53 protein-coding genes, 1 tRNA gene and 1 pseudogene (1 of these 55 running past the window's edge) are annotated in these 51950 nt (G+C 45.8%); 24 read left to right on the plus strand and 31 right to left on the minus strand.

The genetic code is table 11. The annotated features are described in order from the left end of the window. Positions 1-2135, plus strand: partial view of an SdrD B-like domain-containing protein gene (locus QUA00_RS00755; protein ID WP_333144178.1) — the final stretch only. The gene continues 3220 nt to the left of window position 1, outside the view; 2135 of the gene's 5355 nt are visible here — the last part of the coding sequence; its start codon lies beyond the left edge, outside the window; its stop codon occupies positions 2133-2135. A gap of 145 nt (positions 2136-2280) precedes the next feature. Here QUA00_RS00755 and QUA00_RS00760 read toward each other — a convergent pair whose 3' ends face one another. After that, the gene (locus QUA00_RS00760) at positions 2281-2661 is read right to left on the minus strand and encodes a c-type cytochrome (RefSeq protein WP_333144177.1); all 381 of its coding nucleotides are present in this window, start codon (positions 2659-2661) and stop codon (positions 2281-2283) included. Between the two features lie 180 nt (positions 2662-2841). On the opposite strand from QUA00_RS00760, the gene petG reads away from it, so the two are divergent. Further along, on the plus strand, positions 2842-2961 hold the full coding sequence (petG, locus tag QUA00_RS00765) for a cytochrome b6-f complex subunit V (protein WP_006632329.1): 120 nt from the start codon (positions 2842-2844) through the stop codon (positions 2959-2961). Between the two features lie 108 nt (positions 2962-3069). Here the strand turns inward: petG and QUA00_RS00770 are convergent, their stop codons facing one another. The 9 genes from QUA00_RS00770 to QUA00_RS00810 all read right to left on the minus strand — a co-directional run bounded on the left by QUA00_RS00770 (position 3070) and on the right by QUA00_RS00810 (position 12433). Then, positions 3070-3327, minus strand: coding sequence for a hypothetical protein (locus tag QUA00_RS00770; protein WP_333408402.1), 258 nt, complete (start codon positions 3325-3327; stop codon positions 3070-3072). Beyond that, a complete protein-coding gene (locus QUA00_RS00775; RefSeq protein WP_333408379.1) occupies positions 3218-4300 on the minus strand; it encodes a glycosyltransferase family 1 protein in 1083 nt (360 codons plus the stop codon). The genes QUA00_RS00770 and QUA00_RS00775 overlap by 110 nt, the downstream gene beginning before the upstream one ends. A 210-nt stretch (positions 4301-4510) precedes the next feature. Next, complete coding sequence (locus tag QUA00_RS00780; protein WP_333408380.1) at positions 4511-5581, minus strand: glycosyltransferase family 1 protein; 1071 nt, start codon at positions 5579-5581, stop codon at positions 4511-4513. A gap of 170 nt (positions 5582-5751) precedes the next feature. Continuing rightward, on the minus strand, positions 5752-7881 hold the full coding sequence (locus QUA00_RS00785; RefSeq protein ID WP_333408381.1) for a glycosyltransferase: 2130 nt from the start codon (positions 7879-7881) through the stop codon (positions 5752-5754). Between the two features lie 260 nt (positions 7882-8141). Continuing rightward, positions 8142-8672, minus strand: coding sequence for a hypothetical protein (locus tag QUA00_RS00790; protein ID WP_333408382.1), 531 nt, complete (start codon positions 8670-8672; stop codon positions 8142-8144). A 296-nt stretch (positions 8673-8968) separates the two neighbouring features. Then, the gene (locus QUA00_RS00795; protein WP_333161695.1) at positions 8969-10042 is read right to left on the minus strand and encodes a glucose-1-phosphate thymidylyltransferase; all 1074 of its coding nucleotides are present in this window, start codon (positions 10040-10042) and stop codon (positions 8969-8971) included. 631 nt (positions 10043-10673) lie between these two features. Next, positions 10674-11384 (minus strand): M15 family metallopeptidase, encoded by a 711-nt coding sequence (locus QUA00_RS00800; protein ID WP_333408383.1) that lies wholly within the window; start codon positions 11382-11384, stop codon positions 10674-10676. 123 nt (positions 11385-11507) lie between these two features. After that, the gene (locus QUA00_RS00805; protein WP_333408384.1) at positions 11508-11654 is read right to left on the minus strand and encodes a DUF433 domain-containing protein; all 147 of its coding nucleotides are present in this window, start codon (positions 11652-11654) and stop codon (positions 11508-11510) included. A gap of 116 nt (positions 11655-11770) precedes the next feature. Then, the gene (locus QUA00_RS00810) at positions 11771-12433 is read right to left on the minus strand and encodes a class I SAM-dependent methyltransferase (protein ID WP_333408385.1); all 663 of its coding nucleotides are present in this window, start codon (positions 12431-12433) and stop codon (positions 11771-11773) included. On the opposite strand from QUA00_RS00810, the gene QUA00_RS00815 reads away from it, so the two are divergent. Continuing rightward, the gene (locus QUA00_RS00815) at positions 12413-12955 is read left to right on the plus strand and encodes a MarR family transcriptional regulator (protein WP_333408386.1); all 543 of its coding nucleotides are present in this window, start codon (positions 12413-12415) and stop codon (positions 12953-12955) included. The two genes, QUA00_RS00810 and QUA00_RS00815, sit on opposite strands and share 21 nt — an antisense overlap. Here the strand turns inward: QUA00_RS00815 and QUA00_RS00820 are convergent. Next, on the minus strand, positions 12944-13366 hold the full coding sequence (locus QUA00_RS00820; protein ID WP_333408387.1) for a type II toxin-antitoxin system VapC family toxin: 423 nt from the start codon (positions 13364-13366) through the stop codon (positions 12944-12946). The two genes, QUA00_RS00815 and QUA00_RS00820, sit on opposite strands and share 12 nt — an antisense overlap. Beyond that, the gene (locus QUA00_RS00825) at positions 13363-13770 is read right to left on the minus strand and encodes a type II toxin-antitoxin system HicB family antitoxin (RefSeq protein WP_333144711.1); all 408 of its coding nucleotides are present in this window, start codon (positions 13768-13770) and stop codon (positions 13363-13365) included. The genes QUA00_RS00820 and QUA00_RS00825 overlap by 4 nt, the downstream gene beginning before the upstream one ends. Before the next feature lie 292 nt (positions 13771-14062). Between QUA00_RS00825 and rpmH the strand changes: the two genes are divergently transcribed. The 10 genes from rpmH to QUA00_RS00875 all read left to right on the plus strand — a co-directional run bounded on the left by rpmH (position 14063) and on the right by QUA00_RS00875 (position 22609). Further along, positions 14063-14200, plus strand: coding sequence for a 50S ribosomal protein L34 (gene rpmH, locus QUA00_RS00830; protein ID WP_015174196.1), 138 nt, complete (start codon positions 14063-14065; stop codon positions 14198-14200). 42 nt (positions 14201-14242) lie between these two features. Further along, positions 14243-14647 carry a ribonuclease P protein component gene (gene rnpA, locus QUA00_RS00835; RefSeq protein ID WP_333144710.1) on the plus strand — a complete coding sequence of 135 codons (405 nt, stop codon included), beginning with the start codon at positions 14243-14245 and terminating at the stop codon, positions 14645-14647. Beyond that, positions 14619-15011 carry a PH domain-containing protein gene (locus QUA00_RS00840; protein ID WP_333057957.1) on the plus strand — a complete coding sequence of 131 codons (393 nt, stop codon included), beginning with the start codon at positions 14619-14621 and terminating at the stop codon, positions 15009-15011. Before rnpA ends, QUA00_RS00840 begins: the two co-directional genes overlap by 29 nt. Before the next feature lie 204 nt (positions 15012-15215). Beyond that, positions 15216-16364, plus strand: coding sequence for a membrane protein insertase YidC (gene yidC / locus QUA00_RS00845; protein ID WP_333144709.1), 1149 nt, complete (start codon positions 15216-15218; stop codon positions 16362-16364). A gap of 11 nt (positions 16365-16375) precedes the next feature. Then, positions 16376-16849, plus strand: coding sequence for a R3H domain-containing nucleic acid-binding protein (locus tag QUA00_RS00850; protein ID WP_333039170.1), 474 nt, complete (start codon positions 16376-16378; stop codon positions 16847-16849). 98 nt (positions 16850-16947) lie between these two features. After that, entirely contained in the window at positions 16948-17460 is a 513-nt protein-coding gene (locus QUA00_RS00855; protein ID WP_333408388.1) for a YceD family protein, read from the plus strand. Between the two features lie 115 nt (positions 17461-17575). Continuing rightward, on the plus strand, positions 17576-19084 hold the full coding sequence (locus QUA00_RS00860; protein ID WP_333144706.1) for an AAA family ATPase: 1509 nt from the start codon (positions 17576-17578) through the stop codon (positions 19082-19084). 199 nt (positions 19085-19283) lie between these two features. Beyond that, on the plus strand, positions 19284-19745 hold the full coding sequence (locus QUA00_RS00865) for an SH3 domain-containing protein (RefSeq protein WP_333144705.1): 462 nt from the start codon (positions 19284-19286) through the stop codon (positions 19743-19745). 450 nt (positions 19746-20195) lie between these two features. Further along, on the plus strand, positions 20196-20372 hold the full coding sequence (locus tag QUA00_RS00870; RefSeq protein ID WP_242724391.1) for a hypothetical protein: 177 nt from the start codon (positions 20196-20198) through the stop codon (positions 20370-20372). 656 nt (positions 20373-21028) lie between these two features. Continuing rightward, the gene (locus QUA00_RS00875) at positions 21029-22609 is read left to right on the plus strand and encodes a peptidoglycan-binding protein (protein WP_333408389.1); all 1581 of its coding nucleotides are present in this window, start codon (positions 21029-21031) and stop codon (positions 22607-22609) included. 177 nt (positions 22610-22786) lie between these two features. Here QUA00_RS00875 and QUA00_RS00880 read toward each other — a convergent pair whose 3' ends face one another. The 4 genes and pseudogenes from QUA00_RS00880 to lipA all read right to left on the minus strand — a co-directional run. Then, positions 22787-23314, minus strand: a complete 528-nt coding sequence (locus QUA00_RS00880) for a transcriptional repressor (protein WP_333144703.1) — start codon at positions 23312-23314, stop codon at positions 22787-22789. A 480-nt stretch (positions 23315-23794) separates the two neighbouring features. Continuing rightward, positions 23795-25060: an RNA polymerase sigma factor SigC gene (sigC, locus tag QUA00_RS00885; protein ID WP_333205429.1), complete on the minus strand. Its 1266-nt coding sequence runs from the start codon at positions 25058-25060 to the stop codon at positions 23795-23797. Positions 25061-25579: 519 nt separating this feature from the next. Next, entirely contained in the window at positions 25580-25753 is a 174-nt protein-coding gene (locus QUA00_RS00890) for a hypothetical protein (RefSeq protein WP_333408390.1), read from the minus strand. 330 nt (positions 25754-26083) lie between these two features. Beyond that, a pseudogene (gene lipA, locus QUA00_RS00895) lies at positions 26084-26959 on the minus strand (lipoyl synthase); the annotation flags it as partial. A gap of 91 nt (positions 26960-27050) precedes the next feature. On the opposite strand from lipA, the gene QUA00_RS00900 reads away from it, so the two are divergent. Both QUA00_RS00900 and QUA00_RS00905 read left to right on the plus strand, forming a co-directional pair. Further along, positions 27051-27124 (plus strand) — tRNA-Pro (locus QUA00_RS00900). Positions 27125-27742: 618 nt separating this feature from the next. Next, positions 27743-28864 carry an EAL domain-containing protein gene (locus QUA00_RS00905; protein ID WP_333144701.1) on the plus strand — a complete coding sequence of 374 codons (1122 nt, stop codon included), beginning with the start codon at positions 27743-27745 and terminating at the stop codon, positions 28862-28864. A 75-nt stretch (positions 28865-28939) separates the two neighbouring features. On the opposite strand, the gene QUA00_RS00910 is transcribed toward QUA00_RS00905, so the two are convergent. Then, on the minus strand, positions 28940-29815 hold the full coding sequence (locus QUA00_RS00910; RefSeq protein WP_333144700.1) for an SDR family oxidoreductase: 876 nt from the start codon (positions 29813-29815) through the stop codon (positions 28940-28942). Positions 29816-29871: 56 nt separating this feature from the next. On the opposite strand from QUA00_RS00910, the gene QUA00_RS00915 reads away from it, so the two are divergent. After that, positions 29872-30045 (plus strand): hypothetical protein, encoded by a 174-nt coding sequence (locus QUA00_RS00915; RefSeq protein WP_333144699.1) that lies wholly within the window; start codon positions 29872-29874, stop codon positions 30043-30045. Positions 30046-30061: 16 nt separating this feature from the next. Here the strand turns inward: QUA00_RS00915 and xth are convergent, their stop codons facing one another. From xth to QUA00_RS00930, 3 genes are all read right to left on the minus strand, one after another. Beyond that, positions 30062-30847 carry an exodeoxyribonuclease III gene (gene xth / locus QUA00_RS00920; RefSeq protein ID WP_333408391.1) on the minus strand — a complete coding sequence of 262 codons (786 nt, stop codon included), beginning with the start codon at positions 30845-30847 and terminating at the stop codon, positions 30062-30064. Between the two features lie 137 nt (positions 30848-30984). Continuing rightward, positions 30985-31374, minus strand: coding sequence for a hypothetical protein (locus QUA00_RS00925; RefSeq protein ID WP_333240877.1), 390 nt, complete (start codon positions 31372-31374; stop codon positions 30985-30987). A gap of 164 nt (positions 31375-31538) precedes the next feature. Further along, complete coding sequence (locus QUA00_RS00930; RefSeq protein WP_333408392.1) at positions 31539-32972, minus strand: NB-ARC domain-containing protein; 1434 nt, start codon at positions 32970-32972, stop codon at positions 31539-31541. 216 nt (positions 32973-33188) lie between these two features. Here QUA00_RS00930 and QUA00_RS00935 point away from each other — a divergent pair, with 216 nt between their 5' ends. The 4 genes from QUA00_RS00935 to QUA00_RS00950 all read left to right on the plus strand — a co-directional run bounded on the left by QUA00_RS00935 (position 33189) and on the right by QUA00_RS00950 (position 37479). Next, the gene (locus QUA00_RS00935; protein ID WP_333408393.1) at positions 33189-34388 is read left to right on the plus strand and encodes a hypothetical protein; all 1200 of its coding nucleotides are present in this window, start codon (positions 33189-33191) and stop codon (positions 34386-34388) included. Positions 34389-34414: 26 nt separating this feature from the next. After that, positions 34415-35377 carry a hypothetical protein gene (locus QUA00_RS00940; protein WP_333308174.1) on the plus strand — a complete coding sequence of 321 codons (963 nt, stop codon included), beginning with the start codon at positions 34415-34417 and terminating at the stop codon, positions 35375-35377. Between the two features lie 11 nt (positions 35378-35388). Then, the gene (locus QUA00_RS00945; RefSeq protein ID WP_333308172.1) at positions 35389-35775 is read left to right on the plus strand and encodes a hypothetical protein; all 387 of its coding nucleotides are present in this window, start codon (positions 35389-35391) and stop codon (positions 35773-35775) included. A gap of 69 nt (positions 35776-35844) precedes the next feature. Next, positions 35845-37479: a hypothetical protein gene (locus QUA00_RS00950; RefSeq protein ID WP_333308170.1), complete on the plus strand. Its 1635-nt coding sequence runs from the start codon at positions 35845-35847 to the stop codon at positions 37477-37479. Between the two features lie 148 nt (positions 37480-37627). Here the strand turns inward: QUA00_RS00950 and QUA00_RS00955 are convergent, their stop codons facing one another. The 5 genes from QUA00_RS00955 to QUA00_RS00975 all read right to left on the minus strand — a co-directional run bounded on the left by QUA00_RS00955 (position 37628) and on the right by QUA00_RS00975 (position 39831). Then, on the minus strand, positions 37628-37945 hold the full coding sequence (locus tag QUA00_RS00955) for a transcriptional regulator (protein WP_333308168.1): 318 nt from the start codon (positions 37943-37945) through the stop codon (positions 37628-37630). Further along, positions 37917-38261 carry a type II toxin-antitoxin system RelE/ParE family toxin gene (locus QUA00_RS00960; protein ID WP_333308166.1) on the minus strand — a complete coding sequence of 115 codons (345 nt, stop codon included), beginning with the start codon at positions 38259-38261 and terminating at the stop codon, positions 37917-37919. The genes QUA00_RS00955 and QUA00_RS00960 overlap by 29 nt, the downstream gene beginning before the upstream one ends. A gap of 240 nt (positions 38262-38501) precedes the next feature. Beyond that, the gene (locus tag QUA00_RS00965; protein ID WP_333408394.1) at positions 38502-39134 is read right to left on the minus strand and encodes a type II toxin-antitoxin system antitoxin SocA domain-containing protein; all 633 of its coding nucleotides are present in this window, start codon (positions 39132-39134) and stop codon (positions 38502-38504) included. Between the two features lie 141 nt (positions 39135-39275). After that, positions 39276-39545 (minus strand): hypothetical protein, encoded by a 270-nt coding sequence (locus QUA00_RS00970; protein ID WP_333308162.1) that lies wholly within the window; start codon positions 39543-39545, stop codon positions 39276-39278. Then, on the minus strand, positions 39493-39831 hold the full coding sequence (locus QUA00_RS00975) for a DUF6972 family protein (RefSeq protein WP_333408395.1): 339 nt from the start codon (positions 39829-39831) through the stop codon (positions 39493-39495). The genes QUA00_RS00970 and QUA00_RS00975 overlap by 53 nt, the downstream gene beginning before the upstream one ends. Before the next feature lie 199 nt (positions 39832-40030). Between QUA00_RS00975 and QUA00_RS00980 the strand changes: the two genes are divergently transcribed. After that, a complete protein-coding gene (locus tag QUA00_RS00980) occupies positions 40031-40954 on the plus strand; it encodes a fused MFS/spermidine synthase (RefSeq protein ID WP_333146993.1) in 924 nt (307 codons plus the stop codon). 592 nt (positions 40955-41546) lie between these two features. Here the strand turns inward: QUA00_RS00980 and QUA00_RS00985 are convergent. The 3 genes from QUA00_RS00985 to QUA00_RS00995 form a co-directional block, all read right to left on the minus strand. Next, complete coding sequence (locus tag QUA00_RS00985; RefSeq protein WP_333146995.1) at positions 41547-41975, minus strand: heavy metal-responsive transcriptional regulator; 429 nt, start codon at positions 41973-41975, stop codon at positions 41547-41549. A 103-nt stretch (positions 41976-42078) separates the two neighbouring features. Continuing rightward, positions 42079-42372, minus strand: a complete 294-nt coding sequence (locus QUA00_RS00990) for a hypothetical protein (protein ID WP_333146997.1) — start codon at positions 42370-42372, stop codon at positions 42079-42081. A 722-nt stretch (positions 42373-43094) separates the two neighbouring features. Continuing rightward, positions 43095-43265: a hypothetical protein gene (locus tag QUA00_RS00995; RefSeq protein WP_172186391.1), complete on the minus strand. Its 171-nt coding sequence runs from the start codon at positions 43263-43265 to the stop codon at positions 43095-43097. 167 nt (positions 43266-43432) lie between these two features. Here QUA00_RS00995 and QUA00_RS01000 point away from each other — a divergent pair, with 167 nt between their 5' ends. From QUA00_RS01000 to speA, 3 genes are all read left to right on the plus strand, one after another. Next, positions 43433-44023: a DUF3611 family protein gene (locus QUA00_RS01000; protein WP_333146999.1), complete on the plus strand. Its 591-nt coding sequence runs from the start codon at positions 43433-43435 to the stop codon at positions 44021-44023. 157 nt (positions 44024-44180) lie between these two features. Beyond that, a complete protein-coding gene (locus tag QUA00_RS01005) occupies positions 44181-45332 on the plus strand; it encodes a helix-turn-helix domain-containing protein (RefSeq protein WP_333408396.1) in 1152 nt (383 codons plus the stop codon). Positions 45333-45649: 317 nt separating this feature from the next. After that, positions 45650-47659 carry a biosynthetic arginine decarboxylase gene (speA, locus tag QUA00_RS01010; RefSeq protein WP_333408397.1) on the plus strand — a complete coding sequence of 670 codons (2010 nt, stop codon included), beginning with the start codon at positions 45650-45652 and terminating at the stop codon, positions 47657-47659. 446 nt (positions 47660-48105) lie between these two features. Here speA and QUA00_RS01015 read toward each other — a convergent pair whose 3' ends face one another. The 3 genes from QUA00_RS01015 to QUA00_RS01025 all read right to left on the minus strand — a co-directional run bounded on the left by QUA00_RS01015 (position 48106) and on the right by QUA00_RS01025 (position 51921). Then, entirely contained in the window at positions 48106-49269 is a 1164-nt protein-coding gene (locus QUA00_RS01015) for an NDP-sugar synthase (protein ID WP_333147007.1), read from the minus strand. Between the two features lie 319 nt (positions 49270-49588). Next, positions 49589-50404: a segregation/condensation protein A gene (locus tag QUA00_RS01020; protein WP_333147009.1), complete on the minus strand. Its 816-nt coding sequence runs from the start codon at positions 50402-50404 to the stop codon at positions 49589-49591. A gap of 233 nt (positions 50405-50637) precedes the next feature. Beyond that, complete coding sequence (locus tag QUA00_RS01025; RefSeq protein ID WP_333408401.1) at positions 50638-51921, minus strand: transposase; 1284 nt, start codon at positions 51919-51921, stop codon at positions 50638-50640. Positions 51922-51950 lie beyond the last annotated feature (29 nt).

Genomic DNA, 51950 nt, shown 5'->3' on the forward strand with positions numbered 1-51950 from the left:
CCACCGTCACCGATGTCGCCGGCAAGTACCAGTTCACCAACTTGCCAGTCGGCACTTATACAGTGCGGGAAGTGCCACAAACAGGCTGGACGCAAACTCTACCCCCTGTCAATCCAGCTAGGCCTACTCTTCCCGGCGCGTTTACGATCGCCGTCACCAGCGGCACAGATTCCCAAAACAACAATTTCGGCAACTTCAGACCCAACTCGATTAGTGGTCTGAAGTTCAATGACCTCAACAACAACGGGGTACAAGATACCGGGGAACTAGGACTTCCCAATTGGAAATTCTTCCTCGATACAAACAACAACGGCACTCTCGACACGGGAGAAGCGAACACTGACACCGATCCCGCAGGCAACTACAAATTCCTCGACTTGCCAGCAGGTACCTACAAGGTGCGGGAAGTCTTGCAGCCTACTTGGACGCAAACTACCCCCGACCCGGCGGACATCACTGTCACCAGCGGTCAAGACATCGCTAATATCAACTTCGGCAACTTCCAGCCGGCCACTATCAGCGGTCAAAAATTCAATGACCTCAACAACAACGGCATTAAGGATGCCGGAGAATTGGGGCTAGCTAACTGGCAAATATTCCTCGACAGTATCACTCCGGATGGATTGTTTCAGCAGGGCGAACCCACTACCATCACCGATGCCACGGGCAACTACACTCTTAAGGACATACCCGCAGGTACTTTCCAGGTAAGGGAAGTCCAGCAAAACGGCTGGACGCAGACGACCCCCAACCCCGCCCCCTTTGCGGTTAAGAGTGGAGATAACATCACAGGCATTGACTTCGGTAACTTCCTGCCCCAACCGGGGGCGATCCGAGGTCTGAAGTTCCAAGACACCAACAACAATGGCACTCAGGATGCTGGAGAACCGGGTTTACCCAATTTCCAAATTCAGTTAACCAATGTCGTAGCTGGAACTGCTCCTGCTCCTGTTACTACTACCACAGACAACACTGGCAACTACCTGTTCGCCAACCTAACGCCGGGAACCTACCGCGTCAGGGAAGTCAACCAAACTGGGTTTACCCAAAGCACCCCCGAACCCGCCGACATCGCCCTAACTTCAGGCGCTATTGTCACTGGCATCAACTTCGGCAACTTCCCAGCGCCGACGCCGACTCCGACGCCGACTCCGACTCCGCCGCCAGTGCCACTGCCACCTGTACCGACGCCGACGCCTGCACCGACGCCGACGCCTGCACCTGTAACGACGCCGACGCCTGCACCTGTAACGACGCCGACACCTGCACCTGTAACGACGCCGACACCTGCACCTGTAACGACGCCGACGCCTGCACCTGTAACGACGCCGACGCCTGCACCTGTAACGACAGATTTGGTTTGCCCTGAGAACTTCCCCAGGATCGCTACTCCCAATGAGGCCGGCACTCCTTCAGCGGGTAATGTGATCAATGGCCCTAACGGCGACGATACGATCGTGGGTAGTGCCGGCAGTGACTCTATCTTCGGGTTGATCGGCAACGATTTGATCTTTGGTCGAGGGGGCGGCGACTACATCAATGGCAATATAGCCAACGATACTCTCTACGGAGGCATCGATAGCGATACTCTCTTCGGTGGCAAAGGGTTTGACCTGATTTTTGGCGATCGCGGTAACGATACGATTTATGGCAATCGTGGCAACGACTCTCTTTCTGGCGACGAAGGCAATGACGTATTGTACGGGGGCAAAGCCGATGACGTAATGTTGGGCGGCGCTGGCGACGACGTGCTAATTGGCGATCAAGGCAATGACACTCTCTGCGGTGGCCAGGGTAACAATACCTTAATTGGCGGCAGCGGCGATGATTTGCTCTTTGCTGACACCGGCGATGATTTGCTCTTTGGCGGCAGTGGCAGCGATACCCTCGTCGGCGGCATTGGCAGCAATGGCTTTGTCTTGTCAGCGGGGGGAGGAATTGACACGATTTTCAACTTCACCGCAGGAGTTGATTCGATCAAGTTGGTGGGAGGCTTGGACTTCAATCAACTGTCATTAACCGAAACTAACGGCTCGACGGCGATCGCGATCGCCAACAGCGACCAGATTTTGGCTATACTCAGGGGCGTGCAGCCGAGCCAGTTATCGGCTCAGAGTTTTAGCTTGCTGGTTTAGTCCGCAGATCAAACTCGGCAGTTAGAACCGAGCATACACTTGCCTGCTGTCCCAACACAGAGGGACTAGCGGGAAGCACAACCTCTAAGCATGGGTTTGGAGGATCTGCCAAAGAAGGGGAATGAATTCCGTTCCCCTTCTTTTGTCAAATTTGTTCGAGATACTTCAGCAAGTCGGCCATTTCTTGCGGACTCGGTTGAAACTGCGGCATTGGTGGGGTTTGCCCGCTGGTGACTTGCCGGATCAGATCGAATTCGGATTTGCGATCGGAAACTCCGTGCAAGTTGGGCCCGACTTGACTGTCTGAAACGGATATGTGACAACCCGCACAGTTCATTTGAAAGATGGCGGAACCCTGAAACGGGTTGCCCGTGAGGGATAGGACGCTTTTGACGTAAGGATCGGCGACTTGAAATTGACGTATTGTGAGCGTAGCCAAGATGATGGCAAGCAACACCGCTAGCGCAAATATGGCAAGTCGCTCGATCGGGTTTTTAATTTCATTCCTGGCAAGTTGGTTATTCAAAGGAGTTCAATTAAAAATAGTATCTACAAGAAAATTTATTTCTCATAACATAGCTTAATCGTTCGCAGCGGGGAGAGCAAGCTCTAATACTCCCGGAAGGGCGCTTTTTGGAAAATTCATCTGTGTAAGTGCTGGTAATATTAAAAATAGGTTGTTAAATCTTAACGTTAAGGAGATCTCATGGTAGAACCGCTGCTTTCAGGTATTGTTCTGGGTCTAATCTTTGTTACTCTGGCGGGGCTGTTTTTTGCTGCTTATCAGCAGTACAAGCGCGGCGATCAGTTGGGTATCAATAAGTAAAAGGGGTCTACAGTCCCTAACTCAGCCTGTCAGGGGGAGGGGGAATGGGGAATTGGGAATTGGGCATGGGGCATGGGGCATGGGGCATTGGTCATTAAATCGGCCCACTTACTTCTTCCCTCTTCCCTCTTCCCTCTTCCTTCTTCCTTCCGTTAAATCCGTTACCGAATCCGTTGCCGAACTTTCCTCTTCCTTCTTCTCGACATCCGTTACATCCGTTACATCCGTTACCGAATCCGTTGCCGAACTTCCTTCGTTAAAGATATCGATCGAGAATAGCAGCAGTTTCCAAGCCTGTTTTTTCCCAGCTAAATTGTTTTGCCCTAGCCAAACCGAGCTCCCGTAAGTGCGATCGAACTTTGGCATCGACTGCAAGCTGGTGCATAGCAGAGGCAATTTCCTCGACGCTGTAGGGGTTGACTAATAAGGCTGCACCCCCTGCCACTTCGGGCATTGAAGACAGGTTAGATGTGATGACAGGAGTGCCGCAGCCCATTGCTTCGAGCACGGGGAGGCCGAAGCCTTCCCAAAGACTGGGGAAAACCAGGGCGATCGCTTGGTTGATAACTTTGGGCAAGTCGGCTGCGGGGAGGTAATCTAGGAATTTTACTCGATCGACCAATCCCAATTCTTGAACCTGCGCCTTCAGCAGCGGTGTATAGCGTTTGTCTTCCGAACCTGCTATCCACAATTCGTATTCGGAATTATGATGCAAAGCAGCAAAGGCTGCTACAACTCGCTGCACGTTTTTATAAGGATTGTGGCGGCCGATATAAAGAAAATAATTGCTTGTTGGTAAGTCTAAAAAACGGAAAAAACTGGTGTCGTATCCGGGGAAAATTGGCGTAATTAAATTAGTAGGAATCTTGCAAAAATTAGCGATATCTTTGGCAGTGGATTCTGAGTCGCAGATGACGTGTTGAGCCTGCCGCAGCACTTGGGGAATGTAATAGCGGTGGTAAGGTGTCAGAGGATCGAAGCGACGGGGAAATCGCAGCGCTATCAAGTCATGTACTGTAATTATATAGCGGCAACCTGCAAATAGAGGAGCTTCGGGAATTGGGGAAAATAACAGGTTAGATTTTAGCTGTTTGTAAATTTTGGGGAGTTGGGTTTGTGTCCACAGCAATCGGTTGATGTGGCCTTTAATTCCTTGTTCTGGTGTTAGGTTGCCGGGGATTTGGTAGCAGTTGTTATTGGCAAATTTTTCGGCTGTTAGTAAGGTTGGGTTGAGGGATTTTAGGTGGGGAAATAGGTTTTTGGCGTAGATGGCTAAGCCGGTTGGTTTGGAAATTAGGAAGGAGAGGTTGATGAGCAGGTTGGATTGGGGATTGGGCATGGGATAATATGTAGATTGCGGTTTTTGCGGGGATTTTTTTTATTTAACCTGAGATATTGCACCATTCTCAATTAGCTTTTTAGGAACAGGCAAGATGCCTGTTCCACAAGAAAATTTATCTTTTGTGGAACAGGCATCTTGCCTGTTGCTGACAAGGGTGTAAGATGTGAGTTTAACCGCAGATGGCGCAGAAAGGAAGAGAGGGAAGATTTACAGATATTGTTGTAAGATGTTGGCGGTTGCTTTTCCAGTTTTGTGCCAGCTAAATTGAGATGATCTGGCTAAACTAGCAGTTTTTAAGTTCGATCGCACTTTTGAATCTGTGGCTACGGTTTGCATGGCTTCGGCTATTTCTGGGACGCTGTAAGGATTGACTAATAATCCGGCATCTCCGGCTACTTCTGGCATTGATGACAGGTTGGATGTGATGACGGGTGTGCCGCAAGCCATTGCTTCTAAAATTGGTAAGCCGAATCCTTCCCAAAGTGTAGGGAAAACTAGGGCGATCGCCTGATTCATCAGTACGGGCAATTGAGAATAGGGAACGTAACCGAGAAACTTTACTAAAGATTGTAAACCTAATTCTTCAACTTGTGCTGTCAACTGCGGTGTGTAGGCATTGGGAGGCCCAGCTAGCCACAATTCGTAGTTTGTGCGATCGGGTAAACTCGCAAATGCAGCAATTAATCTTTCCAAGTTTTTGTAAGGATCGTGTCTGCCGGTATAAAGAAAATAATTTTTGGCGGGCAAGTCGAGATATCTAAAATTAATATTATCGCAAGCTAGGGGAATTGCGGTCATCTTTTTAGGCGGAATTTGGAAAATTTTAGCAACATCTGCCGCCGTTGCTTGAGAATCGCAAATAATGTGTTCTGCTTGCTGCAAAACCTGGGGTATGTAGTAGCGGAAATAAGCTGTTAATCGAGAAAAACGTTGGGGAAATCGCAAAGGAATTAAATCGTGAACTGTGACGATGTAGCGGCAGCCGGAATATAAAGGTGCTTCGGGAATGGGGGAAAATATCAGGCTTGACTGCAATTTTTTGTAAATCTTTGGCAAGTTGAATTGAGTCCACAGCAGCCTGTTAATTTGTCCTTTTGACCCTCGATCCGGTGTCAGAGTTTCTGGGATTTGATAGCAAGTATAATTGTTAATTTGCTGGGAAACAAGGAGTGTAGGTTCTAGCTTTTGAAGTTCGGGAAAAAGATTTGCTGCATAAGTCCCGATTCCCGTCGGTTCGGGAGTTAAAAAGGACAAATTGATTAAAAGTGAATTAGACATGATTTTAGGGAAAGATATCCGGCGACTGGAAGTCGCGACTACACATACAAAGTCCGCCTACGCGGACTAAAGAAAACGCTAATAAAATCGACTTTGATATTAGTCCTATGCAAGAGGACTTTAGCTTTGAGCCAGGGGTTTTAACCCCTGGTGGACTATTTAATTAGCCTTTAAGTTCGATCGAGCATTTGAGCTATATCGGCAGGATTTGGCAGCCGAATTGTAGCATACTCTTGGTGAAGAATATCAAAAAAACTATTGACTTTTTTCTCAAAATGTGCAAGTCTAAAGTTCTGACTGCGTTGCTGTGCACCTGCTTGAAGTTCTGCTAGCAAATCGGGATTAACAATTAGTTGATGTGAACGCTGGCAAAGTTCCTCAACGGTATTGAACACAAAGCCCGATCGCCCATGTTCGACAATTTCCGGTTGCCCGCCGCCGTTGAAAACAATCGGAGCACAACTGTTGTGCATTGCTTCCACAGTCGCCATCCCGAAATGCTCAAATCTTTGAGGATTGACTTCACCCAAACCGCAGCCGTGCCAAAATATGCTCGCTCTAGCATAAAGTGATTTTACCTCATCAAAGTCAACATTGACTTTTAGCTCGATCGCCCTTGAATCTTGCTTCAATAAATTCTGAACAGTCTTTAAATAAGGATTTTTCGGAATGCTGCTGCCAACTAAAATTAGTCGCCATCCTTGAAAATCTTCGGGATAATCCGCTAGCAAACTGCGGAAAGCTTTAATTAGTTCAATTTGCTTTTTTGTTCCCCCAGCTTCAAACTGTCCCACCGCCAAAATTATGTTTTCTTTCGGCACTTTAACTGTTGCCATTTCCACGGGGGGATAAAGCAGAAAAGTTGGCTGTAGGTTCCAGCGTTTCTCCAACCACTTGACGGTAAATTGACTGTTGGCAATAATGAAAGTGTAATCATCGACAGCAAAATGACGGTTGCGGAAGGTATTGGGAAAGTGACAGAAAAATACTGAAATTGGCGATAGTGGTTTAACTTTTTCCAGTTGGTTCGCGTTGATGAAAATATCGTAGTTTTTGCTTTCTCTGGCAATTTCATCAAAGGGATTTTCCATATCTTCCACGATGATGCTGGAATCGATGCACTGCATTCCGCGTTTATCGTAAAACGCCAAGGGCATAATTTTAATTTTGCATCCTGAAAGGTTGAGTCCGTACCAGGATTCTAAATCGGAAACAGCAACTGGTTTGTTGGCGATAAAAGTAATGTCAAATTCATTTTGTAGCAGCGAGGCGAGGGTAGCGACGTATTTTTGACCGCCACCAATAAAATGCAGTCCGTGATCGTAAATGGCGATCGACATTTTGCGATCGCCCCGAACCACCTGCAATCGAGACAAAATGCGATCGATCTTCAGGCGACTGTAAATCACCGCCAACTTTTCCGACAACTGTGGCAATACAGTTTCGATGATTTCTGGTTTCTGATAATCTAGAAGTTTTTTAATCGCTACAAACAAACTCTCGAACAGCAAATCGTACTGCTTGTTAGTAAAAAAATCAGAAGTATGAATTCCTTTGACTAATTGCAAGGGTTCATGTTTTGCCAAATACAAAAACCTATTGCGGTTGCAGAAATACTCGGTAAGTTTGCTGCCTTTACTCGAACCCCGATATTCGTGATGGGCGATGGCGGCGGGAGTATAAAGCATTTTCCAACCGCGTTTGTGGCAGCGTTTGGCAAACTCTACATCCTCAAAATACATCACAAAATCTTCATCTATCGGCCCCACATCTTCCAGACATTCTCTCCGAAAAAGCACCGCCGCCCAACAAAGCCCTTCGACTTCCCGTTCTGTATCGTACTGTCCCGCATCTTTTTCGCCAAAGCCGACATCTTGCCAATAAAAATTAGGTAATTGCTGAATACCAGCGCTGTTAATTCGCCCGTCTTTAAACAACAATTTGCCGCTAGTCGCACCTAGTTCTTTATTAGTTTCTAGCCGTTTTACAAGAATCTCTAACCAGCGACTGTCAAGGGTAGCATCGTTATTTAGAAAGCCGATATATTGCCCTTTTGCTTCGCTGATGCCGAGGTTGAGGGCTTTAGCAAAGTTGTTGGCAGTATTGACAAAAATCCGAACTTTGGGAAATAGTTCGCGCAGGAAATTAACGGAATCGTCTTGAGAACAATTATCAATTACAATTAAATCTAGTTGCGATTCGGGATACGCAAGTTTTTGTAGAGATTTTAAACAATCTTTCGTGTGGCGCAGACCGTTATAGTTGACTATAATTAAGGAGCATATGGGCAGTGCAGTCATTCGATTTTAGATTTTAGATTTTAGATTTTAGATTGAGTAATTGAAGGATTGAAGAAGTTGAGATTTGGGATTTGGGATTGAATAATTGAAAAATTTTCGATTGAAAAATTGAAGTATTGAGGAATTTTCGATTTGGGATTTGGGATTGAAGAATTGAGGAATTGAAGAATTTTAGATTTTTGATTGAAGCATTAAAGCATTGCTCTCGCGAATAAATCTGCGGCCTTGTGACCAAATTATTTTGGGTCATCTTTGATGCTTTATTTTTGTCGATCGAGCAATTGAGCGGTAATCTTCTCTAAAATAGCAGTATGTTGCTGCTGCACTGCTTTAATTTGCTCTATTTCCGACTGAAAAGTTGCGATCGCTCTTTGTTGAGTCTCAAGCTGTGCTGTAACTTCGGGATATTCGCTGCTGAATTCCGATTCAATTTTTTCAAAGATAGTTTGTTGATTTTCTTGCAATTGTTGCAATTGTGTGCTTAAGGTATGCACGACGCGGGTATTAGCAAAATTGTAAATTACTTGTCGTTCGAGTACCGGTCTGAGCAATTTTCTGACTATTTTCCTAACGACGATGACTGCGGCACCGAGTCGCCTTTGGTAAGAGGTAATGGGGATGTTATAAATGTCGAAACCTGCCTTTAAAAGGGCGATATCTTCGTCATCTTCGTTTTGGGCGATCGTACTATTTTCTATTCCCAACAGGGGCGGAGCAATACCAATTTGCGGCTCCAAAGTTTGCCGCAATTTATGTATTATCTGTTGAGTTGGTATTTCTTCGTACTGCAAACTTTCTTCTCCTTTAAATGTAAGTTACGCCGTGCCCACCCTTAGTGCCAGCTTAAGACTGAAACCATGTCTAAATCGGGTTTCTATCCGAGTCTCGATCCCCCTAAATCCCCCTTAAGAAGGGGAGTAGGGGTTGACTTTGAATAGTCTTGTCCCCCCCTTATTAAGGGGGGTTAGGGGGGATCGGGAAGACTGTGGAAAGAAGACAGTAGACTCGTAGTACCTTTGAGCTTAAGTTGACACAGATACATTGCTCACCTTACCTCGAATCAATCGCACAACCTTCTCCTTCCTATTTAAGCTAACTCAATTTGACTGTCATCACCAATCAGAAACCGCAAAGCTTTTGGACGAGCCGGCGCATTTGTGAGTTGAGCTCGCTGCCCGATCACGCTGTCAACAATTCGCTGGTGAATGCCAAGTATTTTCGCCCCTTGTAATATTACACTGTGTTCGATATCAGCATCAATCATCGTCACGCGATCGGCAATACTGCTGTAAGGCCCGATAAAGCAATTTTCAATGCGGCAATTTTCCCCAATTACCACCGGCCCGCGAACTGTAGAATTAATGATTTCCGTTCCTTCGCCTATTTGCACTCGTCCTATAATTTGACTCTTGGCGTCTACTTTTAATTCAGTTGAAGCTACGATACGGCTATCTAAAATGATTTGGTTTGCACTCAGCAAATCGTCTTTTTTACCCGTATCCAGCCACCAGCCCTCTAAATTGCAGGCTTCTACCTGTTTTTCCTGATTCATGAGCTGTTGAATAGCGTCTGTAATTTCCAGTTCGCCGCGGGCAGAGGGTTGAATTTGATCGATCGCCTCGTGAATAGTAGGAGCAAAAAAGTAAATTCCCACCAGTGCTAAATTCGATGGCGGATCTTGTGGTTTTTCTACTAACTCCAAAACTCTGCCTTTCTCATCAACTTTTGCCACACCGAATGCAGAGGGATTGGGAACGGGACGCAGCAAAATCAGAGCGTCTAGTTTCTGCTTGTTAAAAATCTCTAAAAACGGATCTAACTGATTCTGAATTAAGTTATCTCCTAAATACATAATAAACGGAGAATCGCCCAAAAATGGTCTGGCAACTTTTACCGCATGAGCGAGCCCCGCCGGCTTTTCTTGCAAGATATAAGTAATTTTGGCCCCGAAGCGAGATCCATCTCCTGTTTTCGTCTTCACCTCTTCCCCGGTTTCGGGACTAATAATAATCCCAATATCCGTAATCCCAGCCGCCACAATTCCTTCAATTCCGTACCACAGTATCGGCTTATTTGCTACAGGAACCAACTGCTTAGCACCCGTATAGGTGAGGGGACGCAAGCGTGTTCCTTTACCGCCAGAGAGGATGAGTGCTTTCATCAGAATTATGGGTTTGAAACCCCGTCCTTCTAGGACGGCTTTACATTGAATTAAATCCCCTTGCGGGGTTGGGGAGGTATGGTTGCCTCCCCGCCGGGATATGGTTGTCCCGTTCTCCTTTCGGAGTAAAGTTAGCTTGTCGGTCAATGTTTTAAGGGCTTGTTAGGCTGAAAGCACCGTCCCAGTGACCTTAGGACTGTTTAACCCTCAGCGATAGAGCGGAAAACTAGCTTCGCATTCTCCGGTATCGTGACCCAAAAAACGTAGTCAGTTAAGACTTAGGCCGGTCAGAATGGCTTGTTAGATTTCTCCTTCAAGCCTCATGCCTTTAGGCTGAGGTTCCTGACTGGGTGAACTCTGAGTTATCCTTTAGGGTTTGCAGTGCTGGCTTGATTTGCCTGCACTTGTTCGCTCTCGTTGATTTTAAACCACCGCTACCCCGCTGGCAATAGTTGCCGTGTATCCTGATACAAATGATTTATTTTGCTCAAACTTTTATATTCCTGGAGGCACAGAGTGTCAGAAACCAGGTTTATTGCCACAGGAAGCAGTTAAAAGCTGAGGTTTTTTGTCACAAAACCCCTTTCTTAAGGTTGTGAGTGCGCCAGTCCCGATTTAATTGCGTACCCTTTTAATAGCGACCGTATCGGGCCAAAAATTGACTACCATTATTGTTTGGATTTGTCAACCAAGCCCACATCTGATCGCCCAGACAAAAATGCCACCATTCGTTAGGATGTTGCTGAAAACCCGCACCTATCATCGCATCTTTTAATATTTTCCGGCGGCGGTGATATTCCTGTTTTTGCGGCTCCTTGCTCTTACCAAAATAATCGGGATAAGAACGTTCTGATATTTCATCAATCGGAGAACCCATATCAATTTGCCGATTATTTTCATCCACTAAAGTTATATCTAAAGCTGCACCTGTACTGTGAGGGGGAGGCGTCGCGCGATCGAGGCTCGGTACTGCCCAAAATTGATATACGTGTTCTATAATCACTTGACGTTTGTCTTCGGAAACCGGAAATTCGCAGCCTTGAGCTAGGGCAATTTGATTAAAAGTATAATCTACCATAAATTGCTGGACTTCCACCGGCCGATAAGCGTCAAATATCAGAATTTTCCAATTTGGATAATTTTGCTGTAGCTGGGTTTGAGCGGCGATTAAACTATCTACAACTCCTTGCCGCAAATAGTAAGGGGAATCTGCTTGGCTGTTGTGATAGGGTGCACCCAACTTTTGATAAGGGTGCGGCATTTCAAAGGCAAAATGTTCTGGTGGAATAGGGACTAAAGGTTCGCCACATTCGTCGATCGCTATTTGGTGATATGGTTTCATATCAAGGTGTTACCCTAGTTTATTATTACTGATGAACTACAATACTCGGTATATGCTTTTCACTTGATTCAGCCGCGCGACAAATAGCAAAGCAGCTAGAATATCCTCATGTTCTAAATCGTCCTAATCATCTATAATTCCTTTAGCATTCATACCAGAACTGAGTAATTCAAGAATTAACTCTACTGGATATCCGAGACGGCGAATACAGGGTTTTCCGTGACAAATATTTGGAGCGAGTGTGATGCGCTGCAAAAGCGGGTTTTCCATATTTTAGGAGCAAATATTAAATATATCCTAACCTACAGAGCGTAGCTTTCGATCGGTTTGTAGTAAGGACTTTAGTGCTTTCAATCTCCACCTAAAGTCCTTACGACCCAAAAATCCTAACTTTGGCGGTAAGCAACTACCGCATAAAATGGATCGCCGCTTGGTATTCGCAGCATTTGCATAAAACTCGGCAAGTTAGGCTTGCGAACAATTACTTCCGGCTTGCTAAATCCGGGTATATTCGCTCCTTTGACGGACTCAAAGTAGCCCTTGACTAATTCTACCCGATCGCCCTCCGAACCTTCCCGCCAAGCCGCGATCGCCTTTTGATAAAACATCCGGTTGGAAAAGCTCATAATTGCTACTCCACCAGGCTTCAAAATCCGGTGAATCTCGGCAAAAACCGCATCCGGGTGCTGCAAATACTGTACGGAAACACAGTTGACAACCGCGTCAAACTCTGCATCCGGCAGTGGCAATTTGGGATTTGCGTTCAAATTCTGCACAAAATAATGATTCAGTCTGCGATTTTTTGCCAACTCGTCTTCATTCATGCCGTGCCCTTCAACATGGGCAAATTGCATCTCGTCGGGCAAGTGAGAAACCCAACTGCTCATCATATCAAAAATCCGAGTATTCGGTTTCAGCCGTTCCCGATATAAATCGGTGAGTTGCTGAATAAATCCATCGTCTACGTGAGTCACAAACCGGGGATTGGAATAGAACAAATTGTCGTCGGTGTCGTCTAACTTGGTGCGTTGGTCGGGTGGAAGCAACATAAATTCCGATCGCGAACTAGATTTACTCTTTCTAGTTTAAGAACAATAAGAATTGTTAACATATCCGGCAGAGGGCGGATTCCCGCTTTTAGCGTAGCATTCGATCGCCAAAAAACCGACTTGCACCCTTTGGGCTTGTGGCAAGAAGACGGTTTGCCGACTTCCAGCATTGGCGACAAACTGCAACAGGTAGGCGGGAGGCTGACAGGCGCGATCGATCGCATGGAAGAAACAGGCCTAGTCCGCCGGGAGAGAGACACGCGCGATCGCCGCATTTGGCTGAGACACTCTGGCGTCGTCTGCGATCCAAAAGCGATGGCTGCCGCTGTTGTCACCGAATTAGTCAGCCAACATTTCGCCAACTTCATCGAGTTGGTTCGGCTCGAACAGGCCGGTGGCGTCGGCCAGGGTCATCGGCGCGGCGGTGTCATTGGGTGTGGTTGGTCGAATCATGGTGAACTCCATCGAACTTTTTTCAACAACTACATCATGCTCGATCGCATATCCCAATCATTGCAATGACCTGTCTTCAAACCTCAATCCAAGGATTCTTTCAAAATCTCGGCGATTCCGGGTAAGTAGAATACCGCTTTTTGCAAGTGCGATCGCGGCAATCCGTAAATCTTGCGTGCCAACGCGAATTTTTTGCCGCAAAAATTCCCTATAATAATTTTCAGCATCTCGATCGAAGTCAAGCAATTCAAATTCGGTCAGATAGTTGATGGTTTTTCGCAGACTTGCATAAGCTGATATTATTTCCTCCCCTGATGTCGCTCGTCTGATACGGTTAAGTCTTCCATACATTTGCTCTTCAAATGTAACGATCGTAATGGCAATATCTTTTGGATTAACTGCCCTGACACGCTGCACTATTTGTGGATTCCCCTGCTGAAAAAGTGTGGCAGGGTCTGTATCAAATATCCACAAAGTCACTTAGCTGTTTCCTCCACCTCAATTTTATTGGTGGCTTCTGCTTCATCGAGTCGATCGTAATATTCTGCCATTTGTACATTCCTGTCGCGGCGCAGTTCTGCAATATCTTCTAGCATCTCATCAAAGTGCGGATCGTTTTTAAAGGCTCCTGCCCACTTCATTAAAGGATTTTCAGTTTGGGGAATGTCTACTGTCAGAGAGACTATTTCGACTTTTTTTAGACGCTCGGTCAACAATCGGTGCAAAATTTTTAAAGCTTCTTCTTTAGTAGATCCTGAGCTTCTGCACTCTGGCAATTCCCAAACTATTGCGCTGTAGAGGTCTTCATCGTGCTTTTCAATTAGAACTTGATAAGTTAATTGGGTTAAAGGATTCGGATTCGGGGTTAATACTGTGGCATTCATCTGTTTTTTCTGGTTGGTTATATTTGGCATTTTAACCCATTGTTTTTCAAACATCCAATTAATTCTTTTCGCAAGGCTTTCAATAGATGTCAGCAGTTCAGAAGGCCACCGCACTTAAAGCCTGCGGGATTCTAGCCTTTACCAATCATTCAAGGCTGCGATCGCAACTTCACTCTTACTCTGATTACATCTCAACCGTGAAAAATATTATTGCCAAGAAAACCCTTCTATGGTATACTAGAAGATTGTGAATATTAATCAAAAGTAAAGTAACAAGCCGGGAGAAATCAAAATGACACAGCAAACCCTGCACGGAACCAGCCGCAAAAGAAAAAGAACATCCGGTTTTCGCGCCAGAATGCGTACCGTAACCGGTCGATTGGTAATCAAAGCTCGCCGCAGCAAAGGTCGCCACCGCCTCGCAGTCTAGCACTGCATCAAGGTTGAGAGGCCTCAACGATCGCCCTACGCCATGTTGCCCGATACAAACCGACTTAAGCACCGAAAAGACTTCAGCGCCGTATACCGCAAGGGAATCCGCCGTAACTCGGCCCATTTCAGCTTAAGAGCTCTGCGTAAACCAAAAAGCGCCGAATTTGCGAAACCGACAGCCGAAAAATCCTTGCAGCCCACTCGCACAGGCATTTCCATCAGCCTGAAAGTCAGCAAACGCGCTGTAGTCCGCAACCGGATTAAGCGTCAGATTCGGGCAGCTTTGCGACAGCTATTGCCCCGATTAAAATTCGGGTGGGATTTAGTAATTGTCGTGCGTCCGATCGCACAAGAGTGCAATTATGCAGAAATTCTGCAAGAATTAGAGCAGTTGTTGGTAGAAGCCGAGGTACTAGATGGGAATTCGAGAGGAAGTATATTATGAAGGCGGCCCCGCGCCCGGAGACTTGATCCTCAATTTACTCCTGGGGCTGACTGTGGTGGGAATCCCCCTAGCAGTAGGAGCAATTGTCCGGGCTCTGTGGCTGCGGTATCGGATCACGAGCCGCCGAGTGTCCGTAACTAGCGGTTGGATGGGGGGCGAACAGACAGACGTTATCTACTCAGATATAGTCAAAATCGTCACAGTACCTCGCGGTTTCGGGACTTACGGAGACATGGTGCTCACCATGAAAAATGGCAGCCGCTTGGAACTCAGAGCTATGCCGAAATTTCGAGCAATGTATGACTACATTAACGAAAAACTGCCCGCAGCAGCTCAAAAAGCAAACGCGGCCCAAGCTAAATAACCGAACCGCTTTCACCCTGATTAGAGGCCCAATTCAGTGCGAGTATTGGCAAACTCATTAAAACAAACCCGCAGACCGGGCGGTCGATCGACGGGCAATGTCCTAAGATAGAGACAAAACCCTAAAAATTGAGGCGGCTCGCGTTAAGCGGGTAAAAATAGTTCTCAACAGCAAACATAGAGCACCTAAATTAACTCAAAGCGAATGGATTTCGGTATCTCGTTTCTCTCCAACAACCTCATGCTCCCGATCCTAGATTTTTTCTACGGGATCGTGCCAAGCTACGGTTTAGCGATCGTAGCTCTGACGCTTGTGATTCGCTTTGCTCTTTATCCTCTCAATGCAGGCTCTCTTCGCAATATGCGGCGCATGAAAGTAGCGCAGCCATTGATGAAAGAGCGAGTAGATCAAATTCAAAAACTCTATAAAGACAATCCTGCAAAACAGCAGGAGGAAATGAGCAAAGTATACAAAGAATTTGGTAATCCTCTAGCAGGATGCTTCCCGTTGGTGCTGCAAATGCCAGTGCTGTTTGCACTGTTTGCAACGCTCAGGGGTTCGCCGTTTTCTGACATAAATTACAGCGTCAACGTTCAAGTTTTGCCGAAAGAACAAATCGAAAATGTTCAACCGCAAGCTTTTGCTACACCGCCACAAAATATTTACGTCACAGGTACTTTTCATGCTCCTGTTGTGGGTGTAATTCCAGGCGGCGACAAACTCGCAGTCGGCGACACAACCAAGATTAATTTTCAAACCCCAGAGGGCAAACCTCTCAAAGTTTTAGCGGCAGAAAATAAAAGCGAAATCGACTTTGAACCGGGCTGGAAAGTCATCAAAGGCGAAGAAACTGTCAAGGTAGATGAACAGGGCAACATCACGGCATTAGCGCCCGGTGAAGCCACAGTTCAAGGCACAATCCCCGGATTGGCTAGTAACAAAGGATTCCTGTTTATTGAAGCTCTAGGTCGCGTTGGCGCGATCGACTCAGACGGTACAATCCACTGGGATATTTTGGTAATGATCCTGGGCTTCGGCATCAGTTTGTATATCAACCAAATCCTTTCAGGACAAGCACAAGGACCAAACGACAACCCCCAACAGGCTACAGTCAACAAACTGACGCCAGTCATATTTTCAGGGATGTTTTTGTTCTTCCCGCTGCCGGCCGGCGTGTTGATGTATATGCTGATTGCTAACATCTTCCAAACTGTTCAGTCGTTCATTTTGTCGCGAGAACCGCTGCCGGAAAACCTGCAAAAAATAGTGGACGAAGCAGAGGCAAAAACCCAAAAAGAACAAGGATTAGATGCACTTCCATTTGAGCCCAAGCGTTCTAAGAAAAAGGCTTGACTTTAACAACAATGAAAGACTCTCAAATGCAGCGCGGACAGGCATGGTTAGAAGAATTGCTACAACTGTCCGCAATTCCTTCAAAAGTGGTATGCGAACAACAAAAAGATTGCTATTGGATGACAATAGATGAAAGCAATCTGACTCCAGAACAAGTTGCAATCTTAGTCGGGCCCAACGGTAATGTAATAGATGCCATTCAGTACCTCTGCAACACGGTTCAGAATATAGGTCAGGAAGTAGAGGAGTCAATTCCTTATACAGTTGAACTAAATGGCTATCGCATCCGCCGCCAAGAGGAATTGCGATCGATGGCAGAGTACGCAGCAGATCAAGCGCGATCGACGGGAGTTGAAGTTGAAATAAAATCGCTGTCTTCGGCAGAACGCCGTCAAGTCCACAGCTTTTTGAGCGAATGTGAGGATATAGAAACTTACAGTCAAGGACAAGAACCCGATCGGCGTTTGGTAGTGCGGCTGCGCTGACGCTAAAGAAGGAAGAAGGAAGAAGGAAGAAGGAAGAAGTTAAAAAATTAACTATTCCTTTTGACCTTTGAATTCAAGAATTAGGAAGGCGAAAGATTATGGAGACAATTTATATCCCTCATCTACTCACAAAAACTGAGCGGAAAGAGGTCATTGATTTTGAAGAATTTATCCCCGATTTAGAAACTCTTACTCCGGTGCGGGGGCGACTGCAAGTGGCTCACCAAGGGAATTATCTTGAGGTGAAGGCAAAAGCAGAAACAATTGTTACTCTCACCTGCCACAGATGCTTGAAACAATACAATCATCGTTTGGCACTTAACTCATCAGAACTAATCTGGCTCGAAGAAACAGCAAATCAAACAGATTCAAGTTCAGCAGAAATAGAAGTTGCTTTAGAAGATTTGGTGGAAAATTTGTCCCCCGGTGGCTATTTCTCTCCGGGCGATTGGGTGTACGAGCAAATGTGTTTGGAACTGCCGCACAAACAGATATGCGATACTGAATGTCCGGGAATTTCTTTAACTGATGATGCAAATACAGAAAGCACCGAAACAGTCTCAGACAGTCGCTGGGCGTCTCTGGAAGCACTTAAACGGCAATTGCCTTAGTCAGTTGGCAGTGGGCAGTTGGCAGTGGGCAGTTGGCATTAGCTAATAAGAAATAACAAATAACAAATAACCACTGACAACTAACAACTAACAACTAACCACTGACAACTGACTAATGACTATTTTTAGCGACGAGTTTGAACTACTGCTGCGATCGCGCTACCCCCTAATTTACATTCCCACACGGGAAGAAGAGCGCGTAGAAGCGGCGATCGCCCAAAGTGCCAAAAAACAAGGTTCTCGCGCCGTCTACATCTGGGATTTTGTTGATGGCTACCAAGGCAATCCCAACGATACAGGTTTTGGCAAGCGCAACCCGCTGCAAGCTTTGGAATTTCTCGAAAAATTACCCGCCACTGCGCCGGCAATTTTTATTCTGCGCGACTTTCAGCGGTTTTTGGAAGATGTCTCGATTTCCCGCAAGCTGCGGAATTTGGCGAGACTCCTCAAATCTGTGCCCAAAAATATTGTCATCATATCTCCTTTAATTTCGATCCCGGAAGACCTCAGCGAAGTGATGACAGTTTTGGAATTTCCCCTGCCTGCGGCGGCGGAAATCAAAGTTGAGGTAGAAAGGCTATTAGGGGCTACCGGACAAGCCATTGAAGGGCGTTTGCTGGACGAAACAGTGCGCTCCTGCCAAGGGTTGTCGATCGAACGAATCCGCCGAGTTTTGGCAAAGGCGATCGCCACCAGAGGCGAACTCCATTCCGACGACGCGGAACTGATTTTAGAAGAAAAGCGCCAAACAATTCGCCAAACTCAAATTCTGGATTTTTACCCAGCCCGCGAAAATATATCCGATATCGGCGGTTTGGACAATCTCAAAGAATGGCTGCTGCGGCGCGGCGGTGCTTTTTCCGATCGAGCTCGCCAATACGGTTTGCCGCATCCCAGAGGTTTGTTGTTAGTCGGAATTCAAGGAACCGGAAAATCCTTAACAGCAAAGGCGATCGCCCACCACTGGCATTTGCCTTTGCTGCGGTTGGATGTCGGGCGCTTGTTTGCCGGATTAGTCGGAGAATCGGAATCCCGCACCAGGCAAATGATTCAGCTAGCCGAAGCTTTGGCCCCCTGCGTGCTGTGGATTGACGAGATTGACAAAGCTTTTGCGGGATTAGACGGTAAAGGGGATTCCGGGACAACCAGCCGGGTGTTCGGGACATTTATTACTTGGTTGGCCGAAAAAACTTCGCCGGTGTTTGTAGTCGCAACAGCCAACAACATCCAGTCTTTGCCGCCAGAAATGCTGAGAAAAGGCAGGTTTGACGAAATATTTTTTGTGGGTTTGCCCAGCCAGGAGGAACGGCGGGCGATTTTTGAGGTACATTTGTTGCGGTTGCGATCGCACAGCATCAAAAATTACGATTTAGAGCGCTTGGCTTACGAAACTCCCGATTTTTCAGGGGCCGAAATCGAGCAAACTTTGATTGAAGCAATGCACATTGGCTTTAGCCAAAATCGAGACTTTACCACGGATGATATTTTAGAATCAGCTAGTCAGATGGTGCCCTTAGCCAGAACGGCTCAAGAGCAAATCCAGTTTCTCCAAGATTGGGCCGCGGCTGGGAAAGCTCGCCTTGCTTCTAGATACGGCAGTTTGAGCCGCCGGATTCAAGGTTAACCTTTTGAAGTCAGTAGTCAGTAGTTAGTAGCCAGTTGTCAGTTGGCAGTTACCAGATTTTACTCAACATTCAGCAGTCAACACTCAACAGTCAACTTTCTTCCCTCTGCCTTCTGCCTTCTGCCTGACATCCGTTACATCCGTTACATCCGTTACAGAATCCGTTGCCGAACTTCCCTCTTCCTTCATTTGCGGTTTTATGAACACTGTATATAGCGTTTTCAAATTTTTAGTGGGTTTTCTGCTCGCGATCGTCCTGATGGCAGGTGCTAGCGTGGCTGCTGCACTTTACTTTGCCGCTAAGCTAACTACTATCCCCGAAAAACCAGTTTTTTCCAACGACAAAACACCAGCTCAGGTTGCGGGCGCTGCGCCGAAGTCAACAGCCCAGGCTAGCCCTGTTTCTACATCTAGCGATGCCCCGTCTCCGAAACCGCTGGAACCGGGAGCTTACCGAGCTCTGGTGACTCAGCCGATCGGCTTAATTCTCCGGGATACTGGTAGCCGAGACTCGAACCGCATTGGCGGTGTTGGTTACAAGGAAAGAGTCGTAGTTTTGGAAGAGTCGCCCGACAAAGAGTGGCAGCGAATTCGGATTGAGGATGGCGATCGCGAAGGTTGGGTCAAAGGCGGCAATACTGAAAGAATTGAGGGCGAATAGGATTTAGACAAAAAATATACTCCTCTGATTGTGACGGCAGCGAAGGAATGGCAGTGTGAAAATTGTTCACCAACGCCGGTTTTTTTCCTGTCTATTGTTGCCCAAATAGCGATTTACACATTTATCACAAAAAGTCAAGTTAAATTTATTTACGATATTTGAGATTGCAGTTTGAGGCGCACAGACTGCGGGTGCGATCGCCCCCTGCAAAATCCTGAATTTGACATAAAAGCCCAGCAGACAAAAGGTTTCAATAGCTAAAAGTCAACAGAAAAACTTGAACAGACATAAGTAAAACTTATGTTTTTCAGGAGAGTATGTTAAGAAAATTAGCAAAATTTTAAGGTTAGTTGCAAAACCCAGGCTGTTGTCACTGGCGCAGAGGCAAGAATGGTAGCTTGGATAACAAGATGTAAGTTTTCAGCTTAACAGCTACCAACAATAAAAAATATGTACGACAAACGTCCCGATCGAGATTTGGCGACTGCTGCTGTTACTGCAGCTTTGGGAGCTGGGGTCGTTACCTCTTTTGCGGTGAGCAGAGGCCAAAACCCGCTAGTAGCCATCGCAATTACTATTTTTGCAGCGGGAGTAGCTGTAATTTGCGATCGGTTCGGCTTAATTTAAGCGAGCGTCGATTTTTTAATACACAGTCAACTTACGAGATGTTACACCATTCTCAATAAGCTTTTTATGAACAGGCAAGAAGCCTATTCCACAAGAAAATTCACTCTTTGTGGAACAGGCATCTTGCCTGTTCTTAAGAATGATGCAAGATGTGAGCTTATCAAAAAATCCCCGTTCTATTTGCAACTAGCAAAAGTGGGGATTTTTAGTGGCTAGTTTTTTCGTTAATCAGCGGTACTTTCCCAGACGCACTCGCCACATGAAGAAGCCGCGTTTCTTAACAAAAAACCTGCGATTTCAGGCTCTTTACCCGACAACCAATTAAGGTGATAAGAACCGGCCCGCAAGTCTTGTGGTAATTTCTGCGGCCCCCAGATAAAATATTAGCCAGCACTACCCCAGAACTTATTGTCTTTTGGCCTTAAAGGCTAAGACTATGCCTGCAAACTTTTTTGTTTAGTCTCGCGTCTCTAGAAGCAGCGATGCTATCTTGGTTGTTACCTGTAATTATTTTTGACTGTAAATTTTTTAGAAAAACGGGTGCTTCGCGCTTTCCAAGTAGAACTTAGCGTTGATAGAATCCAAGCCAAGCGTGCTAAAAATGATTTTTGGCAGTTTGCTCACACAATCCACCCACAATTTCACACTAAAAAATTATGGAATCTCTTGCTTACCTCGAACTTGCTCTTGTTTGCGAAGCACCCGCAGAGTCGAAAATTTTTGATGAGCCCAAGTGGCAAAACCTATCGAGTCAGACTTACGTCCGTTTGCTGTCTCTGGCTTTGATGCTGTCGGTTTTGAGTGCAGCCGGTTCGGCTTTTGCTCAAATAGATCCGGGATATCCAAATTTGCGCTCTGTTCAAGACAGGTTGCGGGAACTCGGTTATTTTCCCAGATCATCGACAGGTCAACTCGGCCCGGTAACAAAACAGGCGCTGACTAACTTTCAGCGAGACTATCAACTGTCGCTGACTGGTAGGCCCGATCGAGCTACTGTGATCGCACTCAACAGTTTTGCCGGGGATGACGATCGACCTTTTAATACTATTTATACAAATTATCGGGAGCTGCGTTTTGGAGACGCGGGTGCAGATGTTTCCGCACTCCAGCGCAGGTTGCAGCAGCTAGGCTACTTCAACGCGCGTCCAACAGGGAGTTTTCGCGAAGTTACTCAAAATGCGGTTAGATACTTCCAGCGAATAAATCGACTGCGGGTAACTGGAATTGCCGATAGGCAAACTTTAGCTTTGCTGTTTGGTTCCACCCGGCCAGTTCCCCCCGTTACGCTTCCAGGGGATATTTCAGGGAATGGCGGTTGCAAGGGGCTGCGGTTCGGGGACAGAGGGGCGACGGTAGACTTGATCCAGCGGCAATTAAAAGCTTTGGGCTATTTTGAAGGCGGCGTTGACGGCAAGTTTCGCGAACGCACTCTCTACGCTGTGACTCGTTTTCAGCAAGATTACAATCTGGTTTCTGACGGCTGCGCTGACACTGCTACTTTGACTGCTATCGATGCCCAGATGAGGCAAGCTCAAATTACCTCATGGACTGAGGAAGATGAGCAACAGAGTAATGCCGGAGATTTTCTGGAGTTGGGCGACAGAGGCCGACAAGTAGAATTTGTGCAGCGGCGGCTGCAAGAATTGGGTTATTACAGGAGCCAGATTCACGGTTGGTTCGATCGACCAACTCAGGCAGCTTTGATCCGCTTTCAGAGAGATAGCGGGCTGTTCGGGACTGGAAGGGTCGATCGCAGCACTCGATCGGCTTTGCGGCAAGGCAACAGGCAGGCCTCCGCGCCTGTGCCGCAGCAAATCGCCGCTGGTCTGCGACGGGGCGATACTGGGCCTGCTGTCCGACAGCTTCAGTCTGCGCTCAGAAGTCTGGGCAAAAACCCCGGCCCGGTGAACGGAGTATTTGGAGCCGAGACTGAGTTTGCGGTGCTGTCGTTTCAGCAGGAACGCAATTTGTCACCGGCGACGGGTATTGCCACTCCGGCGACTTGGGCTGCGCTCCAAAACGGATTAGCTGGGCGGCTAGCTGTTCCTGCTGTTCCAATTAGCAGCAGTTTCAACTCTCGATCGAGCATTCAGCAATTACAAAGGCGGCTGCAAGACCTCGGCTTTTACACAGGCTCGATCAGCGGAGTTTTGGATACTTCGACGAGAGATGCCCTCGATCGAGCTCAGCGCAGTTACGGGGTTAGCAGCGACGATTTGTTGAGCCAAACTTTTTAGCCCCAGGCTTGCGGACGCTACATCAAAGAAATCGGGTTTCTTGTTTCCGACTCATTCCTGAAATGATGTATTTTTCTTAAGAAACCCGGTTTCTGCGTAACTCTGATCGCACTTGGGCTACCGATTTTTGTTAAAACTTGTAACAAGTCGTACTTGAAATGCGAAAATAGTGTAATGTCACTCGATTAAATCCGGGGCGCTGCTGCCGTTCTGGGCGATCGACCTCGGACAAGACCAATTGCTGGAAACCAAAGACGGCCATCCCATCCGCAAAGCTTCGTGGCACACCGTATGAATGGTTAGCTGGCAGTCTAGCAGGTGCAACCCAGACTTTTCAGCTTGCTTCATGCCAATTTTCAAAATCGAATCGTTGTTAAATTCGATCGTTCTGTTGCACTGAACGCAGACTAGGTGGTGGTGGTGATGCGGGTAAGGCTGGTTTATTTCATAGTGTTTGTGACCTTCTGCTAGTTCGAGTTCGCGGAGGAGGCTCATCCTTGCCATTAACTTTAAAGTTCGGTAAATGGTGGACAAGCTAATGTTTTCGCCGCGATTTTTTAACAAAGTGTACAAATCCTCCGCACTCAGGTGATTGCCTTTGGGGAGGTTCTGAAACACGTGCAAGATGGTTTCCCGTTGGGGAGTCATCCGCCAGCCTTTGTCATTGAGTTCGGATTTGAATGAGGACGCGGTATAAAGTGCCATAGTGACCCTCTCAAGAAAGTCTGCCTATTGACAATAATACACAACGATCGAGATATTTTGCAAATATCGCAGCTTATTGAAAAAAGATTGAGGAAAAAATTTGGTTTTTGATATTTTTTGACTTGTAACCAGCTTTATGACTGATATCAAATCCGGTAGCATCGGAATTATTCCTCTCTGTATTCTCTCCCTCTGCGTTCTCTGCGCCCTCTGCGGTTAAATCATTCCGATACAACCGGAAACGATATGAAAGCATCAAGGATACAAGCCCCCGGATTCATCTCGCGCAAGTCAATACTTCAATCTAAAATCTAAAATCTAAAATCTAAAATCTAAAATCTAAAATCGATTGACTTGCTGCAGAGGACAGAGAAGTTGTTTAGAAGTAAATATTGTTACTTCTGCCGAATGCCTCATGCCTTCTGCACAAGTGCCAAATGCCTTGATCCCTGATTAATCGCGCTGACTGACCGTCCCAATTTAAGTCAAAGACTCCAGATAGTCGCGGACGCGGTTGCGACGCTTAGGTTGGCGGAGTTTTTGCAAAGCTTTTGCTTCAATTTGACGCACTCGTTCGCGGGACAAGTCGAGGGCGCGACCGATTTCTGCCAGCGAATAGGGGTGTCCGTCACCCAAACCAAAGCGCATCAGAATTACATCTCGCTCGCGGCTGGTCAAATCTGCCAGCAGTTGCTGCAAGTCGCGGTGCAAAGCTTCTCGCATCAGCATTTCTTCTGGGGAGATGCTGTCGGTTTCGAGCAAGTCGCCCAACTCTGTATCTTTTTCGTTGCCCACTTTAGTTTCCAAAGAAACAGAACGGGGAACTCGCAGCAAAACTTCTCGGACTTGGGGCGCTGTCATGTCCAACTCGACAGCGATATCTTCGATCGTAGCTGTCCGACCTTTTTCTTGAGAAATTTTGCGCTGGGCTTTTTTGATTTTGTTAAGTTTTTCGGTGATGTGGACGGGGAGGCGAATGGTGCGGCTTTGAGTGGCGATAGCCCGCGTAATTCCCTGCCGAATCCACCAGTAGGCATAGGTGCTAAACCGATAGCCCCGCGTCGGGTCAAACTTTTCTACAGCTCGCTCCAGTCCCAGAGTACCTTCTTGTATTAAGTCGAGCAATTCTAAACCGCGATTTTGATATTTTTTCGCCACCGAAACCACTAGGCGCAGGTTCGCCTTAATCATGTGGTCTTTAGCTTCGACGCCTTCAGCTTGAATTCTTTCGATCGCCTCCACCGTCATTTCTGCTAACTCGGCCCACTGGCGCTTGCCTTCGGACATAATTCGCTTGAGTTCTGGCACGTCACCGACACCGGCGGTTAATGCCCAGCGTTCCAGGGAAGGTTTATGTCCCAACTGTGCGGATAACCGATCGCGCACTTCTATTAAATGCACGAAGCGTCCAATTAGTCCTTCTTCCTGGGAGGCGACGGTGTTACGTAATTCCAGCAATTTGATATAGCGCTGAACTTTTTGAGCTTCCGAGACTTCTTCGTCTCTACCCAAGAGACGAACCCGACCTATTTCTTGGAGGTACAGGCGCACTAAATCTGTAGTGCGACGGTTTGCATTTTTTTGCAATTTGGCTGCTGGGTCTGCATCTTCTGTCTCTGCTGGGTCTTGGTCGAGCAGTTCGTCTCCAGCTTCTTCAGCATCTTCATCCAACACATCACCTTGCAAGGGATTGACTTGCAGTTGTTCGTCGAATTCAGCTTCAGCGTAAAAAGAGGTGGCTGGCATAGTGATTTTCTCAGTGGCTCCGGTGAAAAGATGCTACGCTTAGCGGTTATTTATAATTAAGATGCCCATTTGGTTAAGACGAAGCATCACCGCTTTGTGTTTCTTTAGTAACTTTTCTGACTTTTCTGCTGTTGTTCGATCGAACTTTTGCTGCCCCACTTGTTTTACCAAGATTCTGGAAAACGCTAAGAACTTTCTGATGTAACAGGTTGAAGGCCCGAAAAGTGTGCTTTACTTCTTTGTTTATGTAGCTAGTATAGATAGTTACTGGCTAGAAACAAGTGACGTTAGTCAGAAGTTAAGTTAATCTTCATCACCAATAAGCTGGTTCCCGATCACTTCGGAAAATTAGCCATTTTTTTAATAAAACTTTATATAACTCGGCGCTCTTGATTAAATACGCTGTTGTGAGCGCAGAACTTTAATCCATTACAGCATATGAGCTTCAGAGTTGCTATAGTCCGCAGTACCGAGTTATTGGCTGACGCAAAAACCGGGTTTCTTCCTCAAATTTCTGGATTAAAACCTAGAAGTTTCAGGAAGAAACCCGGTTTCTGGATCTCTTTTACGTAACTCGCGACTTTGAGGCGGCGATCGACCGATAATAGTTTTGCTGTTGGCTGCTGCTTCCGGCTTAACATCACGCCCCGAACACCAGCATCTGAAATCGGGTTTTTTGCCCAGGGGCTGCATATCAAGCGCAGGTTTTTCCTCGCTGTTACCCAGTTGATCGGGTTTTAGTGAGAATGGTGCGATCGCGCGCGAGTCCTTGGTAACAAGTTAAGCTAAGAAAGCATTGTCAATCAGCAATTATGCTCAACATTTACTCGGATTTTGGGCATAAAACTGAGATATGGGCGATCGAGGAATCATGCCTCCCATGATATTTATACTTACTCCCTCTCAAATCGTAAATTTTCCACTCCTAAAAAAGCCGTTTTTTTGAGTAATATTACTGATTGACAAATGCAATTAAGTCTTAACTTGTCACCAATGGGCGCGAGTCAACTCAAATTAAAATTGCTAGCGTGGGTAAAGTTTCATCAGTTCCCTCACCTGTTCGGCGTGATAGGAACTGCGAGTTAAGGGAGAAGCGACAACTTGCAAGAATCCCAAAGATTCGCCAAACTTTCTCCAAGCATCAAACTGTTCTGGAGGCACAAAGTTTTCGACGTTCAAGTGCTTTTGAGTCGGTTGCAGGTACTGTCCAACTGTTAAAATATCGCAGCCGACAGCCCGTAAGTCCTGCATCGCCTCCCGAATTTCGGCGTCTGTTTCTCCCAGTCCCACCATGATGCCGGATTTGGTGTAAACCCCAGGTGCGAGTTCGCGGCTTCGCTGCAATAGTTCCAAGGTGCGATCGTACTTTCCTTGCGGCCGCACCTTGCGGTAAAGTCGCTTTACGGTTTCGGTATTGTGGTTGAGTACCTCTGGCCGGGCTGCGAGAATAATTTCTAAAGCCTGCCAGTTGCCGCACAAGTCGGGAATCAAAACTTCTATAGTTGTATCGGGCATCGCCGATCGCACTGCTTGAATGCACTCGACAAACACAGACGCGCCCCCATCCGGCAAATCGTCCCGGTTGACAGAGGTAATCACGACGTGGTTGAGTTTGAGCCGCTGCACTGCTTGGGCCAATCTTTGGGGTTCTGTGGGATCTAAAGGTTGGGGCTTTTTCTCAAAATCGATGTCGCAGTAAGGACAGGCGCGGGTACAAGCCGGGCCCATAATCAAAAAAGTCGCAGTACCTGCGTTGAAGCATTCGCCGATGTTCGGACACGACGCCTCCTCGCAAACCGTATTCAGGGATAAATCCCGCAAAATTTCTTTGACGTTGCCGACGCGCTCCCACTGGGGGGCTTTAACTCGCAACCACTGGGGCTTAACTGTCACGTCTGTCTCCGCCTGAGTAGTGTTTTACAAATAATTATATACGAGGTTGCTAAATTTTTACTTGAATGTGATAAGCTTAAAATCTAGTGACTAATTTCGGGATGTAGCGCAGCTTGGTAGCGCACCTCGTTCGGGACGAGGGGGTCGCAGGTTCAAATCCTGTCATCCCGATTGCTTTTAACTCTTCACGGGTAACGAGTTTCAGATTTATTACCCTCTAGAATATTCCACTTTCCGCTCATCCTTCGCTCAGTCCGACTCTTCTAAGTAGCTGAGTATCTCCAAAACTGCTTCAAATCCTGTCATCCCGATTATAAAATTAGATTGGATATGCCCCAGCAAGTGAGTTTGTTTTGGGCGATCGTCCGGGTGTGTATATTTCTGGTACGCATAAATTAGTCGATCGGGCGATTCCCTACGGGATAGCTGCGCTTCATGGGCGTGTTAATTCCCCTTTGCTAAAAAATCAACTGTAGCCACTGTTTTGGCAGAGGGAATTATAGAATAAAACGTAAACAATCAGAGCAGCAGTAGAGACTAGAGAACAAGTCTTTGCCTTCTCCCTCTGTGATGATTTGGGACTGTGTTTAATCACAGGTACTTGCTCAATGCTGAGAACTTTGACCAAGGTTTGAAACCGGAGGCAAGTATAAATACTGCAATAATTCTTAAATACAAGTTCATTAAGATTTACATCTTGAGATAGATGAATTAATAGGTGAATGAGCTTATAATAAAAGCTAATTCTTAGCGGGTCTAAAATTAACCCGAAAACCGGAGGATATTCCAATGCAAATAAGTGGCAAAGCCTTCGGCTCCTGCTCTCGCTGCGAAACAGTACCCGAAAAAATAGAGGGCAGGGGAGGTCTATACCTGTGGTTTCCAGTATCGCACACCCTGACCAAGGTTATTTCGGCACTGACTAAGGCTAAACTTGAATTCAAGCTTTTAGAAGAGAGCAAGTGTTTGTACGTTATGCTTGAGGGAATAGCCAAAGAAAAGTTTAACGCCCTAGCATCATCGGTGCTGACAACTCAAGAGTTGAAAGAGACAAAAGTTTTGTGGATGCGCGAAGTTGAACAGCCAAAACTTAGCGATTTTTATCGCAGCACTTCCTTAGACAGTTTTATTAATTTGAGTAACTCTGATTGGCTGTTAGATTTATTGTCCGAAGAACGCATTACTACACATTTTCAGCCCATTGTTTATACCTCAGATACTTCTAAAATTTTTGCCCACGAAGCCCTGCTCCGAGGAATTGACGAGCAAGGAAACTTAATTTATCCGGGTCGGATTTTTGCCCAAGCAGAATCAGCCGGCCTAATTTTTCAACTAGATGTTTTAGCCCGGACTCGCGCTATCCGCGAAGCCCATGTTTACGATATCAAAGAACTACTTTTTATTAATTTTTCTCCGACTTCAGTTTACGATCCCGCTACGTGCCTGCGAAGAACAGTACAGGCTATTGATGAATCTGGAATTCCTCACAGCAATATTGTTTTTGAAGTAGCGGAATCTCAGCACCCTCCTGATATCGATCACTTGATTAATATTCTGAGGTTTTACCGAGAGGCGGGATTTTTAATTGCCCTGGACGATTTTGGCAGCGGTTCTTCTAATTTAAATTTGATGCACCAACTGCGTCCAGATTTTATTAAGTTGGATATGCAATTGATTCGCAACGTCGATCAAGATTATTATAAGGCCCTAATTACTGAAAAGATGTTAGAAATTGCCGCTCAATTAGAAATTAAAACTGTTGCTGAAGGTGTGGAAACTTTGGAGGAGTTTGAGTGGGTGCGGGAACGGGGAGCAACTTTTGTTCAAGGTTATTTGATTGCTAAGCCGACTTCGCCGCCGATCGCAGTTACGAGTTATATTGGTGCTGAACCAGTACCTATTTCTGCTTAGGTGGTTTCCATTTGCGATTTGGCGCTACATTTGCTCGTCCCCAGGCTCTGCCTGGGAACGAGAATTACTAGCACTTTAAACGCTTAAATTGCGCCGCAGAAACATTTCTAAGGATTCCATTCTCATGCCGTAGATTGATTCCAAGTTTTGCACTTCTTCGGGAGTGCAGAAATACTCGTTACCCAGCAATACCCGCAAAGTTCCTAAGTCTTTTTGAGCTTGAGGATTCAATAAACCCAACGCATTTCTCAAACCGTCAAACACCATCAGCGGCGGGTTGATTACTATCGGTTCGCGCTTGAATAAGCGTGCAAAAATGCAGGGAATGTCATCCCTTGTCAGCACATCCGGGCCACCGACTCGCAGAATTTGGTTGCGTGCGCCTTCGACTGTTGCCGAGTCTGCGGCAATCTTTGCTAAGTCATCGGTACTGACAACAGAGGTGCGGTTTTTGCCGTCGCCAATCAGCAGGTAAAGTCCGGTTTCTCGAAATCTTTCTGCTAGCGGTAACAAGCTGGAAGCAAAACCGGCAGGCCGCAAGATTGTATAATTCAATCCGCTGTTTTGCAGGTATTTTTCAACTTCTCGCTTGGCTTTGAATACTGCGGAATCTTCGTATCCTCGATCGACTCCCAGTACCGAAATAAAGACAAAGTGCTGCACTCCCGCTTCTTTGGCGCAGTCGATTAATTCTATGTTAGCGCGGTAGTGTACTGCTTGAACATCGCCGCCGGTGCCGTGGGTGCTGATGATGTATTGCACTCCTTGGCAGGCTTTTTTAATATCTTTGTCTTGTTTTAAGTCGCCGATAAAAATCTCGGCGCCTCGGTTTTCTAGTTCAGAGTAGCGAGATGCGAGGCGAACGAATGCGCGGACAGGCTTTTCTTGCTGTCTGATTTCTCGTACAATTCGGCGGCCTAGTGCGCCTGTTGCTCCGGTTACTAAGAACATGATTTTTTGTGGTTGGTTGTTACTTACATATTGCACATTTCTCAAGAACAGGCAAGATGCCTGTTCCACAAATAGTGAGTTTTATTGTGGGGAGTAGGGGTTGGGCATCCTGCCCCTTAAGAACAGGCAAGATGCCTGTTCCACAAAGAGTTAATTTTATTGTGGTGTGGGCATCCTGTCCGCCCATCCAAGGCTTATTGAGAATGGGGCAAGATGTCAATTGTTACTAACCTTATAACTTATAAATCAAATTTCGACAATTACGGGGGCATGGTCGCTGGGTTTGATTAATTTTCTGGGAGCAATGTCTATTGTACAGTTTTTTGCTTGTTCGTACAGGGGAGGGCTGAGATAATGGTGGTCGATTCTCCAGCCGTTGTTGCGTGGAAATGCGGCGGCGCGGTAGTCCCACCAGCTATAATGGCCGCCTTCTGATGTGAATTTGCGAAAGGGGTCGTTTAATCCTAATTCTATGATTTCTTTTAGCGCGAGGCGCTCGGCGACAGACAAGCCGACGGAGTTAGCATTGGCTTTGGGATTGTGGATATCTCGATCGTCCGGGACGATGTTGAAGTCGCCGCAAATACACAATTTGGGGGATTTATCTAGTGCTATTTTGAGGTATTCTTGCAGCAGTTTGAGCCACTTTAGTTTGTACTCATATTTCTCGCTGCCAACTTCGGAACCGTTGGGAACGTAGGCGGAAATAATGCAAATATCGTCTATAACCCCGGCTATTAGGCGTTTTTGTTCGTCAAAAATACCTGTGGCTTCGTCGCCGAGAAGGGGGGCAAATCCGGTGCTGATTTGCGTTAGGGGCGATCGGCTGAGAATGGCGACGCCGTTGTAGGATTTTTGACCGGAAATGTAGCAGTTGTAGCCGAGGTTGATGAAGGGTTCTAGGGGGAAGTCTTTGTCTGGAACTTTGGTTTCTTGGAGGCAGAGAACGTCTGGGGAGTTGGTTTGCAGCCAGCTAGTAACGTGTTCTAGGCGGGTGCGGATTGAGTTGACGTTCCAGGTGGCGATTTTCATTAATATAGTTATGTGGGGGGAACCCAAATTCGGATGACTCGGCGGTTGAAACCGCTACTACACATACAAAGTCCGCCTGCGCGGACTAATAATAAAAGCGATCGCACCTATTTTAAGCTATTTTTTGCCGTGTCAACTCACTTGATTTGATAAATGTAAGCATCTTCGATCCACGTCTGATTAATCCGATTATTTGTCAATCTTCTGCCAGATAAGTCTAAATTCCACTTTTGCTGTTCCTGACGTAAGCCCTCAATTAAGTCATGTTTTGGGCTTACGGCTACGAGGGCTGTCCAATCGATTTTCAATTCAGGTTTAACTTCGCGAAAGACTGACAGAATTTCCCCATAAGTTTTAAGAGGCCCTTCGCTATCGTACAGAGGTGAGGTGAGCATCAGCCGCCAGGTTTCTGGTTCTGGTGCGTAGTTCCAGAGAGCAGAATCAACTGATAGATTTGCTGCATTTAGAGCGTCTATTAGTCTTTGACCTTCTGCTATTTCGTGACTTAATAATGTTGCTGTAGCCATTGTAAAACTCCGTGAGTGGGGTCAGTAATTGCTAAGTAAATGCAGATTCAAGACTTACGCATCAATATCAAAGAAACCGGGTTTTTTACCAAATTCTAGGCAGGTATGCAGTGTTTTCGTAAAAAACCCGGTTTCTGCCTCCACGACTAAAATTGATAAGTTTATCAGTTTTTGTTTCGGGTTTTGTTGATTATATACTCTCTGATTACTGGCCCGATCGTAAAGTGCGATCGCCCGTTGTGTTTTACTGTTTCAACTAATGACCGTCGTCCTAAAGATTGCATGACTTTCAATAGTTCTGGCGGTGATAGTTGCAGGTTTTCTGGTATTTTTGAGATGTCGGCTGGTTCGGGGGTATTGGCTAGCCATGCGATCGCCTGTTGTTCGGATGCGGTTAGGCGATCGAAATGCTGGTGCAGGAGTGATTCTAAGTCTCCTAAGAATAGGGTATCATAGGATAGGAATTCGGAAACGCTACCGCCGAATAAGTCTTGAATCAATGTGGCAACTATATTTAACCATAAGGGATTGCCTCGGTAAAGGTCGATTAGTTCTGACCATTTCTCCGGTTCTGCTAATCCTTTTTCTGTGAATATTTCTTGTGCTTCGGGGCCTAAACCGTTGAGTTGCAGAGATTTGCAGGGGCGGTTTTCCCCTTCTAAGGCGGCGATTTCTCTGGGTTTTTCCCAACTCAGGAGGATTAAGCAACTGTTGTGCGATGATTCTGTTATTTGTTTGAAGAATGCGCCGTAATTTTCATATCCAGGTTGGTAATTTCCTGCGAGTTGTTGGCTGCTGAAAATGGTTTGGATATCATCGAGGATGATGAGACAGCGGTGCGATCGTAAATATTCTAGTAGGGGCAATCCCCCCGTGGTTGCCCTTTCTTCGGGATAGGGGGCGGGCACGGAGGGGGCGGGCACGGGGACACCGCCCCTACAGAATTTAATTAAGTCGGTTTGCAGTGATGCTAGGGGTGGAGAGTTGCGGAGACTTCGCCAGATGATGTAATCGAATTCGTGTTGAATTTGTGAGATTAGTTGGAGAGTAAGGGCGGTTTTGCCAATACCGGATAAGCCTAAGATGCTGATGAGGCGGGTGCGGCCTAAAATCCAGTTTTCGAGGGTGGTGAGTTCGGATGTGCGGTTAGAGAATAGGTTGGGTTCTGGTGCATCAGCTAAATCTAAATGTACTTTCTGTTCGGAATTGCTTGTTTTTTCGTTAAACTTATCCTTTTCTTGCGGTTCAGATTGTAATCTTTTTGAGGATTGCGAACTATCAGCAGAGATGTTACCAATATGAATGCAGCCATTCCCGACGAGTGAGACAATATTAGAAGCTTGTAAATTTTCCAACTTAGCTCTAAAATTTGCTTTAGATACTTGTTCCTCGCCTAATGCAACTGATAAAAGTTTCCATAATTTAAAGCCAACCTCTTTAACGTATTTCTCTGAACGGTTGTGATGCTGTGCAATTTCTTTATATTTCTGATTGTCCCAAGCGCCACGTAATATAGCTTTTTGCAGACTATCTAAGTGTTTTCCCGTAGTAGTCAAAGCTAGATGGTCTACAAATTCTAAAGCTTCTTCAACGTCCATCGGTCACGTAGATGCAAGGGGTTGACCTGATTGTAACCCAACTAAATATGACTTTTTCACTAGCAACCAACTAAATGTGACTTTTTATGACCTAGTTGGGATGGAAACAACTACTAAATGTGACTTTATATGGCTTGACAAGCTTTGGTATTTAGGAAATAATTTATACTTAAGACAACAAAAGGTTATGCTAAGCGCTAGTTGTATCTACCTGTTATGACACAACCGAATATTTTGGAACTCGCGAAACAGGGAGATGCAAAGGCGATCGCGCTTCTGCTGAACCGCCAGCTACAAGCCAAGGGCATCACCGCCGCAGCTTCCCTTAAGGATGGTTGTTTACAGGTGATGCTGGAATCGGCAGAAGCGCCTAGTCAGCAAGTCTTGGCCCCGTGGGTGAGTAAGTCGATCGCTGGCTTGGGGGCTGCATCAATTGAGAAAGTGAAGGTTTACGGGCGACAGACGGGCGCAAAGGTGCCGGCGTGGAGTCAAGAGTTTGAAGTGGCGGGGCAAAATTTGCCTGTTGCAAATGTCACAGAGGGGCGGGCAAGTTCTAGTGAGAATACGGAGTCAAATCAGCTTAGTTTGAAGGAACGGGCTAAGCTTGGGGATGTGGATGCGATCGCCAGTCTGTTAAATCTTCCGTTACAGAATAAGGGGATTAGTGCGACTGCGAGTTTGCAAGATGGTTGTTTACAGGTGATGCTGGAGGGCGATCGGGTTCCTGATGAGGAGGCTTCTATCAGGATTGTCCGCAGGGAGTTGACGAATTTGAAGGCGGGGGCGATCGCTTCTGTGAAAGTTTACGGGCAGCAGGCGGGTGAAGATTTTCCGGCTTGGAATCGAGAGTTTGAGCTAAAGGCAGAGGTTAGTTCAGATTCAAAAAAATTATCAACAGATAAATTTGCAAATTTGACTGATCTATTGACTCCGATTATTGATTTGCTTAGAGAACGAAAATTTAAAGAAGTGTTGGACATCGGCCAAAATTATATTAATGAAAATCCAGAGCGTCAAAAACGTTTGATTGTAGTAGGAGTTATTCTCTTAGCAACTCTAACCTTTAAAGGAATACCTTTTTTAGGTTTCAATCACAATATTAAAGGCTCACTAACACTCAAGGATGACTTCTTCGGTGGAGTGGGTCAGTTTTGTAATGGAAAAGGAGGTTACGGGGATATTAAAAGTGGTAGGCAGGTGCTAGTAAAAGATCATAAAGGAGAAACTATTGCGACTGGAGAGTTAGGCATAGGTAAAATAATATCTGATAACCACTGCCAATTTTCTATCGAAGTGAATGGTATAAGAAAAGCAGAGTTTTACACAATTCAGATCGGTAGGCGAGGCGATTTGACATATTCATATCAAGAGATGAAGGATAAAAACTGGGAGCTGAATGTGTCTTTGGGTGATTGATTTACTGGGAATAAAAGGAGTGGTTTATGATTTTTGTAATTCCGTTTATTATGGGCGCTTTAGCTGCGGCTGGGGCTGCGTATGGATCGGTTAAAGGCTCTGAAGGCATGGGCAAAATGAATGAAGCCAAGGAAATAGGAGAACGAGCCCAACATCGACAGGAGAAAGCAGTCAGCGATCTAAAAGTAGACTGGGAAGCAGCCAACAGATTAGCAGAAGTTTACGGTCAACTGCAAATTCGTGTAAGGCATCGTACTATTGGGCGGTTTGTGGCTTTCATCGAACGCATTGGCCAGAAAGCTTCCCAAAGTGATATGAAATTTTTAGCTGGACTAGAAGGCATATCAATTCAGCAGCTAAAAGAATACAAAACTGTCGCGCTGGAAGGTCAGGAAGTATTCCAAGGTGTGACTTCATCCGCAGGGGCAGGCGCGGCTGCTGGTGCTACAGCAGTAGGCGTGGCGCAAACTTTTGGGACAGTTGCAGTTCCTCAATTTTTTGGCTTGTTTAGTACCAATGTAGCTGTTTCTCAACTCGGTATGTCTGGTGTGGCGGCGTGGTTAGGCGGTGGCAGCATGGCACTAGGTGGCGCTGTACTCGGAGGTATTGCACTTGGGCCTGCTTTAGCTGTTGGCGGTTTCCAAATTGCAGGTAAAGGTGAGGAAGCTTTAACGAAAGCACGTGAATACGAAGCTCAGGTTAACGTTGAAGTTGCCAAAATTGAAGAGGCTAGAGATTTCATCCGACAAGTCGAACGGCGAGTCAAAGAATTAGGCAAATTGGTGTCTGATTTAGATAGCCGCGTTGCTCTACTTCTCAACGAACTTGAATCAAAATCCTTTGATATAGTTCAAGATGCTGCTAAGTTTCAACAGGCACTAATGCTAGTGAAAGCCCTTGTAGAAATTATGCAAACCCCTGTGTTAGACAGCCAAGGAAATCTGAATTCGACCGTGGCGAATATTCAAGCAAAATACCGGAATATGTGAGGAAATTAACAATGAGCAAAATGGCAGCGTTTGTTAGCGGTGCTGATGCCTTTCAGCAAGTTATTGCACATTACTTTGAGTACAAGCAAATCGCTGAACAAGAGCGGACAAAGCGCCGTGAAATCAAAGCTTGGGAAAAGGAAAGCCTAGCCAAGATTAAAGCTCAACGTGACTTGTTAATGGAGTACCTCGATCGATCCTTTGATGAACGATCGCAAAATTTTAATCAACTTTTCGATGTGGTAGATCGAGCAATAGCATCTGGTAATAATGAGCAACTGGGATTAGCATTAGATTCGATTACAGAGCTTGCTAAGTCTAGCCCGTTTAAAGAACTGGCTAATTTATCTTCTGTGCAGGCTGCTCTTGCCGATCCAAACCACGAGTGGAAGTTTTAATTAGCTAGCTGTTAAACAATTATTGATAAACTAGAGTGGGGATTCCCCCACTCTAAAGGAGAGTAAATCATGGCTGACATTGAAAACCTTCTAAACCAACTGCCAGAAATTGCCGAGGAAATGAAACTTACTATTGGCAATCCTAGTGAAATCAGACGTGAAATTGGGAAGATAGATAATCTGATAAAGCGACTAAATACTATTGGCAAGGAACTTGAAGAAGTATTAAATAATGAGAGATTCAATAAAGGATTTTTGGGAGCGATACCTTTGTTAGGGGCAGTTGCGGGCTGGTTAATACCTGGTGGATTTTTAGTAGATGCACTTGTATCGGCAGGGAGTGGCTTACTTGCTGAAAAATTGGGCGATCCAGATAAGGAAACGTCTCTTGCTGACTTAATAGAAAATGTTGAAAACTTAATTGAGTGGGGCGATGGTCTCAAGAATATAGCAGAAAATATTTTAAAGGATTCACAATTATTGATCAAGCTAGAATGGGAAAGGAAATCTCTAAGTATCCCAGAAGAAGTAAGGAAAATTGATGAAGATTTAAGAATTCACATAGACTTTGATGAAGAGCAAAGTTTAAGGCAACAAGTTCAGCAAATAAAGGTAGCTCAAGAACAGCTAAAACAGGTTCAGCCCAAACTGGATAGTATCGTACACAATCTTGAACGTAATGTCGAGCCAATTGAGCGCATAAAAGCTTTTATATCTTACTTTGGGGAATTAGTGTTTGCGATAGAATGGTTTGATGAAGAGCATGGGCTTATTATATCTTATGAGGGTCAAACTACAACATTAGGAATTATCTTGAATGAATGTGTATCTTTAAAAGAAAAAGCTAATGCTTTAATTGACCGGGCTAATAGGTTAAGAGGACAGGCCGAACAATCTCTTAAACAGTTAGAAGAAGAACGCCGTCACAAGGAACAAAAAAAACCTAGTCGTAAGCAAAGTGAAAGATGCACACAGACAGGAGAATCTCTAAATTCTATTGACCGTACCATGTCTTCAGAGCAAAGACGCGGGGGTAGAAGTGGCTGGATACTGATACTATCCACACTGACTCTAGGAGTTTTGGGTTTTGTCGGCTGGAAAACTACCTTTCAAATTTCACCGAGTCAGGAGACAATAGCAAATTCGGGAATTCCTCTAAATGTTGGGGAGCAAAAACCAAATTCTGAACCTTCACCCACCTTAACACCGGCTCCTCAGCCAGACCCAACAGCAACAAATTTAGCAGCCGCTCAAAAACTAGCAATGGAAGCTGCCGTTATGACTCAAAATCCACCTCATCCACTAGAAAATTGGCAGCAAGTACAAGGGAAGTGGCAGGAATCAATCAAATTGTTAGAGGCAATTCCAGACAATTCGGCTGTTGCAACTCAAGCTCAAGAAAAGCTAAGTGTTTATCGAACTAACTATCAGGCGATTACTAATAGAATTGTCACTGAACAGAAAGCAGCCACTAATTTAGAATCCGCCCAAAAACTAGCATGGGAAGCAGCCGTCATGGTTAATAATCCACCTCATCCTAAAGAAGTCTGGCAGAATGCTCAATCAAAATTGCAGCAGGCGATCAACTTGTTAAGTTCTATTCCTCAAGGTACATTTGTGGAAGCTCAAGCTAAAGAAAAGCTTGCTGATTATCAGAACAACTACACGCTAATAAGCAACAGAATCAAAACTGAAGCTCCTTGATTTTATCCATATTACCAATTAAGTTTTAAATTACCAGAGATTAAGCCCCAATCCTAGCTGCTGATATCCTAGTTACTAGAAATCGCGATCGCCCTTACGTCCCAACTTGTCACAAAGTGCGATCGCCCTAACTATTTTATTAATTAACCTATTTTACTGCGACAGCCAACTGCAACCCCAATTTATCTAGTAGAGTTATCAAAGCATAAATTTCCTCCCCCCCACTCTCTGACAACATTCGATCGAGCTTCTCATAAATAAATTTACCTTCCACCGATAACTTATTCATCTGTAAATAAGCATCCACCACATCTTTAAGTCCTGCTCGCAGCAATTCAGGTTCGGGGCCTTCTGACTCCAATTCCAACATAGCCTCGATATAGCCAGCAGCACTTTCAGGGGTTTTTAAAGAAGAAATCAAGTATTCATGGTAGCTTCTAGTTGTTGGCACTTTGAGTTCTTTCATAATCTCTCCAGTATTTTTTAGCTTGGCTAATATCTTGATCTTGAGTGCTTTTATCACCGCCACATAGCAGCAACACAACTGTTAACCCGATTTGTCCAAAATAAACCCGATAGCCTGGGCCATAATCAATCTTAAGTTCATAAACTCCGGCTCCTAGTGAGCGATAATCTCCCAGATTGCCTAGCTCAACCCGCCTGAGTCGTTTCTTGATTTTAGATACAGTTTTAGTATCTTGAAGGGAATCAAGCCATCCTTCAAAGGGACTTGTCCCGTCGGCTTTCAGGTAGTTTTGTACTTCTCGTGGTTGAGCTTCCATAATTTTAACATAGGCAATCAGGGTTTTAATGGGAGCGATCGCGTGTCAGGTCACTACTTTTCGCAAGAGTATCCTAGCATAACTTGAGCTACCTGATTCATAGTAGCCTCATCGTTTATTATTTAGAAAATGAGTGCTTACCGATCCCGCTCGCAAATTGAAAATTTTTCATTCTGAGTTTGCAGGTACTTAAAGGAAAATCCCAAACCTTCGGGCGCCTTCCGTTGAGAAGGGACAATTTTAGACAGAGGTTTCTTCTTTGACACGAGCAGAATAATATTTTTTAATCGATTCTTGAGAAATAATGGCATGACAAGATTCGTCTCTCGGCAAATTCCCTCTCGCTTCCAGCCAAGGCATTTCACTGCAAATCATTCGTTCCAAAGTTTCATCATCATACTCAAAATATGCCTCGGCAACTTCTTCGATAAATTCCCCAATTTTTTGGGGAAGTTTCGGTTGTTCGATTTTCTCTGTAATTGGTTCCCAACTAAATTGGCATTGATACTTTTCTAATAAATCAGGAATAACTGGCCCGTGAATCCAGGCTTGAAAATCTGCATCAAATAGTGGCGTGCCGTAAACTCCTAAATACCAAGCTTGAGCGTAATACAAGAGTTTTTGTAGCTTGTAGACATTGATTGCTACATCAGTTTGCGCGGCTAACCAAAGGAAAGCATTTGCAATATCTCGATCGCTGATTTTTTCCGAATTAGTTGCAACCGCAACAACTTTCAGTTGACCTTCGCCTATCTGTTCCAATAGTTCACAAACTGACAAGTTAAATTCTCCGGCAATTTGCTCAACTTTTTGCCAGACTGGAGAACTCACAGTTATTTGATATTCAGTTGTTATTGAGGTAGCTTGGGTCATGGCAGTTTTTAAAGCTGACTTAAATAATTGTAGCAAACAGTGCGGAATAATGACCTAATAGCGATCGCCCTTACGTCCCAACTTGTCACAAAGTGCGTGAAGCGCAGCTATCCCGTAGGGAATCGCCCCTACATGAATTATTCAAGCTAACTCCGACACACTCAGCCGCCCTTCTACGGGTTCATACTCATCCTCTAAAAGCCAATACTGCGCCTCATCATAACTCTTACTAGAAAACACAACTTTATAACCCTCAGCCGGATTGTAGATCCGACAATTTCCCTCAGCGTCACTTAGTAACAAAAGCAGATAAGGTGGTGAAAGATTTGGATCGATCCATACCTCTGTAAATTCCCAGTTATTCTTCACTAAATCGGCTTCGAGGCGTAACGTGGTATCGGTTTTCTGCATCAATTTTTATCTCTCCGTAGTAAAGTAAAAGACGGCTACCATCCGGGTCAACTCTATAACCAATTGATTCAGCAAAAAACATACCATAACGATCGTATCCCCGAATCGTACCTGTAAATTCTCCATCTTCTATTATGGCTTGAGCTACCTGATTCATAGTAGCCTCATCGTTAAAAATATGAGCAGCACGTCCTTTATTAAGCAGTCTTCTCATTTGTGGCGTGTCTGGCAAGTGTTTAGCAATGTGCCTGCTGTCAAGGGTGATTTGGCGATTAATTCCACTCATTAATTAATTACTGAGCATACAAGTATGATTAAATCATGCGATCGCCCTTACGTCCCAACTTGTCACAAAGTGCGTGAAGCGCAGCACTCATGAACTACAATAAAGTACATAAAAAATTAGTCAGATATAACTGTAGCATATTTGGGGTTAAAGTTAAGATTCGTTTACCCTGAATCTAAAATCTAAAATCTAAAATCGTATGACTGATTATAAAGGCGATCGACAAACTAGCAATTTAGCAGCTATTCACCAACAAATCAATTGGCTTCAGCAACAGCCAGACGGCATCCTATTTCAACAAAACTCCGGCGCCAACTGCATCGCCGTAAAAAAAATAAACTCAGTGCTACTACTGCTTTTAGCAGACAGAGAAACCTTAATCACAAATGTAGCTCAATCAATCCTAGACCTCAACAATCCACTAAATTTAATCTTTCCCTATTCCCGATCCGTGCTGCTAGCATTAGTCTGGAAAACTCACCCCAAAAAAATCTATGTAATTGGATTTGGTGGCGGCACCCTCCCCAGAATTTTCCACCACTATTTCCCTAACGCGATAGTCGAATGTACAGATATTGACCAAAAAATAGTCGAAGTAGCTCAAAAATTTTTTGGCATTCAATTCGACGACAGACTCAAAGTAGCCATTCAAGACGGGCGCGAATATCTAGCCCAACAAGATTCCCCAGTAAAAAACGATATAATTATCGTGGATGCTGGTTTTGGCAGCGGCTATATGCCCTATAAATTGGTGACACAAGAATTTTACCAACTGTGCAAAACTCGCTTGTCAAGCGCAGGTGTTCTAGTTGTCCACCTGTTCCACAAACAAGAGTTTAATGCGGCAGCGGTGAAAACGATTCAAACTGTGTTCGCACAAGTTTATATATGCAATTTAGAAGCCGGCAACAGCGTTGTCATTGCGACTAATGCTCCCGATTTAGCTAAAAATGAAATTTTTTTGAAAGCCGAACTTATTCAAGATTTCCACAATTTAGGATTTTCCTTAATAGAAATGTCGCTCCACCTAAAAAAAGTAGCCCAATTTCCCGAATGGGTGAAAATTTGGGAAACGCTGCCAATTTTTACAGATGCTGAAATACCCGCCGGATATTTGGACTGATAAATATAGCAATCCTAAATGATTCAGATAAATTTGTAGGGGTAGTGCTACCCCTACTCCCCGTGCCTACCCCCTATCTATCGGGCAACCACGGGGGGATTGCCCCTACAATAATTATGCAAATGATTTAGGATTCCTATATACACAATTAGAGCTGTTAACCGAATCCCACAAAAAACTCTAATTGTAGGGTGCTTATGGGGGCACCATCGGGCTGTAGGGTGTTTAGGGGCGCACCATCGCTATGCCTTTAGCAAATCCCCACCAGTCAACAGTTGATACTACGAAACATCGCTCTAAAAAATACTTGACAGTGAAAATCTGGCGGTGTATTATAGAAGTAGTGCAAACAAGTAAAACCATGAGACTAAAAAGTTGGGAGTCTCCCCGCAGCGAGGGCAGAAACTCCAAAGGTAAAGGCGGCTCAGCCAGGGCTCGGCAACTCAAAAAGCAACAGCAAACTCTGCGAAAACAGTTAAAAGCTCAACACGATCGACCAAACGATCGACAAAACCACCCACAAAACCACCCACAAAACCATCAAGGGAAGGAAACCAATAATTCCTTCCCTTTTTTTGTATCTTTCCGCTGCTCAATCCCGCTGAATGTTCGGACAAATCGTGCTACTAATGCTCGCCTGCGAGGGTTGCTCTTGCCAGCAGTTGAGAATGCCTTGCAACTCCCCCTTCAAAGTTTCTAAGGCTGCAATTTGCACGGAAATTTCCTCAACCTTAGCCGTTAGATGCTGCTTCGCTTCAGAGCAAGGCAACTCTCCCCGATCGCGAACCTCTAAAATATCCTTAATTTCCTGCAGGCTCAAACCCAGAGTCTGAGATCGTTTAATAAACGCCAACCTGTTGAATACGGTTTCGCCAAACAAGCGATAACCAGCGGGCGATCGCTCCACCGCAGGAGACAGCAAGCCCATCTCCTCATAGTAACGAACAGTTTTTACCGACAAACCACTACAGGCAGCTACAGAGCCAATTTTGTACAGTTTCTCGGCAACAGAAATATTCATAAACCAAGCATCCAAGATCGAAAGACTTTCTTGCCCTATCTTTTGGTGCCTCAGATCCAGGGAGTCGATCGGCACATCGCCCAGTCACCATTGCGCGGTCATCTTAATAAGGAGGATTTTTTTTAGACACATTAAGCACCGGTAACTGAGGTCTAGAAGACTGAGGAGGAAGATAGTATTCGGGAGCAGGTGCGGTTTGTTCGGCTCCAGAGCGGTAAGATTGCCACCAGCGGAGAGCCATCGCCACCCCAGCGGTGCCAAGCCCAAAAGCCAATAAAGAGCCACTCGCACCGATACTGCCGATGGCGGCATCGACAACGCCCACTGTCACAACAAAGCTGGTAATTGGCTCTTTACGGTAAGCTGACCTCAAAAGTCGCGTCCACGAAGCATTCATTTGGTTTTACTCTGTTCTATATTTATTTACAAGCTCTAAAACTTAGAGTTGGCGGAACGATCGGGATTTCTAGCTCAAAGACTAGCTTCACCGAAAATCTGGGCGGAGCGTAGCGGAGGGCTGAAGCCCCGTCCTTCGCTCGACGGCTTTACATTGAATTAAATCCCCGCGGGGTGGAGGGGTATGGTGTCCCCTCCGAGAGGATATGGTTGTCCTCAAACACCCATTTCTGGGGTAAAGTTAGCTTCGCCAAAGTTATCGGTCGGTACTTTCCAAAGCGCACGTCCTTAAACCCCTTAGAGATGTTTAACGCTTTGGTTCTAGAGCAGTGAACTAGCTACGCATTCCCTGGTAGGAGCTTTAACGCTTGCCGATAACGTAGTCCTCAAGAGACTTAGGCTGGTCAGCTACCTAAAGTTGGAGGCTCGAAGCCCCCGTACTTCAGTCGGGGGTGCTGACCTAAATTCATCTTCTCGCCTGTGGGGAATTGTACGGGAGCGAGGCAAAATTGCCAAGCTTGTGAAATCAAAATTCCACCCCATATATACCTCCAAAAGCCAGCTATTGCATTCTGGAACAGAACTCTCTCGGCAGAGAAGTCGCTGGGCTTGTTTCTAATTAATATTTTAATCAATTCCCGAATTTGTCGCGGTCAGCAGAATTCACACCCGCTGCCGTTCCAGTCAAGACAAAGTGTAACGCTGACCGCGCCGTTGCTAAAATTAGTTGAGACCTAACCAGGACAGCAAGCCCTGGCCTGTGACATACTCGATAATTAAAGTTAGAGAAAAACCGATCATCGCGGCTCGACCGTTAAGGCGTTCCGCGTAGCTGTTGAAACCAAACTTTGGCTGTTCCAGTTTGGGGGTGACGGTGGGTTGTAGTTGTGTCATTGCTTTGGGTACCTGGCGATCGACGCTATTCAAATGTGAAATCCAATGTTAGTTACAAATCTTAAACATTGCTACTTCTATTATAAAGAGGGTTAACCGCCGTCAACCGTCCCCGAAGAGAAAAAACTGCTGCCAACTAATGCCAATTAATTATACCCACTCAAAATATGACTAATCAGTTAGATAACGATAAGCTTCCTGTCGCCGTACAGCGAGTAGCCTTTGCCCTTCGTACAACAGGCTGGGTTTGCTTCTGGGTACAGTTAGTGCTAGGGGTGGTAGCGGCGATCATTTTGCTCTTTGCCATCCCCTTCGCCCTCCCCAGGGCTACCGCCGGTGCGGGTTCAAACAGTGCCGGCACCGGCGGCGGCGTATTTTTTGCCATTTGCGGGCTGGCCGTACTCGCTTACAGCGTATATCGCTCTTTTCGCTTCACTCGCTTGTCGAGACAACTGCGATCGCCCGGTAACGCAGTCCGCCCCAAAAAAGCCGATACCATCAAAGAGGTGCGGCTGTCACTGATGAGCAACTTATCGGGAATGGTGCTGACGCTGATCGGCGCCGAAGCCATCAGCGGCACGCTTTTAGCCAAATCTCTAGCTCAGCCGCAAGCCTTGTTCGGTGCCGCAGTTGATGTGGGTCGATTTATTCAGCCCCTAGATATATTTGTCGTACTCGCCAATACTCACGCCACTGTTGCCCATTTTGTCGGGATTTTCGGATCTCTTTGGTTGCTAGATCGCATCCACAAACAGTAGTTATTGGTGAGGGGCAACCGATGCCCGATGCCCGATGCCCGATGCCCTGTTTGGCCGATACCCCACACTCCCACTCTCCCCCAACCCAAATCCGGAATCACTGCCAACCTGTCGAAGAACGTACTCAGATACCTTCTACCAAGACAACATGAATATCATGGCACTGAAACCCGAGACTTATTTTGGGGTGACAGATCACCCAACTATTGAAATTTCTCAAGAAAGTTTTCGTTCTGTCCTAGGTCAAATAGAAGCTGAACTCCTATGTAGCGACACCTATAGCCAAGCTCTAGCTAGCTTGCAAACAATGTTGGGCGAAGCAGCCTCCGCTGCCGAAATTTTAATTAGAGCAGTTAGCAGAGAAGCCGTCAAGCTCGCATTCGATCGATTTCCCAAACAAAACAAAATTGAACCGCAAGTAGCCCAAGACAGTTTTACTGCTGTAAGTCCCGCCTTTGAGACGGTGACAGAAATTCAAGAATTGGAGCCACCAGTAGCTGCTCCTGTCTTCTATTGGCGCAGCGCTAGTGTGGAAGCGCCGCCCCAAACCGAGTCCGACACTGAAACTTCCGATCGAGACACTAACACTTCTGAAGACAGCAAACAAGCGCCCCAAGACGAACTTAAAGTCGAGTCGGCTCCACCTGCAACTGTCACCGTCCCCGGAAAATTCTTCCCAGGGTTCGGTTTTCCCAAAAAGCCGAAAAAACTCACCAAGGAAGAAGAAGCAGCTTTAGCCGTTCAAGAGCGAGAAGAGTGCCTGCGGGAGTTGGGTAAAGAATTGCGTAAGGGACGGCAAATTCGCTCCCTATCCCTGCTGCAACTCCACAGTCAAACTCTCGTGCCGGTGCACCACATCGAATCGATCGAAAATGGGGAAATCGACAAACTGCCCCAAGATATTTACGTTAGAGGTTTTATCCGCAGACTGGGCGACGCCTTGGGACTAGACGGTAGCGCTATGGCGAATGCTTTGCCCAAACCCGATCCGAGTCCAATTCCCAGTATGTATGTGTCTGTTTCCGATTCCGACTCAGGCGAAGGCTTTCAAATGCGTCCGGTGCATTTGTACATCGGCTACACCGCTTTGATGGCTGGGGCTGTAGGGGGTTTGGGTTGGCTGTCGCAGCAACCCGTGGTGCCAGGAGCACAGGCAGTACCTCAACCGCAGGTGACACCGCCAGCCTCAGTTGCACCGGCTCAGAAGACCCCAGAAAAAGCACCTCAACCGGGCTTGAAGAAGTCTAATAGTCACGGGGGAATGATTATGGGGGCTGACATGGCGCCGCCGGAGGTGATTTTTGGTTAGTGTGTGTCGGGCGAGCGATCGTCCGACAACTCTCTTGGCGCAGGTGAACTCTGAAACTTGGTTTCTGAGTTCACCTGCATAGGGACACTTGCTTGAAGAAATAAGTCCCCCAAAGCAAATACGGTTGAGATTGTAGTTCAATCCCCGCTTTTCATCTATCTGTAGAGTCAATTCTAAAATCTAAAATCTAAAATCTAAAATCTAAAATCTAAAATCGCCAGCCCGTATACCCAAAGTGATTTTTCAACTGCATCAGGAAACCCGATATCTGCGATAAACTATCTATTTGACCACTCCTCAAAGAGGTTGCCAATAAGATGAGTTCCCCAGCCACCGCTGCTTTCTCCGATCTCGATCCGCTATCGACTCACTCGCCAACAGTCACGAGTTCGGCGGCACCAGACACTGCTTTGGTAACGGCTGCTCAACTGCCACAAAAATCTTGGACAATAGAAGATAGCGAGAAACTGTACCGAATTCAAGGTTGGGGCGAACCGTATTTTTCGATCAATGCAGCCGGTCACGTTACAGTGTCTCCCAAGGGCGATCGCGGCGGTTCCCTCGACTTGTGCGAACTGGTAGACTCTCTCAAACAGCGAAATTTGGCTTTGCCCCTGCTGATTCGATTTTCTGATATTTTGGAAGACCGGATCGAGCGCTTAAATTCGTGTTTTGCCAGAGCGATCGCTCGGTACAATTACAAAAATGTCTATCGCGGTGTCTTTCCAGTTAAATGCAACCAGCACCGACAATTAATTGAAGATTTGGTGCGTTTCGGTCAACCCCATCACTTCGGGCTCGAAGCCGGCTCGAAACCGGAATTAATGATAGCTTTGGCTACCTTAAAAAACCCAGGCGCTTTGTTAATTTGCAACGGTTACAAAGACCGCGAATACATCGAAACTGCTATTTTGGCGCAGCGGCTAGGGCAAACTTCCGTAATTGTGCTGGAGCAAATAGAGGAAGTAGAACTAGCAATCGCCGCCAGCAAAGCATTAGGAATTAAACCGATTTTGGGAGTGCGAGCCAAACTCACTACCAAAGGCGTTGGCCGCTGGGGAGTTTCCACGGGCGATCGGGCAAAATTTGGCTTGACAATTCCTGAAATTATCCGTGCAGTCAACGAACTAGAAAAAGCTGGAATGCTCCATTGTTTGCAGTTACTGCACTTCCACATCGGCTCCCAAATTTCCTCAATTAGTGTCATCAAAGATGCCATTCGAGAAGCCAGCCACATTTATGTAGAATTAGCTAAATTGGGAGCTAATATGAACTACTTGGACGTAGGTGGCGGACTCGGCGTTGACTACGACGGTTCTAAAACAAACTTCCACGCTTCCAAAAACTACAATATGCAAAACTACGCTAACGACGTAGTAGCGGGAGTGAAAGATGCCTGCGACGAGCGCAAAATCCCGGTTCCAATTATCATTAGCGAAAGCGGGCGGGCGATCGCTTCTCACCAATCAGTGTTAGTTTTTGACGTACTCGGTACTAGCGATGTCCCCAGAGAAGTACCAGAACCAGTAGATGAAAACGCGCACCAAATTCCGCGCAATCTCTACGAAATTTACCAATCTATCAGTCCAGAAAATTACCAAGAAGTTTATCACGATGCTATCCAATTCAAGGAAGAAGCAGTCAGTTTATTTAACTTAGGCTATTTGGGAATTGCGGAACGGGCGAAAACCGAACAGTTGTACTGGGCTTGCTGCGATAAAATACAGGCGCTGGCGCGGCAAAAAGAATATGTATCGGAGGATTTGGAAGACTTAGAAAAGGTGATGGCGTCCATTTATTACATCAACTTATCTGTTTTCCAGTCAGTACCAGACAGTTGGGCAATTAACCAATTGTTCCCAATTATGCCAATTAACCGACTCGACGAAGAACCGACTCAACGCGGTGTTTTAGCCGATCTTACCTGCGACAGCGACGGCAAAATCGACCAATTCATCGATTTGCGAGATGTGAAGTCGGTTTTGGAACTGCATACTCTCAAACCAGGAGAACCTTACTATTTGGCGCTATTTTTGGGAGGTGCTTATCAAGAAATTATGGGCAACCTTCACAACTTATTCGGCGATGCTAATGCAGTTCACATTCAGCTAACACCTTCTGGCTATCATATCGAACACGTTGTGAAAGGAGACACTATGAAAGAAGTCCTTAGCTACGTACAGTACGATTCAGAAAATTTGGTGGAAAGCATCCGCCGTCAGACAGAAGCAGCTTTGCAGCAAAATAAAATTACTCTTTCCGAGGCTCAACTTTTGCTGCAAAATTACGAGCGGAGTCTCAGCCAATATACTTATCTTCAGTCGTGAAATGTAGGGTGTAACTGAGATGTTGCACCACTGTCAAGAAGCCTTTTATGAACAGGCAAGATGCCTGTTCCACAAACAGTAGATTTTCTTGTGGAACAGGCATCTTGCGTGGGGTCGGGCGGGTTTATAGAACCTATTTGCAAGCTTTAAGGCTGTTGGCGAACCCGCCCCTACGGCTAATTGAGAATGGTGCAAGATCTCAGGTGTAACTGAGATGTTGCACCACTGTCAAGAAGCCTTTTATGAACAGGCCAGATGCCTGTTCCACAAACAGTAGATTTTCTTGTGGAACAGGCATCTTGCCTGTTCTTGAGAATGGTGGAAGATGTGAGGTGCAACCTAAGCACATTACCATAATTGAAAGCTGAGATCATAAACGTAAAAGTAGGGTGCGCTAGGCGCACCTTACCTTGAGCAATTAGCAATTAGCAATTAGCAATTAGCAATTATCCACCATGACCGAGAATTTCAGATATCGCCCGCCGCTCTTCTCCGTGTTGAGTCGGTAAAACTTGGCGAGCGTCAGTAATCAGCCAATCGAGAGCCGCCGCTTGCAAATCGATCGCAGCCCCGGTTTTATCAACGCAGTAGCGCCCGAACACCAGTTTGTCAACCAACCGCACCTCCGGGCCCAAACGGGAATACTCAAAAATCACGCTGTTTTCCACAGTTGCGCCACTGCAAAGCCAACAATTTGGGCCGATCATTGTCGGGCCGATAATTTTTGCTCCATCCTCAATGATCGTCATCCCGCCAATGTAAACAGGCCCAGTAATATCAACCTTGTCCCAGTTGACAGCTACATTCAAACCAGCGTAAATGCCGGGGCGTACTTCAATCCCCGGAATCGAAACATTTTTAACTTGTCCCAGGAGCACGCTCTGAATTGCCCGCCAATAGTCAGGAACTTTGCCGATATCCACCCACTCAAAGTCCATGCTAATCCCGTAAAAAGGCGCGCCTTCTGCTACTAGCTTGGGAAATAACTGCGAACCGATATCGTATTCCTGGCCCGAAGGGATGTATTTGAATATTTCCGGTTCAAAAATATAAATACCAGTGTTAATGTCGGTACTCAGAGCTTCCTCTACAGAAGGTTTTTCTTGGAAATCTTTAATTTTGCCAGACTCGTCTGTTACCACCACTCCGTAACTGGGAACCTCCTCGCGGGGAACCGATTTCATAACAATAGTAGCGATCGCCCCTTTTTCCCGGTGCCACTTCACAGCAGCAGTCAAGTCCAAGTCAATCAAAGCGTCGCCGCACAGCACCACAAAAGTATCGTCAAAAAACGGCGAGAAGTCCTGAATTCGTTTCATGCCACCAGCCGAACCGAGAGCCTCTCCAATCAGTTCTCCCTCCTCAATTCGCCCCTCAAAAGAATAGGCAATTTGTACCCCAAACTTTTGACCGTCGCGAAAGTAGTTTTCAATCACGTCTGCCAGGTGGGAAACATTGACCATAATCTGGTCAAATCCGTGCTGGCGCAGCAATTCAACCAAAAACTCCATCACTGGCTTTTGCAGGATGGGAATCATCGGTTTGGGTATTGTCTGAGTAATAGGACGGACGCGAGTGCCTTTACCGGCCGCCAGAATCATCGCTTTCATTATTAACTTCCTCAACCCTCTTTTAATTGATATCAACTGAACAATACAATTAGATGCTAGCGGTTGCGATCGAATCGATCGAGCACAGCAAAATCCTGACCAGTTTATAGGCGACATCGTACCAGGCTATCAATCATTTATCCCCAATTTACCTAGATTTAAGAAACCAGGAATAGGGAATCACCAAGAACTTCGCACTGCCGCTCTCCGCATTCGGGGCTCAGCAACAGAATGCCATAGAGCGAGATTCTGCCTGGAATCTTAACCGACGCAGTGGCATAGTTATTAGTTTCCCCCCAGAACCTAATACCCTGCAAGCTCAAAGCGCGCGGATTTTGAGGTCTTGGTAAAACTCCTCTTGAAGCAACTCTACTTTAGACTGAGCCGATAGCAGCAACAACGCCCAAAAAATACCCACCCGGTCATGATTTGGCAAGTGAACTTCCCCAGTCGATACCGGAGGTTCTGAATGGACAGGAGAGTGCGAGTCGTTATGATGCCAGAGCTCTAGCAATGTGTCCAAGTCCAGCCAACCCTCGTCAATTTCCGCGCCCCGCTGAGCCAGAAACCGTTCGAGTTCACTAGCAGTTTCTACGAGATTTTCTTGGTGAGCTAGCTCAAAGATAGCTTGGGCCGCTTGCGATCGCATTTTTGAGGTAGGGCGGCGCCGGGGGGTAACTGTCTGCTGCTCCATTGCTGCTTTCATTAGCTGCAACTGCTCAATCAGTTCTGGGAGTGTCACCGGGCGTTTTTGCGGTAGTTGAGCTACACCGCGACGGCGCAATTGCCGTTCTAAATGCTGCGGCAAGTGTCGCCCGCCTGAGTGCTCTGCGTCTTCTACTGCCGGCTCGTCGGCGTCGGGATTCGCGGGGGGTTCGGAGAGGACGATACTTTCTGCTTTGAGCAAAACCAGCATTGAAGCGTACAAAAACGCTTGGCCGGAGTGGGACAAATCGGAGAAATCCTTACTCTGATCAGTATCGCAGGCGTTCGTAAGCTTGCTCAGACATCGATCGAACACTTCAATTACCTTAACGTCCCAAGGATCGATTTCTCCCCGTTCGGCTAGGTCAATTAAAATTGCGATCCCCTCGGAAATCGTTTCTAAGCCATCTTGGTCTCGGGAAACGGCCATTCGATTTTAGATTTTAGATTTTAGATTTTAGATTTTAGATTTTAGATTTTGGCTCTGAGAAAATCAGAGAGCATATCAAATTAATTGGCGGTCATTTCAGCATTTGTGCCCTCACTTGCTGCTATTTCTAAACTTATCGGTTCTGCACTTTCTAACAAAGGTTGTTTGCCTTCTACTTCGGCTTTATAGCGTTCAAGATTTTGTTCTAATTCCTGAATCCGCTGCTGATACTTTTAATCCAGACAATCTCCGACAATCGGCGAAAATCTGAATATAGCATACTCATCAGACAGGTCCCAGAGCATGGTGGTATCCCACAAAGCTTTGAGAAAAATCCCCAAAGCACCATTAAAATCGCGGGGTATTTCATAACCACAATTGGGACATTTAAAACTTTTAGAGCCACCCAATTTTTTGTGAATATGACCGCATTTTGTACAAGTTTTAGAAGTGTATTCTTCAGTCACCCTAACCAATCTCGAACCGTAACGATTACAGAGATGTTCTAAAGTTTGCGAGAATTGATAGAATGCCCAAGTCATCATCGCCCTCGCTGACTTAGAATTAAGTTTGCGACTACCTCTTGCCACCATTTGAGAAGTTTCAAAAGTCGGCAAATAAATGACATCGTAATTTCGAGCCAAGTAACTTGCTACTTGTTTGTGGATTTCAGACCGCAGATTTTTAATCTTCGTCCTCACCCTTTCCATAGCTTGTTTTAATCGATAGCGTAATCGAGAAAACTCGCTACCTTTTGAGCGGCTAAGTTTTGATTGCATCTGATCCAAGTGTTGACACAACCTAGCAATCTTCCCAAAGTCATGTTTCCCAAATTCACTAAAATAATTGCCATCAAATCCGGTCAAGAAACAACGCAGTCCGGGATCGAGTGCGATGGTTTTTCCACCATTTCTCGGCTCCGGGATATCCATCTCTACGGGCATATTCACGAACCAGCGTCCCTTGTTATAGGTAACTTCTACGGCTTTGTCGTACTTAACTAAGCAATAACCTTGTCCAGTCCAGAGGGGCTTTTCCAGGTGTTTGCTAGCATTAGCCATTACATGACCATTCTTGTAATCACCCGGGTCGAACTGAATTGTTTGTTTCTGGGAGCGGATTGACCTGAATCGAGCTAACTTCAGTCCGACTAAAGGATTGGGTTTTGCCTTTTTTCCTTTACCTAATTGAGCGGGCTGCTTGTCAGTCTTCTTCCAAGCTGTATAAGCCTCGAAAAGGGCGTTATCCAAACTGTGTGCTATTCCTAACTCTTTACACCATTCCGGGATTATCTCGTAATCTAGAGTTTTGCAAAAACTCCGAAATGCTTGCTTGCCGGAAGTTTTCCCAACTGGCTGATTAGTCTTTTTATCTACAGTGTAGTAGGTAAACTTTCCCTGGTGTTTATTCAGGTAAGCGATTGCATTATTATACACTTTTCGATTGGCATGAATCCTCAACATCCAGACTTTCTTCGTCTCCCCCTTTGGATAGACTCGGTACGTCAGAGTCTTCAATGATTTGCTTTTTGTACTTTCTGAGTCCG

It is taken from the genome of Microcoleus sp. T2B6 (genome assembly GCF_036700475.1).
Taxonomy (GTDB): domain Bacteria; phylum Cyanobacteriota; class Cyanobacteriia; order Cyanobacteriales; family Microcoleaceae; genus Microcoleus.

Coding starts and splice junctions, on each gene's coding strand:
- petG (WP_006632329.1), top strand. CDS start 2,842: ATGGTAGAACCGCTGCTTTCAGGTATTGTTCTGGGTCTAATCTTTGTT.
- QUA00_RS00770 (WP_333408402.1), bottom strand. CDS start 3,327: ATGCCAAAGTTCGATCGCACTTACGGGAGCTCGGTTTGGCTAGGGCAA.
- QUA00_RS00775 (WP_333408379.1), bottom strand. CDS start 4,300: ATGCCCAATCCCCAATCCAACCTGCTCATCAACCTCTCCTTCCTAATT.
- QUA00_RS00780 (WP_333408380.1), bottom strand. CDS start 5,581: ATGTCTAATTCACTTTTAATCAATTTGTCCTTTTTAACTCCCGAACCG.
- QUA00_RS00785 (WP_333408381.1), bottom strand. CDS start 7,881: ATGACTGCACTGCCCATATGCTCCTTAATTATAGTCAACTATAACGGT.
- QUA00_RS00795 (WP_333161695.1), bottom strand. CDS start 10,042: ATGAAAGCACTCATCCTCTCTGGCGGTAAAGGAACACGCTTGCGTCCC.
- QUA00_RS00800 (WP_333408383.1), bottom strand. CDS start 11,384: ATGAAACCATATCACCAAATAGCGATCGACGAATGTGGCGAACCTTTA.
- QUA00_RS00805 (WP_333408384.1), bottom strand. CDS start 11,654: ATGGAAAACCCGCTTTTGCAGCGCATCACACTCGCTCCAAATATTTGT.
- QUA00_RS00810 (WP_333408385.1), bottom strand. CDS start 12,433: ATGTTGCTTCCACCCGACCAACGCACCAAGTTAGACGACACCGACGAC.
- QUA00_RS00825 (WP_333144711.1), bottom strand. CDS start 13,770: ATGAATGCCACAGTATTAACCCCGAATCCGAATCCTTTAACCCAATTA.
- rpmH (WP_015174196.1), top strand. CDS start 14,063: ATGACACAGCAAACCCTGCACGGAACCAGCCGCAAAAGAAAAAGAACA.
- rnpA (WP_333144710.1), top strand. CDS start 14,243: ATGTTGCCCGATACAAACCGACTTAAGCACCGAAAAGACTTCAGCGCC.
- QUA00_RS00840 (WP_333057957.1), top strand. CDS start 14,619: ATGGGAATTCGAGAGGAAGTATATTATGAAGGCGGCCCCGCGCCCGGA.
- yidC (WP_333144709.1), top strand. CDS start 15,216: ATGGATTTCGGTATCTCGTTTCTCTCCAACAACCTCATGCTCCCGATC.
- QUA00_RS00850 (WP_333039170.1), top strand. CDS start 16,376: ATGAAAGACTCTCAAATGCAGCGCGGACAGGCATGGTTAGAAGAATTG.
- QUA00_RS00855 (WP_333408388.1), top strand. CDS start 16,948: ATGGAGACAATTTATATCCCTCATCTACTCACAAAAACTGAGCGGAAA.
- QUA00_RS00860 (WP_333144706.1), top strand. CDS start 17,576: ATGACTATTTTTAGCGACGAGTTTGAACTACTGCTGCGATCGCGCTAC.
- QUA00_RS00865 (WP_333144705.1), top strand. CDS start 19,284: ATGAACACTGTATATAGCGTTTTCAAATTTTTAGTGGGTTTTCTGCTC.
- QUA00_RS00870 (WP_242724391.1), top strand. CDS start 20,196: ATGTACGACAAACGTCCCGATCGAGATTTGGCGACTGCTGCTGTTACT.
- QUA00_RS00875 (WP_333408389.1), top strand. CDS start 21,029: ATGGAATCTCTTGCTTACCTCGAACTTGCTCTTGTTTGCGAAGCACCC.
- QUA00_RS00880 (WP_333144703.1), bottom strand. CDS start 23,314: ATGGCACTTTATACCGCGTCCTCATTCAAATCCGAACTCAATGACAAA.
- sigC (WP_333205429.1), bottom strand. CDS start 25,060: ATGCCAGCCACCTCTTTTTACGCTGAAGCTGAATTCGACGAACAACTG.
- QUA00_RS00890 (WP_333408390.1), bottom strand. CDS start 25,753: ATGCAGCCCCTGGGCAAAAAACCCGATTTCAGATGCTGGTGTTCGGGG.
- QUA00_RS00905 (WP_333144701.1), top strand. CDS start 27,743: ATGCAAATAAGTGGCAAAGCCTTCGGCTCCTGCTCTCGCTGCGAAACA.
- QUA00_RS00910 (WP_333144700.1), bottom strand. CDS start 29,815: ATGTTCTTAGTAACCGGAGCAACAGGCGCACTAGGCCGCCGAATTGTA.
- QUA00_RS00915 (WP_333144699.1), top strand. CDS start 29,872: ATGCCTGTTCCACAAATAGTGAGTTTTATTGTGGGGAGTAGGGGTTGG.
- xth (WP_333408391.1), bottom strand. CDS start 30,847: ATGAAAATCGCCACCTGGAACGTCAACTCAATCCGCACCCGCCTAGAA.
- QUA00_RS00925 (WP_333240877.1), bottom strand. CDS start 31,374: ATGGCTACAGCAACATTATTAAGTCACGAAATAGCAGAAGGTCAAAGA.
- QUA00_RS00930 (WP_333408392.1), bottom strand. CDS start 32,972: ATGGACGTTGAAGAAGCTTTAGAATTTGTAGACCATCTAGCTTTGACT.
- QUA00_RS00935 (WP_333408393.1), top strand. CDS start 33,189: ATGACACAACCGAATATTTTGGAACTCGCGAAACAGGGAGATGCAAAG.
- QUA00_RS00940 (WP_333308174.1), top strand. CDS start 34,415: ATGATTTTTGTAATTCCGTTTATTATGGGCGCTTTAGCTGCGGCTGGG.
- QUA00_RS00945 (WP_333308172.1), top strand. CDS start 35,389: ATGAGCAAAATGGCAGCGTTTGTTAGCGGTGCTGATGCCTTTCAGCAA.
- QUA00_RS00950 (WP_333308170.1), top strand. CDS start 35,845: ATGGCTGACATTGAAAACCTTCTAAACCAACTGCCAGAAATTGCCGAG.
- QUA00_RS00955 (WP_333308168.1), bottom strand. CDS start 37,945: ATGAAAGAACTCAAAGTGCCAACAACTAGAAGCTACCATGAATACTTG.
- QUA00_RS00960 (WP_333308166.1), bottom strand. CDS start 38,261: ATGGAAGCTCAACCACGAGAAGTACAAAACTACCTGAAAGCCGACGGG.
- QUA00_RS00965 (WP_333408394.1), bottom strand. CDS start 39,134: ATGACCCAAGCTACCTCAATAACAACTGAATATCAAATAACTGTGAGT.
- QUA00_RS00970 (WP_333308162.1), bottom strand. CDS start 39,545: ATGCAGAAAACCGATACCACGTTACGCCTCGAAGCCGATTTAGTGAAG.
- QUA00_RS00975 (WP_333408395.1), bottom strand. CDS start 39,831: ATGAGTGGAATTAATCGCCAAATCACCCTTGACAGCAGGCACATTGCT.
- QUA00_RS00980 (WP_333146993.1), top strand. CDS start 40,031: ATGACTGATTATAAAGGCGATCGACAAACTAGCAATTTAGCAGCTATT.
- QUA00_RS00985 (WP_333146995.1), bottom strand. CDS start 41,975: ATGAATATTTCTGTTGCCGAGAAACTGTACAAAATTGGCTCTGTAGCT.
- QUA00_RS00990 (WP_333146997.1), bottom strand. CDS start 42,372: ATGAATGCTTCGTGGACGCGACTTTTGAGGTCAGCTTACCGTAAAGAG.
- QUA00_RS00995 (WP_172186391.1), bottom strand. CDS start 43,265: ATGACACAACTACAACCCACCGTCACCCCCAAACTGGAACAGCCAAAG.
- QUA00_RS01000 (WP_333146999.1), top strand. CDS start 43,433: ATGACTAATCAGTTAGATAACGATAAGCTTCCTGTCGCCGTACAGCGA.
- QUA00_RS01005 (WP_333408396.1), top strand. CDS start 44,181: ATGGCACTGAAACCCGAGACTTATTTTGGGGTGACAGATCACCCAACT.
- speA (WP_333408397.1), top strand. CDS start 45,650: ATGAGTTCCCCAGCCACCGCTGCTTTCTCCGATCTCGATCCGCTATCG.
- QUA00_RS01015 (WP_333147007.1), bottom strand. CDS start 49,269: ATGAAAGCGATGATTCTGGCGGCCGGTAAAGGCACTCGCGTCCGTCCT.
- QUA00_RS01020 (WP_333147009.1), bottom strand. CDS start 50,404: ATGGCCGTTTCCCGAGACCAAGATGGCTTAGAAACGATTTCCGAGGGG.